This window comes from Candidatus Tenderia electrophaga (genome assembly GCA_001447805.1).
GTDB classification, from domain to species: Bacteria; Pseudomonadota; Gammaproteobacteria; order Tenderiales; family Tenderiaceae; genus Tenderia; species Tenderia electrophaga.
On sequence record CP013099.1, the window covers coordinates 229,632 to 287,302 of the forward strand.

Annotated in this window: 47 protein-coding genes and 4 pseudogenes (1 of these 51 only partly in view); 25 read left to right on the forward strand and 26 right to left on the reverse strand. The window is 61.8% G+C overall.

Annotation, left to right across the window (positions count from 1 at the left end; genetic code table 11):
* Positions 1–57 precede the first annotated feature (57 nt).
* Positions 58–933, reverse strand: a pseudogene (locus Tel_01100) (LysR family transcriptional regulator).
* Positions 934–1,130: 197 nt separating this feature from the next.
* Between Tel_01100 and rbcL the strand changes: the two are divergent.
* The 6 genes and pseudogenes from rbcL (at position 1,131) to Tel_01130 (ending at position 8,334) form a co-directional block, all read left to right on the forward strand.
* Positions 1,131–2,549 (forward strand): ribulose 1,5-bisphosphate carboxylase, encoded by a 1,419-nt coding sequence (gene rbcL / locus Tel_01105; protein ID ALP51847.1) that lies wholly within the window; start codon positions 1,131–1,133, stop codon positions 2,547–2,549.
* 151 nt (positions 2,550–2,700) lie between these two features.
* On the forward strand, positions 2,701–3,057 hold the full coding sequence (locus Tel_01110; protein ID ALP51848.1) for a ribulose 1,5-bisphosphate carboxylase small subunit: 357 nt from the start codon (positions 2,701–2,703) through the stop codon (positions 3,055–3,057).
* A 102-nt stretch (positions 3,058–3,159) separates the two neighbouring features.
* Entirely contained in the window at positions 3,160–3,990 is an 831-nt protein-coding gene (locus Tel_01115) for an AAA family ATPase (GenBank protein ALP51849.1), read from the forward strand.
* 148 nt (positions 3,991–4,138) lie between these two features.
* Positions 4,139–6,469 carry a hypothetical protein gene (locus tag Tel_01120; GenBank protein ID ALP51850.1) on the forward strand — a complete coding sequence of 777 codons (2,331 nt, stop codon included), beginning with the start codon at positions 4,139–4,141 and terminating at the stop codon, positions 6,467–6,469.
* A 271-nt stretch (positions 6,470–6,740) separates the two neighbouring features.
* Positions 6,741–7,115, forward strand: a complete 375-nt coding sequence (locus Tel_01125) for a hypothetical protein (GenBank protein ALP51851.1) — start codon at positions 6,741–6,743, stop codon at positions 7,113–7,115.
* A 49-nt stretch (positions 7,116–7,164) separates the two neighbouring features.
* Positions 7,165–8,334, forward strand: a pseudogene (locus Tel_01130) (hypothetical protein).
* Between the two features lie 59 nt (positions 8,335–8,393).
* On the opposite strand, the gene Tel_01135 reads toward Tel_01130, so the two are convergent.
* Complete coding sequence (locus tag Tel_01135) at positions 8,394–11,294, reverse strand: hypothetical protein (GenBank protein ID ALP51852.1); 2,901 nt, start codon at positions 11,292–11,294, stop codon at positions 8,394–8,396.
* Between the two features lie 157 nt (positions 11,295–11,451).
* On the opposite strand from Tel_01135, the gene Tel_01140 reads away from it, so the two are divergent.
* The gene (locus Tel_01140; GenBank protein ID ALP51853.1) at positions 11,452–12,117 is read left to right on the forward strand and encodes an SAM-dependent methyltransferase; all 666 of its coding nucleotides are present in this window, start codon (positions 11,452–11,454) and stop codon (positions 12,115–12,117) included.
* A gap of 7 nt (positions 12,118–12,124) precedes the next feature.
* Here Tel_01140 and Tel_01145 read toward each other — a convergent pair whose 3' ends face one another.
* From Tel_01145 to Tel_01155, 3 genes are all read right to left on the reverse strand, one after another.
* Positions 12,125–13,198 (reverse strand): hypothetical protein, encoded by a 1,074-nt coding sequence (locus Tel_01145; GenBank protein ALP51854.1) that lies wholly within the window; start codon positions 13,196–13,198, stop codon positions 12,125–12,127.
* 71 nt (positions 13,199–13,269) lie between these two features.
* Positions 13,270–13,491, reverse strand: a complete 222-nt coding sequence (locus Tel_01150; GenBank protein ALP51855.1) for a hypothetical protein — start codon at positions 13,489–13,491, stop codon at positions 13,270–13,272.
* Positions 13,492–13,525: 34 nt separating this feature from the next.
* Entirely contained in the window at positions 13,526–14,101 is a 576-nt protein-coding gene (locus tag Tel_01155) for a hypothetical protein (GenBank protein ALP51856.1), read from the reverse strand.
* Between the two features lie 104 nt (positions 14,102–14,205).
* Here Tel_01155 and Tel_01160 point away from each other — a divergent pair, with 104 nt between their 5' ends.
* A complete protein-coding gene (locus tag Tel_01160) occupies positions 14,206–16,020 on the forward strand; it encodes a hypothetical protein (protein ALP51857.1) in 1,815 nt (604 codons plus the stop codon).
* Between the two features lie 229 nt (positions 16,021–16,249).
* A pseudogene (locus tag Tel_01165) lies at positions 16,250–17,395 on the forward strand (hypothetical protein).
* A gap of 198 nt (positions 17,396–17,593) precedes the next feature.
* Here Tel_01165 and Tel_01170 read toward each other — a convergent pair.
* Complete coding sequence (locus tag Tel_01170; protein ALP51858.1) at positions 17,594–18,907, reverse strand: hypothetical protein; 1,314 nt, start codon at positions 18,905–18,907, stop codon at positions 17,594–17,596.
* A gap of 445 nt (positions 18,908–19,352) precedes the next feature.
* Here Tel_01170 and glyA point away from each other — a divergent pair, with 445 nt between their 5' ends.
* The 9 genes from glyA (at position 19,353) to Tel_01215 (ending at position 26,656) form a co-directional block, all read left to right on the forward strand.
* Complete coding sequence (glyA, locus tag Tel_01175) at positions 19,353–20,609, forward strand: serine hydroxymethyltransferase (GenBank protein ID ALP51859.1); 1,257 nt, start codon at positions 19,353–19,355, stop codon at positions 20,607–20,609.
* 38 nt (positions 20,610–20,647) lie between these two features.
* A complete protein-coding gene (locus Tel_01180) occupies positions 20,648–21,166 on the forward strand; it encodes an NrdR family transcriptional regulator (protein ID ALP51860.1) in 519 nt (172 codons plus the stop codon).
* A 45-nt stretch (positions 21,167–21,211) separates the two neighbouring features.
* Complete coding sequence (locus Tel_01185; protein ID ALP51861.1) at positions 21,212–22,300, forward strand: bifunctional diaminohydroxyphosphoribosylaminopyrimidine deaminase/5-amino-6-(5-phosphoribosylamino)uracil reductase; 1,089 nt, start codon at positions 21,212–21,214, stop codon at positions 22,298–22,300.
* A gap of 17 nt (positions 22,301–22,317) precedes the next feature.
* Positions 22,318–22,980, forward strand: coding sequence for a riboflavin synthase subunit alpha (locus Tel_01190; protein ALP51862.1), 663 nt, complete (start codon positions 22,318–22,320; stop codon positions 22,978–22,980).
* A 10-nt stretch (positions 22,981–22,990) separates the two neighbouring features.
* Positions 22,991–24,094 carry a 3,4-dihydroxy-2-butanone 4-phosphate synthase gene (locus Tel_01195; GenBank protein ALP51863.1) on the forward strand — a complete coding sequence of 368 codons (1,104 nt, stop codon included), beginning with the start codon at positions 22,991–22,993 and terminating at the stop codon, positions 24,092–24,094.
* A 41-nt stretch (positions 24,095–24,135) separates the two neighbouring features.
* Positions 24,136–24,615: a 6,7-dimethyl-8-ribityllumazine synthase gene (ribH, locus tag Tel_01200; protein ID ALP51864.1), complete on the forward strand. Its 480-nt coding sequence runs from the start codon at positions 24,136–24,138 to the stop codon at positions 24,613–24,615.
* A gap of 21 nt (positions 24,616–24,636) precedes the next feature.
* On the forward strand, positions 24,637–25,068 hold the full coding sequence (locus tag Tel_01205; protein ID ALP51865.1) for a N utilization substance protein B: 432 nt from the start codon (positions 24,637–24,639) through the stop codon (positions 25,066–25,068).
* 150 nt (positions 25,069–25,218) lie between these two features.
* Positions 25,219–26,184, forward strand: a complete 966-nt coding sequence (locus tag Tel_01210; GenBank protein ID ALP51866.1) for a hypothetical protein — start codon at positions 25,219–25,221, stop codon at positions 26,182–26,184.
* Positions 26,168–26,656 (forward strand): phosphatidylglycerophosphatase, encoded by a 489-nt coding sequence (locus Tel_01215; GenBank protein ID ALP54686.1) that lies wholly within the window; start codon positions 26,168–26,170, stop codon positions 26,654–26,656. Before Tel_01210 ends, Tel_01215 begins: the two co-directional genes overlap by 17 nt.
* Here Tel_01215 and Tel_01220 read toward each other — a convergent pair.
* The 6 genes from Tel_01220 to Tel_01245 form a co-directional block, all read right to left on the reverse strand.
* Positions 26,633–29,059, reverse strand: a complete 2,427-nt coding sequence (locus tag Tel_01220; protein ID ALP51867.1) for a hypothetical protein — start codon at positions 29,057–29,059, stop codon at positions 26,633–26,635. The genes Tel_01215 and Tel_01220 overlap by 24 nt on opposite strands.
* A gap of 121 nt (positions 29,060–29,180) precedes the next feature.
* Positions 29,181–29,975 (reverse strand): GTP cyclohydrolase, encoded by a 795-nt coding sequence (locus Tel_01225; protein ALP51868.1) that lies wholly within the window; start codon positions 29,973–29,975, stop codon positions 29,181–29,183.
* A 167-nt stretch (positions 29,976–30,142) separates the two neighbouring features.
* Positions 30,143–30,523 carry a 6-pyruvoyl tetrahydrobiopterin synthase gene (locus Tel_01230; protein ID ALP51869.1) on the reverse strand — a complete coding sequence of 127 codons (381 nt, stop codon included), beginning with the start codon at positions 30,521–30,523 and terminating at the stop codon, positions 30,143–30,145.
* A gap of 24 nt (positions 30,524–30,547) precedes the next feature.
* Positions 30,548–32,443, reverse strand: a complete 1,896-nt coding sequence (locus Tel_01235) for a 1-deoxy-D-xylulose-5-phosphate synthase (protein ID ALP51870.1) — start codon at positions 32,441–32,443, stop codon at positions 30,548–30,550.
* A gap of 78 nt (positions 32,444–32,521) precedes the next feature.
* Positions 32,522–33,421, reverse strand: coding sequence for a geranyl transferase (locus tag Tel_01240; protein ID ALP51871.1), 900 nt, complete (start codon positions 33,419–33,421; stop codon positions 32,522–32,524).
* Positions 33,414–33,650 carry an exodeoxyribonuclease VII small subunit gene (locus Tel_01245; protein ID ALP51872.1) on the reverse strand — a complete coding sequence of 79 codons (237 nt, stop codon included), beginning with the start codon at positions 33,648–33,650 and terminating at the stop codon, positions 33,414–33,416. Before Tel_01245 ends, Tel_01240 begins: the two co-directional genes overlap by 8 nt.
* A gap of 175 nt (positions 33,651–33,825) precedes the next feature.
* Here Tel_01245 and Tel_01250 point away from each other — a divergent pair, with 175 nt between their 5' ends.
* Complete coding sequence (locus Tel_01250; GenBank protein ID ALP51873.1) at positions 33,826–35,718, forward strand: DNA topoisomerase IV subunit B; 1,893 nt, start codon at positions 33,826–33,828, stop codon at positions 35,716–35,718.
* A 115-nt stretch (positions 35,719–35,833) separates the two neighbouring features.
* On the opposite strand, the gene Tel_01255 is transcribed toward Tel_01250, so the two are convergent.
* The 14 genes and pseudogenes from Tel_01255 to Tel_01320 form a co-directional block, all read right to left on the reverse strand.
* Positions 35,834–36,661: a hypothetical protein gene (locus Tel_01255; protein ALP51874.1), complete on the reverse strand. Its 828-nt coding sequence runs from the start codon at positions 36,659–36,661 to the stop codon at positions 35,834–35,836.
* Complete coding sequence (locus tag Tel_01260) at positions 36,661–37,071, reverse strand: hypothetical protein (protein ID ALP51875.1); 411 nt, start codon at positions 37,069–37,071, stop codon at positions 36,661–36,663. The genes Tel_01255 and Tel_01260 overlap by 1 nt, the downstream gene beginning before the upstream one ends.
* Complete coding sequence (locus Tel_01265; protein ALP51876.1) at positions 37,068–37,487, reverse strand: hypothetical protein; 420 nt, start codon at positions 37,485–37,487, stop codon at positions 37,068–37,070. The genes Tel_01260 and Tel_01265 overlap by 4 nt, the downstream gene beginning before the upstream one ends.
* Complete coding sequence (locus Tel_01270; GenBank protein ALP51877.1) at positions 37,450–38,184, reverse strand: flagellar motor protein MotA; 735 nt, start codon at positions 38,182–38,184, stop codon at positions 37,450–37,452. The genes Tel_01265 and Tel_01270 overlap by 38 nt, the downstream gene beginning before the upstream one ends.
* Before the next feature lie 14 nt (positions 38,185–38,198).
* Positions 38,199–39,308: a hypothetical protein gene (locus Tel_01275; protein ID ALP51878.1), complete on the reverse strand. Its 1,110-nt coding sequence runs from the start codon at positions 39,306–39,308 to the stop codon at positions 38,199–38,201.
* 26 nt (positions 39,309–39,334) lie between these two features.
* Positions 39,335–41,518 carry a hypothetical protein gene (locus tag Tel_01280; GenBank protein ID ALP51879.1) on the reverse strand — a complete coding sequence of 728 codons (2,184 nt, stop codon included), beginning with the start codon at positions 41,516–41,518 and terminating at the stop codon, positions 39,335–39,337.
* A gap of 321 nt (positions 41,519–41,839) precedes the next feature.
* Positions 41,840–42,505 carry a hypothetical protein gene (locus Tel_01285; protein ID ALP51880.1) on the reverse strand — a complete coding sequence of 222 codons (666 nt, stop codon included), beginning with the start codon at positions 42,503–42,505 and terminating at the stop codon, positions 41,840–41,842.
* Between the two features lie 533 nt (positions 42,506–43,038).
* Positions 43,039–43,833, reverse strand: a complete 795-nt coding sequence (locus Tel_01290) for a phosphate import ATP-binding protein PstB (protein ID ALP54687.1) — start codon at positions 43,831–43,833, stop codon at positions 43,039–43,041.
* A gap of 35 nt (positions 43,834–43,868) precedes the next feature.
* Positions 43,869–44,700, reverse strand: a pseudogene (locus Tel_01295) (phosphate ABC transporter permease).
* Positions 44,693–45,562 (reverse strand): phosphate ABC transporter permease, encoded by an 870-nt coding sequence (locus Tel_01300; GenBank protein ALP51881.1) that lies wholly within the window; start codon positions 45,560–45,562, stop codon positions 44,693–44,695. The pseudogene Tel_01295 and the gene Tel_01300 overlap by 8 nt, the downstream one beginning before the upstream one ends.
* Positions 45,519–46,328: an ABC transporter substrate-binding protein gene (locus Tel_01305; GenBank protein ID ALP51882.1), complete on the reverse strand. Its 810-nt coding sequence runs from the start codon at positions 46,326–46,328 to the stop codon at positions 45,519–45,521. The genes Tel_01300 and Tel_01305 overlap by 44 nt, the downstream gene beginning before the upstream one ends.
* Positions 46,319–46,834: a hypothetical protein gene (locus Tel_01310; protein ID ALP51883.1), complete on the reverse strand. Its 516-nt coding sequence runs from the start codon at positions 46,832–46,834 to the stop codon at positions 46,319–46,321. The genes Tel_01305 and Tel_01310 overlap by 10 nt, the downstream gene beginning before the upstream one ends.
* Entirely contained in the window at positions 46,825–47,868 is a 1,044-nt protein-coding gene (locus Tel_01315; protein ALP51884.1) for a methyltransferase type 11, read from the reverse strand. Before Tel_01315 ends, Tel_01310 begins: the two co-directional genes overlap by 10 nt.
* Before the next feature lie 76 nt (positions 47,869–47,944).
* A complete protein-coding gene (locus tag Tel_01320) occupies positions 47,945–50,107 on the reverse strand; it encodes a pyridine nucleotide-disulfide oxidoreductase (protein ID ALP51885.1) in 2,163 nt (720 codons plus the stop codon).
* 580 nt (positions 50,108–50,687) lie between these two features.
* Here Tel_01320 and Tel_01325 point away from each other — a divergent pair.
* The 6 genes from Tel_01325 to Tel_01350 all read left to right on the forward strand — a co-directional run.
* A complete protein-coding gene (locus Tel_01325) occupies positions 50,688–52,850 on the forward strand; it encodes a glycogen debranching protein (GenBank protein ID ALP54688.1) in 2,163 nt (720 codons plus the stop codon).
* Positions 52,851–53,105: 255 nt separating this feature from the next.
* Positions 53,106–54,737 (forward strand): hypothetical protein, encoded by a 1,632-nt coding sequence (locus Tel_01330; GenBank protein ID ALP51886.1) that lies wholly within the window; start codon positions 53,106–53,108, stop codon positions 54,735–54,737.
* Positions 54,738–54,789: 52 nt separating this feature from the next.
* Positions 54,790–55,842, forward strand: a complete 1,053-nt coding sequence (locus Tel_01335) for a tryptophan tryptophylquinone biosynthesis enzyme MauG (protein ID ALP51887.1) — start codon at positions 54,790–54,792, stop codon at positions 55,840–55,842.
* 34 nt (positions 55,843–55,876) lie between these two features.
* Positions 55,877–56,212 carry a methylamine utilization protein gene (locus Tel_01340; GenBank protein ID ALP51888.1) on the forward strand — a complete coding sequence of 112 codons (336 nt, stop codon included), beginning with the start codon at positions 55,877–55,879 and terminating at the stop codon, positions 56,210–56,212.
* Positions 56,213–56,238: 26 nt separating this feature from the next.
* On the forward strand, positions 56,239–56,892 hold the full coding sequence (locus Tel_01345) for a hypothetical protein (GenBank protein ID ALP51889.1): 654 nt from the start codon (positions 56,239–56,241) through the stop codon (positions 56,890–56,892).
* Between the two features lie 147 nt (positions 56,893–57,039).
* Positions 57,040–57,671: the 5' portion of a hypothetical protein gene (locus tag Tel_01350; protein ALP51890.1), read on the forward strand. Its footprint extends 586 nt past the window's final position; 632 of the gene's 1,218 nt are visible here — the first part of the coding sequence; its start codon is at positions 57,040–57,042; its stop codon lies off the right edge, out of view.

The window sequence follows — 57,671 nt, forward strand, 5'->3', positions numbered from 1 at the left end:
GGCGTTTTGTTCCGCGTCGGCGAAGCCGCCGCTTTCCTGCAATACCCGTTCGCTGTCGCTGAGAATAAAATCGAGAAAGGTGCGGCCCACCAGGGAGAGCTTTTTCCCCTTGAGGTGCACTGCGTACCAGCGGCGCTTGATGGGAAAGCCTTCGGCGTTCAGGACCACCAGCTTGCCGGCATTGCATTCCAATAACAGGCTGTGCAGCGACAACACCCCCAGTCCGAGTCCGGCCATCACCCCTTGCTTGATTGCCTCGCTGCTGCCCAGTTCCATGTAGGGCTCCAAGGCCATGCCGTATTTGTCCAGCATGCGGTCTACCACCATGCGCGTGCCGGAGTCCGCCTCGCGCACCAGGAAGCGATGCTTGACCAATTCTTCCAGGGGGATGTGTTGTCGCGGCGCCAAGGGATGGTTGGGATGGGCGGCGACGACCAGGATGTTTTCCAGAAAGGGGTAGGCCTCCAGATTTTTCGAGTCGGGGATTTGGCCCATGACCACGAAATCATCCAGATTATCGGTAAGGCGCTGGATCACCGCGCCGCGGTTGGAAAAGTTGAAACTCGGCTCCACCTCCGGATACTGCTGCAGAAAGGCGCCGAGCAGGTGGGGGATGAAATATTTCGCTGTAGTGACCACCGACACCTTGAGCGGTCCCTTGACGCAGCCCTGCAGATTATCGACGGTGTTTTTCAGCGCTTCGATGCGGTCGAGGATGTCTTTGCTGGCCAGGGCCAGCTCTTCCCCGACGGCGGTGGGGAAAATTTTCTTGCCCACTTGCTCGAACAGCGGCATGCCGACTTGTTCCTCCAAGCGTTTGATTTGAATGGAGACAGCGGGCTGGGTCAGATGCAGTTCTTCGGCGGCGCGGGTGAAACTGCTGTTGCGCGCTACGGATTCGAACAGTCTGAGTTGCTGTAGGGTTAAATGCATGGTCAGATTACCATTAACAAATGTAAATGCATTTTATAAAAACAATTAACTGTTGTTAATCCCATTTGGCGTCTATAGTTCTTCCCGCTAGCTGATATCGCTTTTTTTACCCGGAAAAGGCGCAGTTTAAAAAGGGGTTGAGGCGGGGTGGTCCCCTCCCAACCAATTCAACAAAGCAACATAGAGAGGATGCTACCATGGCAAAGACCTATAGCGCGGGCGTAAAAGAGTACCGCGAAACCTACTGGATGCCGGACTATACGCCCAAAGAGAGCGACGTTCTGGCCTGTTTCAAGGTTGTTCCCCAGGCGGGCGTGTCCCGTGAAGAGGTCGCCGCGGCAGTTGCGGCCGAGTCTTCCACCGGCACCTGGACTACTGTCTGGACCGACCTGCTCACCGACCTGGACTACTATAAGGGCCGCGCCTACGCCATTGAAGACGTGCCGGGCGACGACGCTGCCTTCTACGCCTTCATCGCTTATCCCATCGATCTGTTCGAAGAAGGCTCCGTCGTTAACGTACTGACCTCCCTGGTCGGTAACGTGTTCGGCTTCAAGGCCCTGCGCTCTCTGCGTCTGGAAGATGTGCGCTTCCCGCTGGCCTATGTCATGACTTGTGGCGGTCCGCCCAACGGTATCCAGGTCGAGCGCGACAAGATGAACAAATACGGTCGTCCGCTGCTGGGCTGCACCATCAAGCCCAAGCTGGGTCTGTCGGCCAAGAACTACGGCCGCGCCTGCTACGAAGGTCTGCGTGGCGGTCTGGATTTCACCAAGGACGACGAGAACGTCAACTCCCAGCCCTTCATGCGCTGGCGTGACCGCTTCCTGTTCGTGCAGGAAGCCACCGAGAAGGCCATCGCCGAAACCGGTGAGCGCAAGGGTCACTATTTGAATGTTACCGCGCCGACCCCGGAAGAGATGTACAAGCGTGCCGAATTCGCCAAGGAGATCGGCGCCCCCATCATCATGCATGACTACCTGACCGGTGGTTTGACCGCCAACACCGGCCTGGCCAACTGGTGTCGTGACAACGGCATGCTGCTGCACATTCACCGCGCCATGCATGCCGTGCTCGACCGCAACCCGCACCACGGTATCCACTTCCGCGTGCTGACCAAGGTGCTGCGTCTGTCCGGTGGCGACCATCTGCACTCCGGTACCGTTGTCGGTAAGCTGGAAGGCGACCGTGAAGCGACCCTGGGCTGGATCGATACCATGCGCGATTCCTACATCAAAGAAGACCGTTCACGCGGCCTGTTCTTCGACCAGGATTGGGGCGCCATGCCCGGCGTGATCCCGGTTGCCTCCGGTGGTATCCACGTCTGGCACATGCCGGCCCTGGTCAACATCTTCGGTGATGACTCCGTGCTGCAGTTCGGTGGCGGTACGCTGGGTCACCCCTGGGGTAACGCTGCGGGTGCCGCGGCCAACCGTGTTGCCGTCGAGGCCTGTGTCCAGGCACGCAACGAAGGTCGTGAGCTGGAGAAGGAAGGTAAGGAGATCCTGACCGCGGCTGCCAAGCACAGCCCCGAGCTCAAGATGGCCATGGAAACCTGGAAGGAAATCAAGTTCGAATTCGATACCGTGGACAAATTGGACGTTGCTCATAAGTAGCGCGCCGAGGCGTAAATGTAGGTTGGGGTAAGCGTCTTTCGCGCACCCCAACATGCCGAGGTGAAGTAACCCTCCGTGTTGGGTTACGGCGTCGCCTAACCCAACCTACACCCAGAATCGAGTTCCAACCTTTTAATTTGAGGAAAAGACAATGAGTGAAATGCAAGACTACAAATCAAGCCTGAGCGATGCCTCAAGCCGCAAGTTCGAGACCTTCTCCTACCTGCCGGCCATGAGTGATGAGCAGATCCGCGCCCAGGTGCAGTACATCGTCGACCGTGGCTGGAACCCGGCCATCGAACACACCGAGCCGCAGAACTCCAGCGGTTCCTACTGGTACATGTGGAAGCTGCCCATGTTCGGTGAGACCGACGTGGATCGCATCCTGCAGGAAGCGGAAGCCGCTCATAAGGCGCATCCCGACAACCATGTGCGTCTGATCGGCTATGACAACTTCGCCCAGTCGCAAGGTGCCTCCATGGTTATTTTTCGTGGAACACCTGCCTAAGCGTTGGTAATAAGGGGTGGCCCGGCTTGCCGGGCCACTTACTAAAGCATCTGAACCTCAGGTGCTTTAGTAAGTGTGAGGGTACATCGAGAGGATAAAACCATGAGCCAAGTCGCTGAATTGAAAGGTGCCGATATCGCCAAACAATATCTGGTTGCGGAAGAACCCTACTACTGCCCCGTGGCCGACGAGGTCGAGACCTACGAGGCCGCCTATGAGGCGCGCATGCCCATGATGCTGAAGGGTCCGACAGGCTGCGGTAAGTCGCGCTTCGTCGAATACATGGCCTGGAAGCTGGGCAAGCCCTTGATCACTGTGGCCTGTAACGAGGACATGACCGCCTCCGACCTGGTGGGCCGCTTCCTGCTCGACAAGGACGGCACGAAGTGGCAGGACGGCCCCTTGACCCTGGCGGCGCGCATCGGCGCCATCTGCTATCTCGATGAGGTGGTGGAGGCGCGCCAGGACACCACCGTAGTCATCCATCCGCTCACCGACCACCGCCGCGAACTACCGCTGGACAAGAAGGGCGAGTTGGTCAAGGCGCATGCGGATTTCCAATTGGTGATCTCCTACAATCCCGGTTATCAGAGCCTGATGAAGGACCTGAAGCAATCCACCAAGCAGCGTTTCGGGGCCCTGGACTTCGACTATCCCTCGACGGAGATCGAGGCCGACATCGTCGCCGCCGAGGCCGGTATCGACAAGGACGTCGCCGACAAGCTGGTGCAGATCGCCCATCGCGCCCGCAATCTCAAGGGGCACGGCCTGGATGAAGGCATTTCCACCCGCCTGCTGGTCTATGCCGGTCAGCTGATCAACAAAGGCGTCAAGCCGGACGTAGCCTGCCGCGTAGCCCTAGTACGGCCGCTGACCGATGATCCGGATATGCGTGAGACCTTGGATGCGGCGGTATCGACGTTCTTCGAATAAGATAATCCCCCTTCAACCCCTCCTGTGTTTTTCAAAGGGGAATGCGGGGGCAGAGGAGTAAACCGGGACTGCGCTCCAAGTTCCGCTTTGTAGAAGGGCACCCAACGGGCATAAGGATTTAGGGCATCTAAACACGAGGCATGTCATCATGAGCATCAACCTGGATGATTACCGCGAACAACTGGAAAAGGCCGCGCCCGAATTAAAGGACACGCTCGATTCCACCTTCCATGAGGCGGCGCGCTGCATGTCGCCGCAGGGCCTGAACGATTATATGGAAGGGGCCAAGGGCCTGGCCAGTCTGGGCCGCGGTCCGCATCTGGTCGCTTCGTATCTGGAAGAAATGCCGGCAGTGGTCAAGGAGTGCGGCGAGGACATCATCCGCGACTGCATCAGCGCCGCGATGAAGCTTTCATCCATGACCTCCGGCGGAGTCATTGCCATGATGTTCGCCACCCTGCCCACCGTGGCGCGGCGCTTGGGTGATCCGGAGCTGCTGCGCGGCTATCTGGGCCTGATCCATCAGCTCTCGGCTAAATCGCCGCGCGGCCTGCGGCCCATGTTGGATGTGTTGGATGAACTCCTCGGCAAGCTCACGCTCAGCGGTCTCAAGCGCTGGGCCCTGTGGGGGGCGCAGGCGTATGCCCGCGACCTGCAGGGGCAGGTGGCGTATTTCGGCCTCAAGACCGAGGACAGCCAGGCCATGCTGCAGAAAGAACGCCGCGGCACCCTGTTTATCGACAACCAGCGTAAGATCAATTTTTATCTACGCGCTCTGTGGGGGCGTGACTTTTTCATCCGTCCCACGGCCGCCGATCACGAAGGTTTTCGCCCCTACCTCGAGGCGCGGGTGATGCACCTGCCCGACGCCGTGGACGGCATCGGTGAGGTTTCCGGTACCGAGCTGTATCGCGCCACCGCCGTGCACATGGGGGCGCATTTGCTCTATACCCCCGCGCCTTTGTCGGCCGAACAGCTGAGTCCGGCACAAATGTTTTTCATCGGCCTGGCCGAGGACGCGCGCGTCGAGTACTGCGCCGTCCAGGATTTTCCCGGCTTGAGAAAGCTGTGGGGTTCGCTGTTGGCTATGGACTATCCGGAGCCCGCCCAGCATGCCACCATCCCTATGCTTGAACACATGGCGTTGATGTTGCTGGATGCCAAGGTCAAATCAGACGATGCCGATTTCAACGCCCTGGCGGAAAAATTTCACACCAATATCGAGGCCAATAAGGACGATCCCCAGTTTTCCTGGCATATCGGCTTGGAGCTGCACAATATCCTAACGGCACGCAAGCAACTGCCCAGCCTGCGCATCCTGGAATCGATGCGCATCCCCTACCGCGATGACAACCGCCTGATCTGGGACTTCGACGAGTTCGCCTGGCAGGACAGCGAAGAATATGTCGCCGCCAGCCAGCGCCAGGTGCGCAAGTATGTCAATGTCATGGAGATGGTCAACGAGGTGGATACCGAACTGGCCGGCGACGACGCCCAGGAGGTGTGGGTGCTGGACAGCGAGCTGTTTCCCTACGAAGACGAGGGTGTCAGCTATAACCAGATGGAAGGCAAGGAGCCGGTCAGCGATCCGTTTCACTATCACGAATGGGATTACCAGGTGCAACTGCATCGGCCCGATTGGGCGGCGGTCTACGAGCGGCGTCAGCCCAAGGGCGATCCGGAGGTGATCGAGGATATCCTGGTGGAATACAAGCCGGTTGCCTATCGCATCAAGCAGATCATCGACATGCTGCAGCCGGAAGGCGTGCAGCGAGTGCGTAATATGGAGGACGGCGACGAGATCGACATCAATGCCGCCATCGACGCCATGATCGCCATCCGCATGGGGGACCAGCCCAATCCGCGCATCACCATGCGCAATGTGATCCAGAACCGCGACCTGGCGGTGGTGATTCTGCTCGACCTGTCCGAGTCCACCAATGAAAAGGTGGAGGGCAGCGACAAGACCATCCTGGAACTGACGCGCGAGGCCTGTGCCCTGGTGGCGACCGCCATCAACGGTATCGGTGACCCCTTCGCCATTCACGGCTTCGCCTCCGACGGCCGCCACGATGTGCAGTACTATCGCTTCAAGGATTTCAACCAAAAATTGGACGATAATGTGAAGTCGCGTCTGGCGGGCATGCAAGGCGGCCTGTCCACCCGCATGGGCGCGGCCATGCGCCATGCCGGGCAGTATTTGCTCAAGCAGCCGGAGCGCAAAAAACTACTATTGGTGGTGAGTGACGGCGAGCCCGCCGATGTGGACGAGCGCGATCCGCAGCATCTGCGTATGGACACCAAGAAGGCGGTGGACGAGCTTTACAGCAAGGGCGTTATGAGCTATTGCCTGACACTCGATCCCAACGCCGACAGCTACGTGAAGCGTATCTTCGGCGCCAACAACTACACCGTTATCGATCACGTACAGCGACTGCCGGAGAAATTACCGACCTTGTTTGCCAGTCTCACCAGTTAGGGCCTGTTCACACTATTTGAGCCGCGGCGTTGCCGCCCCAAAAGGCGCCAGGCAAGGCGCGAGGAGAGAAGTTTGGTGATTCCAAATGAACGACGAGTAACGCCGCATGGCGCCTTTTGGGGCGGCAACCCGGAGGGACGGGGCCCATTTACCGCAATACGGCGTTGCACCTCGCTTATGTACAATAAGTACACTGCGCTCGGTGCGCCTTGTCTCGCGGTAAATGGGCCTCCGGCGCCGTGGTTCAAATAGTGTGAACAGGCCCTAGGACATGCCGGTGAGCAGGGTCGATGATGTCCCGGTCTATGAACAACGTGGCGATGTCATCGAGGCGAACCTGTATAATCTGTGGCGGCGGGCAAAATTGCGTTTTGCCACGCCCCTGCGCTTGGAGTTCGATGAACTCCCGGGTATAGCGATGATTTTGGAGCGCAGCGAGTGGGCCTGCGTCAACGGACAGCAGAACGACCTGCCGCTATTGGCATGGGTGGAATTCGAAGATCAAGGGCGTGACAGTTTGCATACGCCGGTGCCGTGCAAGCTGAATTATTATCACTACGCCGCTTCAAAATATCGCGGCCGCGTCTTGCAGTTAATGGCGATGGCGCTGGAACGGCAGCTGCACGAGGACGACAAGGACGCGTAGGGGCGTTACTCAAAACGCACAGATATGTTCGTGAAGTAGGAGGACGGCAATGCCAATCGTCAACATGCGCGACATGCTCCACCATGCCTACGACAACAGTTATGCGGTGGGCGCCTTCGATTTGGTCAGTCTCGATTTTCTCGAAGCGGTCATCGGCGCCGCCGAACGTTGCCGCGCACCGGTGATTCTGAGTATCGCCGAACCCCACTTTGCCCATTATGATTTCGAACTCATGCTGCCCGCGGTGGAGGCCGCCGCGCGGCGCGCCTCGGTACCGGTGGCGATCCAGCTCGACCACGGCGCCAGTCGCGAAGCGGCGATGCGCGCCATCAATCTCGGCTGCAACGGTGTCATGCTCGACGCCTCCAATCAATCCCTGCCGGACAATATCCACGCCACCGCCGAGGTGGTGGAAATGGCCCACAGTTGCGGCGTGCCGGTGGTGGGTGAGCTGGGTTATGTGGCCGGCGTGGAAGGCGAAGGCGCCGAGCAACACCCGGGTGAGGCCGCTTATACCGTGCCGGCCGAGGCCAAGGCCTATGTGGAGCGTACCGGCGTCGATTTTCTCGCCGTTTCCATCGGTACCGTGCAGGGTCGGTTCAAAGGGCGCGCCAAGCTCGATTTTCAGCGCCTCAAACAGATCCACCAGGCGGTCAACCTGCCGCTGGTGATTCACGGCGGCAGCGGTCTGAGCGAGGATCAGTTCCGGCGCCTCAGCGCCTACGGCGTAGCCAAGATTAACTATTACACCGCCCTGTCCGATCTGGCCGCCCAATCCATGCGCGAACAGATGAAGCGACAGCGCAACGCCAGCTTCACCGCCCTCAAGCAGGGCGTCAAAGAGGCGGTGGGCAGCGAGGTGGAGCGCTGTCTGCGCGCCTGGGGCAGCGCCGGACGTGCCGCCGAGGTGCTGGCACAATGCCGGCCCTGGCTGCCGGTGGAGCACTTGATCATCTACAACATCGAGGGCATGACGCCGGAGGACGCCGAGGCCATGATGGCCGAGGGCCGGCGCGTGCTGAGCCGTATCCCCGGCGTGCGCGAGGTGATGACCGGTGAGGCCGTGAAGGAGGGCGCCGACTACCGCTATTGCTTTCTGGTGCGCTTCGTCAGCCAGGCGGTGATCGACAAGTACCGCCATCATCCCGATCACGTCGCTTTCGCCGATAATCTGTTCCGCCCCTTCGCCGCCGATCGTATCAGCATTGATTACCAGGTCCTTGAACCCGGTGCCGACACCGGTTTTAAGAGTCGCTACGCCAGTCGTTATCACCGTGCCTATCTGGACGCGGTGGAATCGGCCTGAGCGCGCTGTGCCGCCCATTTGAGGAAGGAGGCGGCCGGCTGCGGCCGGCAGTGCAGGAAGCCCTGGATCTCGTCGCAGTCCATGGCGTGCAACATGGACTGTTGGGCCTCGTTGTCCACTCCTTCGGCGATCACCTTCAGTCCCAGCTTGTGACTCATGTCCACTATCGCCGTCACCAGCGCGTGCATGTCGGGGCGCTGTTCCATCTCGACGATGAAGGAACGGTCGATCTTGACCGCATCCACCGGCAGTGAGGCGAGATAGCGCAGCGAGGAATAGCCGGTGCCGAAATCGTCGATGAAGATGCGCAGCCCCAGGGCACGCATCTCGCCCAATACCCGCTGCGCCACGTGCACGTCCTCCATCAGTACGCTTTCGGTGATTTCGATCTGCAGCAGTCGCGGCGGTACCTGCCAGTGCTCCAGCAGGCGGCGCAACCAGTCCAGCAGGTCGGGATCGCGGAAATTGCGCGCCGACAGGTTGACTGCCACCGGTACCGCGACGCCGTGAGGCTGCCAGTCGTCCAATTTCCGCACCACCGTCTCCAGCATCCAGTAGGTCAGCGGCTTTATCAGGCCGGTCTGCTCGGCATCCGGGATGAATATCCCGGGCGGGGTGTCGCCCCTGAGCGGATGATGCCAGCGTACCAGGGCCTCGGCGCCGGTGATCACGCCGTCACGCACGCCGACCTTGCCCTGGTAGTGCACCGTCAGTTCGCCGGCGTCGATGGCGCGGCGCAGATCGACCATCAGCTGCAGCCGTTCCGGGCTCTCCTGCTCGATCCCCTGGTGGTAGAGCTGAATGCCCAGGCCGCTGGTGCGCGCGTGCATGCTGGCGATGTCGGCGCGGCGGATCAGCAGGCCGGGGTCGTCGCCATGCTCGGGATAGAGGGCGATGCCCAGGTTGGCGTTGAGGTCGACGGCAATCCCGGCCACCGCGAACGGGGCGTCGAACTCGGCGGCGAGCCGGCGCGCCGCGGCGATGGCCGCCACCGGGTCGGCGTCCGGCACCAGCACCGCGAAGCGGTCGCTGACCAGGCGCGCCACGCACCAGGCCGGGTCGACTGCCTGGCGCAGACGGTTTGTCACTGCCACGAGCAGTGCGTCACCCTCGTTGAAGCCGATGGCCAGCTGGACGCGGGTGAAGCGCTCCAGACTGATGACGATCAGGGCCAGCGCCGCGCCGCGTTGTCGCGCTGCCGCCAGCGCCGTGTGGTACGTTTCCTCCAGCCGGGTGCGGTTGGGCAGGCCGGTGAGGCTGTCGACGTAGGCCATGCGGCGGATCTTTTCCTCGGCCCGGGCGTGTTCCAGACGGTCGCGCAGGGTCTGGATGCCGAAGGCCAGGTCGGCGGCCATCTCCTCCAGCAGTTCGAGTTCGGCGGCGTCGAAGGCGGCGCGGTCCTCGGCGTAGAGTTTCAGCGCCCCCATCACCTCGCCGTGAACTGTGAGCGGCAGGGCGCAGACCGCCAGCGGTGTCGCCACCGCCGGCGCCGCCTGCTGCATGACCTGGGGCCGGCCGCTGCGCATGGCCAGGGCCGCCGGACCCTCGGCGTCGCGGCCGGCATGGGTCTCGATCCAGCGGTTGAGTTCGGCGCTGGGGCCGGCCACGGCCATGGTGGTGACGCTGCGGTCCGCCGGGTCGAGATAGCCCACCCAGGCCACCCGATACCCACCTTCCTGGACCGCGACGCGGCAGGTCTCCCGCAGCAGGGCGTTTTCTTCCTGGGCATGCAGCAGGCCGCGGTTGCTGGCGCTGAGGGTGCGCAGCGCCCGGGTCAGCCGCTGCAGCCGGGCCGCCATGCTGTCGAAATGCAGGGCCAGCCGGCCGAGTTCGTCGCCGCCGTGTTTCAGTTCGCTGCGCGCTGCCATGTCGCCGCTGCCCAGCGCCTCGGCGGCGGCGATCAGGCGCCGGGTGGGTCGCACCACCAGCAGGTCGGCGAACCACCAGGCGGCGGCGAAGGCGAGCATTGCCGCGCCTCCCAGAGTGAGCAGGTTGCGGCGCAATGCCTCATCGGCCTCGGCGATGATGCCGGCGGTGGGGATGCCGGCACGGGCGAAGGCGCTGCCCGGCGGAGCGCGCGGCAGGGTGCGGCTGACGTAGACCCGGCTGACCTCGTCGACGCCGACCATGCGCACCGGCGGTACCCGGCCGCTGTCACGGTGGGCGAGGAAGGTCTCCAGTTCCGGGATTTTGTTGCCGACGCGCTCGGGCTCGGACGGGTCGATGGCCATGAGGGTGCCGCTGCCATCGAGCAGGGCGATGTTGCTGTCCGGCGGCAGCACCATCTTTTCCATCTGATGCCCGATCCAGTCCATGTCCAGGGACATGAAAATGACGGCGCTGGCGCTACCATCCGCCTCCAGCACCGGCTCGGCCAGCACCATGATGTTCATGCCCGTGGTGCGGCCGACCAGGAAACCGCTGGTGACGAAGCGGCGCCCCTCCATGGCCTCACGAAAATAGCCGCGGTCACTGAGATCGACGCCGACGGCGCGCGGCTCGGCGGCGCAGACCGTGTGGCCGTCGCGATTGATCACGCCGATCAGGCCGAAGGCGGGGTTGAGCGCGCGCACGTCGGCCAGGCGCCGGCCGCAGGCCTGCGGATCGCTGAGCGGGTGGATGATGGGCTCCCTGGTCAGGCGCAGCAGGGTCTCGTGAGTGAAATCGACGATCTGGCCGTACTCGGCCGCCACCCGTTCGGCGACGCGTGCGCCTTGGCGTTCGGCCTCCAGCATGTGGTCCTCACGCTCCTCATAGACGGTCCAGACGATCAGGCCGACGGCGGGCAGAATGGCGAAAAACACCAGCAACAGCAGACGCAGCCGCAGACTGGTGCCGCGACGGGCAACTGCGGTTTGGTTGTCGGAATTCATTTATTTTTTTCGGCTGTTCGCATCCGAGGTGGCGTGGGCATTTGGAAAGTATAGCCGCTCGGAGAGTTCACAAAAGGGCTGCGGTCTTTGAGACGCCGGCGGTTCCCGGCTAAGGTTGAGGGTATCATTGGCACGACAATCACAAGGAGCAAACGGTATGGGCAAACGCACCCTGGAATTGAACGAACGGCTTTACGATTACCTGCTCGCCGTCTCGTTGCGCGACACGCCGGTGCAGGCCGCGCTGCGGGCGGAGACCGATCAACTGGAAATGGCCAGGATGCAGGTCTCGGCCGATCAGGCCCAGTTCATGGCCCTGCTGGTGAAACTGATCGGTGCCCGGCGCGTTATCGAAGTCGGCACCTTTACCGGCTACAGCGCATTGACCTTGGCTCAGGCATTGCCGGACGACGGCCGCCTGATCGCCTGTGACGTCAGTAAAGAATGGACCGACATTGCCAAACGCTATTGGCAGCAGGCCGGCGTGGCCGACAAGATCGAGTTACGTCTGGCGCCCGCGCTGGAAACCCTGGATACGCTGATCGCAGACCGACAGGGTGCACATTTCGACTTCGCCTTCATCGATGCAGATAAACAGAATCAGCGCAATTACTACGAGCGGTGCCTCGAATTGATGCGCCCCGGCGGCTTGATCGCCGTGGACAATGTGCTGTGGGGCGGCAGCGTCGCAGATCCCGAAAACAATCAAGATGACACCCGTGCCATCCGCGACTTCAATGAGTTTGTTTACCAAGACACACGCGTCGATATCAGCCTGGTGCCGATCGGCGATGGAGTGACGCTGGCGCGCAAGCGGGCCTGAAGCGGGCCTACTCGGCACAGGCGTGCCGCTGTGCCTGGCTGAGTTCAAGGGTGGCGGTGCCGGGTTCAGCTTGGAGCGTCTGCAAAGGCGTAAGCAAACCCTTTTCGGGCTCGACGCTGTAGACGTTGATGCTGCTGCTGCGTACGTTGGCGACATAGGCATGGCGGCCGCTGCCATCCAGTGTGATGGAAAAGGGGCCGATGCCGGCGGCGACGCTGCCGATTTTGAGCGGTATTCCATCGGCTTGCAGGGCGTAGGTGGTGACATCGTTGGAGCCGAAATTGGCGGTGTAGAGATAGCGGCCTTCCCAGTCGATCATGAGGGCATAGGGATAGGTGGGGGCCGCGATGCGACGCCGGAATTTGAGTGTGCCGCGTTGGCCGTCTATGCGGTAGATGGACAGAGTGCTGCCGAGGCCGTCGGCCACGTAGAGAAAATCGCCCGAGGGTGCTACCACCGCCGCGGCCGGGCTGTTGCCGGCGGCCACCTGGCCCTGTACCTGCAACCTGCCGCTGTGTGGATCAATGGCATAGCTGCCGACGCTGTGGTCGGCGTAGTGGGTGACATAGAGCCAGCGTCCGCAGGGATCAATGGCGATGTCGGTGGGGTAAGCGCCGCTGGCGAAATGCCCGATGGGGGACAGTTCACCCTGTGGGTTCTCGATACGAAACACTTGAATGCTGTCGCTGTTGCCGTTGCCGACAAAGACAAAGCGACCCAGGGGGTCGATGGCGACGGTTTCCGGACTTTTGCCGGTGGCCAGCGGCGCGCCGAGCTGGTGCAGGCGTGCGGCACCGCTGTTGAGCGTAAACGCGGTCAGCGTGTCGGCCCAGATATCAACCACGTACAGCGTTTGGCCGGCGGCGGCCGCGTCGCGCGGTGCGCTGCCGCTGGCCAGGATGTTGAGCGCCTCAAGCTTGCCGCCGGCGTCGATTTTAAACAGGGAGATGGAGCCGTCCTGAATATTGGGGGCGTAGGCGTAGCCGGAAGGGGGGGTGCCGCTGGCCGCGTGGACGGCAGCGCACACCAGCAACAGGGGTGTGATGAACAGGCGCAGAAATTGAGTCCGCTGAATCGTCACGTCGCCTCGCGTTGGTTATGTTCCCCTCTTTTTCAAGTGTAGACCACGACCGCGCATCGATTAAGCCGGGCTTAGTGACGCTGTTGCAGCGCTTGGCGCAGCCTTTGTTTTTGCTCCGCCGTCAGGCTGACGTCGTCGCGGCTTTCGATATAGGCCTGCAGTTGAGGCGAGGCACGATGCAAAAAGGCCAATTGGCCGGCGTAGTTGCGGCAATATTTGCACATCAGAAGATGCATCTTCAGACTCAGGCGTTGGTGCAGAGCCAGCGCCCGGTCCAGTCGTTGTGACGCCATATCAGACGCCTGTTGGCAGCTCATCATCATGTGTTCACCCGTCTTGTGTGTCGCCGAACCAGGTCAGGCTCAGGCATTGCCGGAGGCGCATACGCATCCTGGAAAGCAGCGTCCATAGATTGTTAGTCGAGGAAAGCGCCAGTTCCTTGCAAATGCTGTCGCTATCCAGACCGTCGATCTCGCGCAGTATGAACAAGCTCGCCATGCGCCCCGGCAGACGCGCGACGCAGGCCTCCAGGGCGCGCCAGAAGCGCTCTTGTTCCAGTGCCGCGTCGGGGTCGCTCCAGCGCTTGACATCGAACTTCCAGTGTCCTTTACCGTCAAATGATTCAAGTTGTATGTCGTCCAATTGCCGGGCGACCTCGTTTTGTGGCTGTTCGCGCATGGCCTTGCGCAGGTGGTCGATAATCTTGTGTTTCAGGATGCCGATCAGCCAGGTCTTCTCCGATGAATTACCGGCGAAGCGTTGCCGCGCTTTGAGCGCGGCGAGAAAGGTTTCTTGGACCAGTTCTTCGGCCAACATTTCATCGCGCAGGCGGAAATAGGCATGGCGATAAAGTGCGTCGCCATAGAGGTCGGGCCAGCGGCCGGGATCGGAAAGTGGCGTCATAGGATTCATTTTCTAACACAAAAGCGCCGCCTCCGGGAATTGCACGGGGCTGTGATAAGATTCCGAGGCATAGGCCGATACAGATCGGTAATGAGGATGTATGTGTGATTGGTGGCGCTAAAATCGGTCGCTTCGGCGGTATCGTACTGGCCGTGTCGGCAGTGATGCTGACAGGCTGCGAGGACGATTCCAACAGTTTCCGCGCCCTGCCCTTCGGGGCTACCGCTATCGGTCCCGATGACACTGCGCCGCTGCCCGATCCGGTCAAGGTGATGGTGGTGGGGGATGGCGCCTCGCCCGAACTGGCGAATGTGCTCGGCGGCCGCAATTTCGACGTCACCAATGTTCCGTTCGACAACAGCTTGGCCGCCGCCGACATCGACATGGCGGGGGACTACATCGTCTGGACCGACAACCGCAACGGCAACCCGGACATCTATGGCTATCAGATTTCCACTGGCGCCGAGTTTGCCGTCAGCACCGCGGCGGGAGCGCAGCGTTCCCCCAAGATCGCGGGCGATTACGTGGTGTGGGAGGACAGCCGCAACGGCAACGTCGATATCTATGGTTACCGGCTGTTGACGGGCACCGGCTTCGCCATCACCACGGCGCTGCAAAACCAACGCTTTCCCCAAATCGACGGTGACTACGTGGTATGGCAGGACAGCCGTAACGGTGAGGCCGACATCTATGCCTACCGCATTTCCACCGGTGAAGAGCTGGCCATCTCAACCGCTGCCGACAAGCAGTGGAATCCGCACATCGATGGCGACTACATCGTTTGGCAGTCCTACCAGGGCGGGCTCAGTGATATCCATTACTACCGCATTTCCAGCGCCCAGACGACCATGCTCAGCGCCGCCGGCAGTCAATACAATCCCCAGGTGTCCGGCCACTACCTGGTTTGGGTGGACAATCGCAATGGCAGCGATGATATCTATGCCTATGATCTGAGCAGTGCTCAGGAGATCGTTGTGAGCAGTGCCGCCAACCAGCAACTGCGGCCGCAGGTTGCCGGCGACTATGTGGTGTGGCAGGACTACCGCAACGGCAGCGACTATGACATCTATGCCTATCACCTCCCCAGCGCCAGCGAGATCGCGGTCGCCGTGGCGGCTGGTGACCAGACCAGCGCGCGAATTCACGGCGATCTGATCGTCTGGCAGGATGGCCGTATGGGCGACAACGACGTGCGTGCCTACCGTCTGTCAACGGCCCAGCAGATTCAGATGACCGATCACGCCACCGCGCAGACCCAGCCGGCCCTGAGCGCCGACCACATCGCCTGGCTCGACGCGCGCCGCGGTGTGGTGGACGTGATGTTCCGTGAGGGCACGGCGGGTGATAACCAGATCGCTACTTCGGCTTGGCTCACCCCGGCCGGCGTCACTGATTTCGGCGCCAACAAGGCTGTGCTGCTGGGCAGCGATATCTTCTCCGCAGAGATCATGCTGCAGCTGTTCGATGCCGCCGTGGCCGCCAATGTCGGCGTGCTGGGGCTGGGCGGCACAGGCAACGCCCTGGCCACCGCGCTGGCCAATGCGGGACGCTACGGCCTGGGCGTCACGCCTGACAGCGGTTGTTTCCCAACCCAGATTATCGCCCTGGACCCCGATCATGCCGTGTTCACCGACTTGAACACGGCCGCCGTGATCGACCTGGAAACCAGCAATGCGGTCACCATGGACGAGTTGGCCATCAGTTTCGATGTTAACGATCCCACCAATCCGCGCCAGTTGGCCAGCTTCAGCGGCAACATGTGCAATGCCTCCCAGCCCGCCCTGGTGGAATTCAACGCCGCCAACGGCACGCCGGTATTACTGGACGGCAGCGCCAGTGTGGCGGATAACTACGAATACTGGAGCGATGCGCGCCGTACCCTGCTGGTCAACGCCATGAATTATCTGGCCGGCGACTAAGCACTCTCCGCGCGCCGTCGCTGGGCCGTCGGCGCCGCTGTGAAATTTGTCTAAGTGTCTGATCGGGGTGGCAAGTTTGTCATTATTGGTCGGCATGGCGGTGCCCACCGCACATCAATTCGCTGTTTGTCTGATCAGTTTGGCTATAATCAGCTAATATTTTCCGGGTCTACTGCCGATTTCGTACTTACCCGGTTCAGCGAATCACGATAAGCCTCCGAAGAGGGAAATGGTGCCGATTAAACAAAAACAAGCCCAGGAATTCGCCGATATCGACGTGTTGCTGAGAGCCATGGCGGAACAGGAGGCATCGGATCTATTTATCACCGCCGGCCTGCCCCCCAGTCTCAAGATCAATGGTTCGGTGGTACCGCTGGCCGACCGCCCGTTGAATATCGATCAGGCCAAGGCGCTGGTCTACGCTGTGATGACGCCGGAGCAGGCGCACAGCTTCGAAGAGCATCTCGAGGCCAACTTCGCCCTGCACAAGCCCGCCCTGGGGCGGTTCCGCGTCAATATCTTCCGCCAGCAGAACGAGGTCGGCATGGTCATTCGACGCATCAAGATGCAGATCCCGACCTTTGAGGAGTTGCAGTTACCGATGCAATTGAAAGACCTGGCCATGGGCAGGCGCGGCCTGGTGCTGCTGGTGGGCGCCACCGGCTCGGGTAAGTCATCCACTCTGGCCGCCATGATCGGCCACCGCAACCAATACAGCCACGGCCATATCGTCAGCGTTGAGGACCCGGTGGAATACGTCCACATCCATCGCGGCTGCATCGTCACCCAGCGCGAGGTGGGCATCGATACCCATTCTTACGAGGCGGCGCTGAAGAACACCCTGCGCCAGGCCCCGGACGTGATCATGATCGGCGAGATTCGTTCGCGCGAGACCATGGAACACGCCATCGCCTTCGCCGAGACCGGCCACTTGGTGCTGTCCACCCTGCATGCCACCAATGCCTATCAGGCCCTGGACCGGATTATCAATTTCTTTCCCGACGAGCGCCGTTCACAGCTGCTGATGGATCTGTCCATGCACTTGAGCGCCGTGGTGGCCCAGCGTTTGATCCCGTGCTCGCGCGGTCAGCGCCGCCGCGTTGCCGTCGAAGTGATGCTCAACACTCCGCTGGTCTCCGATCTGATCCTGCGCGGCGAGACCCATTTGCTGCGCGATGTAATGAAGAAATCCAGTCAGCAGGGCATGAAGACCTTCGACCAGGCCTTGTTCGAACTGTGCAAAGAGGGGGTGATCACCCACGACGACGCCATCATGTATGCCGATTCGCCCAACGAGGTGCGGCTGATGATCAAACTGGACGGTCGGCACGACCCCGGTGAGCTGGCCTCCGCCATGCAAGGGGTCACCTTCGACGGCGCCGACGGGCCGGCCAACGGCGACAAGGTGGTGTTGCACCACGCGCGGCCACACAAGAAGCGCTGAGTAATAGCTGTCGGGTGATGAAAGGCCGCCAGACTCAGCGGCCTTTTTTGTGTGCGCCCGGCATGTCCTTCACCTCAATCACTGGCGTCTTGGAGCCAGCCAGGAGAGGGATCGGCGGCGTCGGTGTGTTTAAGCCGATGCGTCGGCGTGTTCAGCGCCGCTGTCACTGTTGTTGTCGCGGCTCGACGATTCCGGGGCGATACCCAGCGGGTCGACCTTGAGCAGATCGCGTCCCGAACTCTTGGCTTTATACATGGCTACGTCGGCGCGTTTGATCAATTCGTCGGCGTCCTCGCCCGGATTGTAGAGGGCGACGCCCGCCGAGAAGGTGGGCACCGGGATCTCGTCGTTCTTGTACAGGATGTAGGGGTCGGCCTTGAGTTTGTATTGCAGTTTGCTCAAAGCGCTCATGGCACCGTGGGTATCGGTGTTGGGAAACAACACGGCGAATTCTTCGCCGCCGTAGCGCGAGGCCATGTCGTGATAGCGGAACACCACGTTCATGTTCTGGGCGAAGTGGCGCAGAATGACATCGCCGGCGGCATGACCGAAGGTGTCGTTGATGGGCTTGAAATTGTCGATATCCACAAGCGCCATGGTCAAGGGGTAATCGAACCTCAAGGCGCGGGAGACTTCATCGTCCAGACGCATCAAAAAGGCGCGCCGGTTCGGCAGCTGGGTCAAATCGTCGGTCAAGCTGAGGCGGTGCACCCGGGACAATTCTTCATCCAGGTTTTGGCTGCTGGATTCGATGTCGTTGAGGCCCTCGTCGATGGTCTCGAACTTGGTCGCCAGATCCTGTTGCATCTTGATCAGCCGGGCATAACGTTTGAGAAAGTTGTTTTTGATCAGGCCGAGATCGGCGGACTGGTCGAGATTGCGAATCGCCGCAAACGAACTGTGCAACAGCTTGGCCAGGGCGGAGTTGAATTCTTTAGCATTGTTGATCTGGTGCGACAGACTCGCTTGAATGTGATGAATGTTGTGACGCGTCTTGTCCAGGTTGCAGTACGGCGCATCGGGTGATATGGCGCTACCGCTCTGATGGGCTGCCGGCTGCTCGAGGTCGAATTGATCCGTGTGCGGTGTGGCCGCGGCTTCGTTTTGCAATTGCGCCGTGTCGGCTTCGCGCGGGGTGCCGTGGAGATCATTGAGCAGCGCGTCGATGGTTTCCTGCATGCTTTTTTGTCCCAGCGAACCGTCTTTGCGGGCCTGGCTGATGAGTTGTTGGATATCAAGCTGCAGCTTGTGCAGCTCGGACGAGGTCATGGAGTCCTGCAGGGTCTTCTGCATGATGCGGATCTGCATCCATTGTTCCGTACCGGCGGGAAAATGAACGGCCAGGTTTTCCAGCAGACTCTCGAGCAGATTGAGATATAGCTTTTCGGATTGTTGCTGTGAGGCTTCCAGCTCAACAAAGGAATTTTCGATGTGCCGATACAACGCCGAACCGGCGGATGTGGATTTGAGGTTCTCCAGCAGTGCCAGAATGCGTCCGTATGTTCTCGTTTGTGGATGAGTTGTGGAAACAGCCAACTTCTTATGCCCCATGATCTAGATCTGCAACCGACTTCTCTACCCGTAGCGCGGTCACTTGATCCGAATTGTACGGTTGGCTTCCTGCCTTGTTTAGTGTTGGAGTTGTGCAGATCTTTTGCAATACCCAAATTGCCTACGCTCAGGAGTATATCACGATTTGCTTGTGGATTAAGAATCAATCACGTGGGACAGGGGTTTTATCGGTACGGTTTGAATGGTCTTTTGCCGGGCTGCGCACCGCTCCCTTGGCGCCGCCGGAATGGCAGGGCAATGCAGAAAGGTGCGGAATCAGGTATCCTTAGGCCCCTTCCAGATTTGAATTTTCAGCAAGCCGGAGAAATCTAACGTTATGTTTAACAAGGATATGACCATCAAGGGGTACGACGAGGAACTGTGGTCGGCGATGGAGCACGAGCGCCAGCGCCAAGAGGCACACATCGAGCTCATCGCTTCCGAGAATTACACCAGTCCGCGCGTGATGGAGGCTCAGGGTTCGGTGCTGACCAACAAATACGCCGAGGGTTATCCGGCCAAGCGCTATTACGGCGGCTGTGAATATGTGGACATCGCCGAGCAGTTGGCCATCGACCGGGTCAAGGAGCTGTTTGGCGCCGATTACGCCAATGTTCAGCCCCATTCCGGTTCCCAGGCCAATGCCGCGGTGTTCATGGCCCTGCTCCAGCCGGGCGACACGGTGCTGGGCATGAGCCTGGCCCATGGCGGTCATCTCACCCACGGTTCCAAGGTCAACTTTTCCGGCAAGATCTACCACGCCGTGCAATACGGCCTTAACGAAGAGACCGGCGAAATCGACTACGATGAGGTGGAGCGTCTGGCCCAGGAGCACAAGCCCAAGATGGTCATCGCCGGTTTCAGCGCCTATTCGCGCGTGGTGGACTGGCAGCGTTTCCGCGATATCGCCGACAGCATCGGCGCCTATCTGATGGTGGACATGGCGCACGTCGCCGGTCTGATCGCCGCCGGGGTCTATCCCAGCCCGGTGAACATCGCCGATGTCACCACCTCCACCACTCACAAGACCCTGCGCGGTCCGCGCGGCGGCATCATCCTGGCCAAGTCCAATCCCGAGATCGAGAAGAAGCTGAATTCCGTCGTCTTCCCCGGCATCCAGGGCGGGCCGCTGATGCACGTCATCGCCGCCAAGGCGGTGGCCTTCAAGGAGGCGCTTGCCCCCGAGTTCAAGGCCTATCAGCAGCAGGTGGTGAAGAACGCCCAGGTCATGGCCGAGGTGTTCATCGAGCGCGGTTTCGACGTGGTTTCGGGCGGCACCGACGATCACCTGTTTCTGGTCAGTTTCATCAAGCAGGAACTGACCGGCAAGGACGTGGACGCCTGGCTCGGCGCCGCCCACATCACCGTCAACAAAAACGCCGTGCCCAACGATCCCCAGTCACCTTTCGTGACCTCGGGTATCCGCATCGGCACCCCGGCGGTCACCAGTCGCGATTTCGGCGCAACCGAATGTCGCGAACTGGCCGGTTGGATCTGCGACATTATCGATGCACGCGGCGACCAGGCCACCATCGACGGCATCAAAGAGAAGGTCAGCAAGCTGTGCAAGCGCTTGCCTGTGTATGGCGACTGACATAAGCTGAGCACAGTCAAACCAGCGAGATAGACCTAATGCGTTGCCCATTCTGCGGCGCCGACGAGACCAAGGTGATCGACTCACGTCTCGCCAATGACGGTGACAGCGTGCGCCGCCGGCGCGAGTGCCTGAGCTGCGCCGAGCGCTTTACCACCTTCGAGATCGCCGAACTGGCCTTGCCGCGCATCGTCAAACAGGACGGGGTACGCGAGGCCTTCGATGAAGACAAGCTGCGCCGCGGCATGCAACGGGCACTGGAAAAACGGCCGGTGGACACGGAAAAGGTCGAGGCCGCCGTCAGCCGTATCAAACACCAGCTGCGCGCCAGCGGCGATCGCGAACTGCCCTCGCGCCAACTGGGCGAATGGGTGATGGAGGCCTTGCGCGAGCTGGACGGCGTGGCCTATGTGCGTTTCGCCTCGGTATACCGCAGTTTCGAGGACGTCAGCGCCTTTCGTGAAGTGATCGAACGCTATGAAAACGAACCGCCCGCCGAGGTCAAGGCGCAGCAAATCTCTCTGTTGCCCGGTAACGACAAGAAAAAGGGCAACTGAGGCTGCTGCGCAAGTCAGCCCATCTTGGCCTCTATAATCTCTGTGATGTTTTCCGTCGACGACCATCGCTACATGGCCCTGGCGCTGCGTTTGGCAGAGCGCGGCCTGTATACCACCGACCCGAATCCGCGCGTCGGCTGCGTGGTGGTGCGTGACGGGCGCATTGTCGGCCAAGGCTGGCATCGGCGCGCCGGTGAACCCCACGCCGAAATCCACGCCCTGCGCGAGGCGGGTGAGCAGGCTCAGGGCGCCACCGTCTATGTAACCTTAGAGCCCTGCAATCATCACGGCCGCACCCCGCCCTGCGCCGATGCCTTGATCGAGGCCGGCGTGGCACGCGTGGTGGCGGCCATGGAGGACCCGCATGCCCGGGTCGCGGGGCAGGGCATGGCACGCCTGCAGGCGGCCGGGATCGACGCAGCCACGGGCCTGATGCAGCCCCAGGCCGAGGCGCTCAATCCCGGCTTTGTCGCGCGGCATCGCCGCGCGCGTCCCTATGTGCGCTGCAAACTCGCCATGAGCCTGGATGGGCGCACCGCCATGGCCAGTGGCGAGAGCAAGTGGATCACCTCGGCAGCGGCGCGTGCCGATGTGCAAACACTGCGGGCGCGCAGCTCAGTGATCGTCACCGGCATCGAGACCGTGCTGGCCGACGATCCGCGCATGAACGCACGGGTCGATTTTGAGGCGCGCGGGCCGGATCGGGTTGTGCTGGACAGCACCCTGCGCATGCCGCCCAGCGCGGCCATGTCGGCATCGCCCGGCAGTACCTGGGTGGCGACGCTGAGTCGGGACGAACGCAAACGCGATGCGCTGCAACAGGCGGGACTGCGCGTGCTGGACGTGGCAGGCGGTGACGGCCGGATAGACCTGCACGCCCTGCTGAACGCCCTGGCCGATCTTGAGTACAATGAGGTGCTGGTCGAAGCCGGGCCCACCCTCAGCGGCGCCTTTGTCCTGGCGGGTTTGATCGACGAGCTGATCGTCTATCTGGCGCCCCACTTGATGGGCCATGCCGGTCGCGCCCTGCTGCATCTGCCCGGCATCGACACCATGCAGCAGCGCATCGGCTTGCGCATGACCGAATTAAAACAGGTGGGCGAGGATCTGCGCCTGACCTACCGGCCGGCCTGACAGCAAACGGGAGTTCGATGTTTACAGGAATTATAGAAGCCTCGGGCGACATTGCCGTGCTGGAAAAGCGCGCCGACGACAGCCGTCTACGCATCAATGCCGGCGGCCTCGACATGGCGGATGTGAAACTGGGCGACAGCATCGCCATCGACGGCGTGTGCCTGACCGTGGTCGATTTTGATCGCCACGGCTTCAGCGTGGACGTCTCGGCCGAGACCTTGGACAAGACCACCCTGGGCGAATATATGCCCGGCCGCAAGGTCAACCTGGAAAAGGCTCTGCAGGTCTCGGCCCGGCTCGGCGGCCATCTGGTCAGCGGTCACGTGGATGGCGTCGGCGTGATCGAATCGCGCCAACCGCTGGGCGAGTCGCTGTGTTTTCAAGTGCGGGTGCCGGACGTGCTGGCCAAGTACATTGCGGTCAAGGGCTCGGTCTGTATTGACGGCGTGAGCCTGACCGTCAACCGCGTTGAGGGCGCCGTGTTCGAGATCAACATTATCCCCCACACCGCGGCGGTGACCACCATTGGCCGCTATCAGGCCGGCCGCCGGGTCAATATCGAAGTGGACATCATCGCGCGCTATCTGGAACGTTTGTTATTGGGCGAACAGGCCGCTGCCCGTGGCGCCGCCGGTCTGACATTGGAGACCCTGATGCAGCATGGTTTTATCAAGTCGTGAGCATGCAGCCATGGCCTTAAATAGCGCTGAAGAAGTCATTGCGGCTATCCGCCAGGGCGAGATGGTGGTGTTGATGGATGATGAAGATCGCGAGAACGAAGGCGATCTGATCATGGCGGCCCAGTGCGTGCGTGCCGAGGATATCAACTTCATGGCCCGCTACGCCCGCGGCCTGATCTGCCTGACCCTGACGCGCGAACGTTGCCAACAGCTGCGCCTGCCGCTCATGGTGGCTGACACCAATGCCAAGCATGCCACCAATTTCACCGTTTCCATCGAGGCGGCGGAAGGGGTGACCACCGGCATCTCGGCGGCCGACCGCGCCCGCACCGTGCAGGCGGCGGTGGCCGAGGGGGCCGGCGCCGCGGACATCGTCCAGCCCGGTCATATCTTTCCGCTCATGGCCCAGCCGGGCGGGGTGTTGTCGCGCGCCGGCCATACCGAGGCGGGCTGCGATCTGGCGCGGCTGGCGGACTTCGAACCGGCCAGCGTCATTGTCGAGATCCTCAACGAGGACGGCAGCATGGCGCGCCGGCCGCAACTGGAGGTTTTCGCCCAACAACACGGCCTGAAGATCGGCACCGTGGCCGACCTGATCAGCTATCGCCTGCAGCACGAAACGACTGTGGAGCGGGTGGCCGAGTGCCGCCTGCCCACCGAATACGGCGAGTTCCGCCTAATGGCCTACCAGGATTACCTCGGTCAAGGGTTGCACTTGGTGCTGCAAAAGGGTGAGATCGATCCTGAACAGGCGCTCTTGGTGCGCGTCCACCTGGCCGATACCTTGACCGATCTGCTGGCGCTGCAGCGCGGCGACACCGGCCTGCCCCTGCGGGTGGCTATGCAGCGCATGCAGGCCGAGGCGGCCGGTGTGGTGGTGTTGCTGCAGCACAAGGACGAGCCGGAGGCGCTGGTCAAGCGCATCCGCGATTATCAGTTGCAGGACCGTGGTGTGAATCTGCCCCGGCCGCCGGATGCCACCGACCTGCGCGACTACGGCCTCGGCGCCCAGATCCTGTCCGACCTGGGGGTGCGCAAAATGCGCGTCATGGGGGCGCCGCGTAAATTGCACGGCCTGTCCGGTTTCGGCCTGCAAGTAGTGGAATACGTCTAGGAAGGCTACAATGCCGGATTAGTAAGAACTAAGGATTCAAAATGAAAGATGTGAATAGAATCGAGGGTGATTTCAATGCGGCCGGCGCCCGCGTGGCCATCGTCGCCGGGCGCTTCAACAGCTTCGTGGTGGATCAACTGGTCAACGGCGCGTTGGATTGTCTGCTGCGCCACGGCGCCAAGGCCAAGGATATCGATATCATTCAGGTCCCCGGTGCCTACGAGTTGCCCTTGGTGGTGCAGCGCGTGGCGGCCAAGAAAAAACACGATGCCATCATCGCGGTCGGCGCCGTAATCCGCGGCGGCACGCCCCATTTCGAATACGTCGCCGGCGAATGCTCCAAAGGCTTGGCGACGGTATCCCTGCAACACGATGTGCCCGTGGCCTTCGGTGTGCTGACCGTGGACACCATTGAACAGGCGGTCGAGCGCTCAGGCACCAAGGCCGGCAACAAGGGTGTGGAAGCGGCCATGTCGGCCATCGAAATGATCAATGTGCTCAAGGGCGTTGATCAGCTCTAGGCTTTTTTAAGGAGAATATTTTTGAGTCACGCGCGTACCATGGCACGTCGCTGTGCCGTCCAGGCACTGTATCAGTGGCAGATCACCGCCCATGACGTGGAAGACATCTATCAGCAGTTCATGCTCGAACGCAACATGACCAAGGTCGATGTGGCGATGTTCAAGGAGCTGCTGTCCGGCGTGACCCGCGAGCTGGAAAAACTGGATGCAAGCATCCAGCCCTATCTCGATCGCGATATCTCCGAGGTGGACCCGGTGGAGCGCGCCGTGCTGCGCCTGGGTACCTATGAGCTGATGTACAAGCCCGATGTGCCCTATCGCGTTGTCATCAATGAGGCCCTGGAAGCGGTGAAGACCTTCGGCGCCGAGCAGGGCCATCGCTATGTCAACGGTGTGCTCGACAAGGTCGCCCAGCAGCTGCGCCAGCCGGAAGTCCAGCGTCGCCGCAGCTAGAAGCAAATGTCGCGCAGCGACAGCTTGTCCCTCTCCCCTTTATGCCCCGTGCGTGCTCCGGGAGCACCCACGGGGCGTTTGTTCTGGAAGGGTATAAAAGGGTGGGGGACATATCCGGTCACCTAATAGGACTCCACTTGGGACTCCACTATGGCACTCTCTGAATTCGAACTCATCGCGCGCTATTTTTATCGCGCCCCGGCTCACGACGATGTGGAGCTGGGCATCGGTGACGATGCCGCCGTGGTGAGTGTGGCGCCGGATCACTCCCTGGTGATGGCCTTGGATACCCTGGTGGCCGGGGTCCATTTCCCGGCAGACAGTCGCGCGGATGATATCGCCTACAAGGCCCTGGCCGTGAATCTGAGCGATATGGCGGCCATGGGCGCGCATGCCAACTGGATGTTGTTGGGACTCACCTTGCCGCAGCTGGACGAGGCATGGCTGGATGCATTCAGTCGCGGCCTGAAATCATTGGCCGATGAGTACGGCGTGGTCTTGATCGGCGGTGATACCACCCGCGGTCCGCTGACGGTGACGGTCCAGATCAACGGGCTGGTGCCGCAGGGCCAGGCCTTGAAACGCAGCGGTGCTCAAGCGGGTGATCTGATCTATGTCAGCGGCCAGCTGGGCGATGCCGGCCTGGGCTTGCAACTGGCGTTGCGACAGATTCAACTGGATTTGCCGCCGGCGCGACGCGACTATTTCCTCCAACGCCTGCAGCGTCCCAGCCCGCGACTGGCGCTGGGCCGAGCCTTGGGCGGGGTGGCCAGCGCCGCCATCGATATCTCCGACGGCCTGCTGGCCGATCTGGGCCATATCCTCGACGCCAGTGGCGTCGGCGCCGAGATTCATCTGGAGCAATTGCCCGTGGCGCCGGAAATTATCGGGCTCGGGCAGCAGGGCTGGTCCCTGCCGTTGTGCGCCGGTGACGATTACGAGTTGTGTTTCACCGTCCCGCCCGAACGCGGCGCCTTGCTCGAGGCGCGGCTGCGCTCGGTTGATTGTCCCTGTCGCTGCATCGGCCGCATCGAAACGCACAGCGGCCTTCGGGTGTTGTACAACGGTGAGAAGGTCGAGACTGACAGTTTTAAGGGATATCGGCATTTTGACTAAGCGTATTCCGGGTCTGAATCTGGCCAACCCCGTTCATCTGTTGGCCTTCGGGTTCGGCAGCGGGGTGATCCCCAAGGCGCCGGGAACCTGGGGGACCTTGGTGGCCGTGCCGCTGTATGTGTTGCTGCAGGGCGTGTCGATGGCGGTCTATCTGAGCCTGGTGTTGGCGTTACTGCTGCTGGGTATTTGGCTGTGCGACGTGGCGGCGCGGGACCTCGGCGTCCATGACCATCCCGGTATTGTCTGGGACGAAATCGTGGGCTATCTGATCACCATGATCGCGGCGCCGGCCGGCTGGCCGTGGTGGCTGGCGGGCTTCGTCCTGTTTCGCCTGTTCGACATTCTCAAACCCTGGCCCATCAGCGCCATTGACAAGGGCGTGGCTGGCGGCTTGGGTATTATGCTTGATGACATCCTGGCCGGCCTGATGGCCTTGGCCTGTCTACAGCTATGCGCCTGGCTGCTGCTCTGAGCTGAGGCCGGCCTCGTTGCGCCAACCGGTGTGCAGCAGCCATTGGCGTAAGTCCGTCGCGCGCGCCGGGGGATGGATGTGAAAGCCCTGCGCCAGGTCGCAGCCCATTTCCCTGAGCAGCTCCAGGGTCGCTTCATTGTCCACCCCTTCGGCGATGACCTGATGGCCCATATTGTGGGCCAGGTCGATGGTGGAGCGCACAATCACCTTGTCCTCGTTGTGTTCCAGCATGGCCTGGACGAAGGACTGATCGACCTTGATCTCGTTTACCGGCAGCTGTTTCAGATACGCCATGGAGGAATAGCCGGTGCCGAAATCGTCGATGGAGAGTTTCACGCCCATGTCATGCAGTTGTGACAGGGTCTGCATGGCCTGCATGGGATCGTACATCAAGGCGCGTTCGGTGATTTCCAGCTGCAGTTGTTCGGCCTCAAGCTGCCAGTGCTGCAGCAGTTCGCCGATATGTTGGCAGAGCTCGGTGTCGTGCAGACTGCGGGCCGACAGGTTGACGGAAATGCGCAATCTGAGGCCGGCGCTGTTCCATAGCTGCGCTTGCCGCAGCGCCTCGCGCAGCACATAGGCAGTCAATTCACGGATGTGCCCGGTCTGTTCCGCCAGCAGGATGAAGTCGTCCGGCTGGATCAGGCCTTTGTCCGGGTGCTGCCAGCGTGCCAGGGCCTCGACGCCGATGACCTGGTCGCTGCGCAGATCGATGGTGGGTTGGTAGTGCAGCACAAACTCCTCTTGCTGCAGGCCGCGGCGCAACTCGCCCGCCATGGAGAGACGGCTCAGGCTGTGCTCATCCAGATCCGGTCGGTAAAGGGCGAAATCGATATTGGAGCGCTTGGCCACGTACATGGCCACGTCGGCCTGGCGCATCAGGGTGCTGGCGTCTTCGCTGTTCTGCGGGAACAGGGAGATGCCCATGCTGATGCCGATATGTATGTTCTGGTCTTCAAAGATGAAGGGCAGATCGATGGCGGCGGCGATCTTGCTGGCGGCCTGGGTGACCTGCTCCGGGGCTTCGATATCGGGCAGTAGGATGGCGAATTCGTCGCCGCCCAGGCGCGCCACGGTGTCCGAGTCACGCAATACGCCGCGCAGGCGCACGGCCACTTGTTGCAGCAACAGATCGCCGAAGTGGTGGCCCAGGGTGTCGTTGATTTCCTTAAACCGGTCCAGGTCGCTGATCATCAGGGCGATGGAGCGGCCCTCGCGTTTGGCGCCGCGAATGGCCTGGTGCAAGCGGTCATGCAGCAACAGGCGATTGGGTAGGCTGGTAAGGGAATCGTGCAGGGCCTGGTGGCGCAACTCCTTGTTGGCCTCGGCCAGCTCGCGGGTACGCTTGATGACGCGCCGCTCCAGATCCTCCTGCAGGGACTTGATCTCGGCCTCGGCCTGTTTGCGTTCACTGATGTCGCGGCAAACGATGATAAAGATCGAGCTGTCCAGCTGGCAGATTTCATTGATCGAGGCCTCGACATAAAAGCGTTCCCCGGTCTTGCGTTTGCCCAGGGTTTCGTAGGGGGCGGCTTGCTCGATATCGAGCGGCGTATCGTTGTCGCCGCCGGCGAAGATGTCGGTAAATGAATTGCTGAACAACAGGTGGATATCTTGGCCCACCACCTCGCTGGCGTTGTAAGCGAAGCTGCGCTCGGCGGCCAGATTGAATGACAGAACGTTGCCGTTCTTGTCCACCGTGATCAAGGCGTCGGCGACATTGGCCATGATGGTGCTCAGGCGTGCCTCGCGGGTGGCCAAGGCCTCGCTTTGATTCACCAGTTCGGCACGCATGGATTCCAGATCATGGGCCAGTTGACGGAGCTCGCGAATGCCGCTATGCAGTTCCAGGCGACGTGAATGTTTACCGGCGGCGATATCGCGCGCCGCCTCACGCAGGCGGATCAAGGGACGGGTCAATTGCGGCCCCATGATGGCGGCCATCAACACCGCCAAACAGATATAGCCCAGGACGATGTAGAGACCGTAGCGTTGCGCCTGGCCGATGAGGCCCAGGGTGTCGCGTTCGTCATAGCCAAGCTGAAGGATGTAGTTTTGGCCGCTGATCTTGAGCGGCACGGCGATATGATAGGTGTGATCGTCCTGGTCGCCGAAGGCAGCATCGGTCTCGATGGCGGTGATGGAACCGTCCTGAATATTCAGATGAATCAGATTGAGCTTGCCCGCGCGGATGTCGGCGAGATCTTGCGGCGGTCGTGGGTAATGTTCCAAGGTGGCGGCCAGCTGCAGCGCGCTGGTCATGCTGCGATCCAGGAATTGTTGTTGGAAGTGCTGCGCCAGGGCCGGCAGGATAAGGACGAAGACCACGGACCCCAACAGGCCGTGTATGAGCAATTCACCCAATACCATCCGGCTGGTGAATCTGTTCAGCAAACCGCCCATGGTGGGTTTCGCCGCTTCGCCTCCGCTGTCTTCGAGATGGTGGCGGGGGCATACTGACCGTTAGTGTTCGATTACCCCCGGGCTGACAACTCTACCGGTAAGCCGAGGGCACCACAAGTGTTTAGAGCAGCGTCGCAGTCTTGTCCTGTTCGATCAGGGCATAGGCCGAGTGATTGTGGATGGATTCGAAGTTTTCCGATTCCACGGTGTAGGCGACGATGCGGTCGTCGGCATTGAGGCTGGCGGCCACGTCGCGCACCATGTCCTCGACGAACTTGGGATTATCATAGGCGCGCTCGGTGACGTATTTCTCGTCGGGGCGCTTGAGCAGGCCGTAGAGTTCACAGGAGGCCTGGCCCTCGACCAGGTCGATGATGTCCTCGATCCAGACGAAATCGCGGGTGCGCACCGAGACCGTCACATGGGAGCGCTGGTTATGGGCGCCGCGTTCCGAGATCTGCTTGGAGCAGGGGCACAGGCTGGTCACCGGTACCACCACCTTGATGTCGACGCGCGGGGTCGCGTCGCGGATCTCGCCGATCAGGGTGACGTCGTAATCCATCAGGCTCTTCACGCCGGAAACGGGCGCCGGCTTGTCGACGAAATAGGAAAACGACATTTCTATATGGCCGGCCTCGGCGTCCAGGCGTGTCACCATTTCCTGCAGCATGTGCTCGAAGGATTCCACCGATAGTTCGCGTTCGTAGTTGTTGAGGATCTCCACGAAGCGCGACATGTGGGTGCCCTTGAAGTTGTGGGGCAGGTTCACATACATGTTGAAATTGGCGATGGTGTGCTGCTCGCCTTCGCTGCGGTCCTTGACCCGCACCGGGTGGCGGATGTCCTTGATGCCCACCTTGTTGATGGGAATGCGGCGGGTGTCGGCGCTGCTTTGTACGTCGTCGATAGCGGCCATAGGTTTATCCTAGAAATAGCGGTTGAATGGGGTGGAGTGTGCGTTTTTCGCGGTGCAATGCGCTCCATAGCGGCGTCAGTAGTAGGGCGATCTCAAATTTCATCAATAAGTAAAATAAATTCATAAGGTTCAATTTCCAGCGAAGCGGTCAACGGCTATTTTTAGGATCACTCCTCGGTATAACGGACACAGGCCCGTTCGGTTTCCCAGATGGTGATGGCGCTGACGCGCGCGGAGTCGCCGTTGAGGCGCTCGGCCAGCTGGTGATAGATATAGGCGGCGATGTTTTCCGCCGTCGGGTTGATCTCGTCGAAGGGGCTGAGTTCATTGAGATAGGTATGATCCAGCCGCTCGCAGATCGCCTTGGTGGCCTGGCGGATCTGTTTGAAATCCATGCCCATGCCCACCTCGTTAAGCGCCGTGGCCGTGACCTCCGCCTCCACCTGCCAATTGTGGCCATGCAGATTGGCGCAGTCGCCGGGATATTGGCGCAGGGAATGGGCCGCGGCAAAATCAGTCACAATCTTGAGGGTATAGCGTGCGGACATAATGCTGGGTACACCAAAAAAATACTAAAAGGAATTCGCTTGGACCACCGTGGGCGGGGATTGGTTGCCCGCCAGATAGCGATTGACCCGGTCTATTATACCCTGAATCGTCAATCCTGACTCGTTTAGTAAGGATTGGCGGTCGCCGTGCTGGACGAAATAGTCGGGCAGTCCCATGCGGATCAGCGCCGGGCGTTGCGCCTGGCCGTCGAGCAACCGGGCCACCAGGCCGCCGGCGCCGCCGATGACGGCGTTTTCCTCGATGGTCAACAGCAGTTCGTGGCTGGCAGCGAGCTTCAGTACCAAGGGCTCGTCCAGCGGTTTGACGAAGCGCATATTGACCACGGTGGCGTCCAGTTGCTCGCCCGCGGTTGCGGCAATCTCGACCATGCTGCCGAAGGCCAGCAGGGCCACCCGTTTACCCTGGCGGCGCAGCTCGGCGCGGCCCAGAGGCAGGGCGGTCATCTCTTTTTCCACTGTCACGCCGGGGCCGCTGCCGCGCGGATAGCGCACCGCCGCCGGACCGTCCAGGTGGAAGCCGGTATAGAGCATCTGGCGACACTCATTTTCGTCCGCCGGCGCCATGATGGTCAGGTTGGGGATGCAGCTGAGATAACTCAGATCGAAGCTGCCGGCATGGGTGGGGCCGTCGGGGCCCACCAGGCCGGCACGGTCGATGGCGAACAGCACCGGCAGATTTTGCAGCGCCACATCGTGGATCAGCTGGTCATAGGCGCGTTGCAGAAAGGTGGAATAGATGGCCACCACCGGCTTCATGCCCTCGCAGGCTAGGCCCGCCGCCAAGGTGACGGCGTGCTGTTCGGCGATGCCCACATCGATGTAGCGCTTGGGAAATTGTTGCGAAAACTCCACCAGGCCGGAGCCTTCGCGCATGGCCGGGGTGATGCCGATGAGGCGCTCATCGGCCTGTGCCATGTCGCACAGCCACTGACCGAACACCTGGGTGTAGGTGACGGCCGAACCCTTGGCCAGCGGTTCGCCGTTGTCCGGATCGAACTTGCCCACCCCGTGATAGCTGCAGGGATTCTGCTCCGCCGGTTTGAAGCCCTTGCCCTTCTTGGTGACGATGTGGAGAAATTGCGGCCCCTCGATCTTGCGCATGTTCTTTAGGGTGCCGATGAGGGTGGGCAGGTCGTGGCCGTCGATGGGGCCGATGTAGTTAAAGCCCAGTTCTTCGAACAGGGTGCCGGGCACCACCATGCCCTTCATGTGTTCCTCGGCACGTTTGGCCAGCTCCCACACCGAGGGCATCTTGCCCAGTACCTTCTTACTGTTTTCGCGCACGGACGAATAAAACTTGCCCGACAGCACCCGCGCCAGGTAGTTGGACATGCCGCCGACGTTGGGCGAGATGGACATCTCGTTGTCGTTGAGGATGACCAGCAGATTGGCGTCCACGTCGCCGGCGTGATTGAGGGCCTCGAAGGCCATGCCGGCGGTCAGGGCGCCATCGCCGATGACGGCCACCACCTTGCGCGCGCTGTGTTGTTCCTGGGCCGCCAGCGCCATGCCCAGGGCGGCGCTGACGGAGGTGCTGGAGTGGCCTACACCGAAGGTGTCGTAGGGGCTTTCCTCGCGCTTAGGAAACCCCGCCAGGCCGCCCTTCTGGCGCAGCGTCGGCATGCGCTCGCGGCGGCCGGTGAGGATCTTGTGCGGATAGCTCTGGTGGCCCACGTCCCACACCAGCCGGTCCTCGGGCGTATTGAAGACATAGTGCAGAGCGATGGTCAGCTCGATGGTGCCCAGCCCGGCCGACAGGTGACCGCCAGTGTGGCTGACCGACTGGATCAGGAAGCGGCGCAGCTCGTCCGCCAGCGTCGCCAGCTCGTCCTGCGGCAGGCGGCGCAGGTCGTCCGGGGCGGCGATACTTTCCAGCAGGGTATAGCTTGGGGTGGTCATGTTCTATATAGGTGCGCGCGGGAAAACGGTGAATTATGAGCCCCGGGCGGGCTGGGCGCAAGCCCAACACCATCCGGGTTAACTGCTGCGCGAGATGATGTAGCGCGCCATCCAGCGCAGCGGCTCGGCCGCCGGGCCGAATTCCGCCAGACTGGTCAGGGCCTCGTGATACAACTCCGCGGCGCGCTGCTTGGCGCCGTCCAGGCCCAGCAGGGCGGGATAGGTGGGTTTGTCCAGGGCCAGATCGGCGCCCCGGGTCTTGCCCAAGGTGGTGGTATCGCCCTCCACGTCAAGGATGTCGTCCTGGATCTGGAAGGCCAGACCGATGCACTTGGCGTAGTGGTCCAGCTGTTTCAGCTGCGCCTCGCTGACCGCGGCGCTGCTCAGGGCGCCGAGCATGACGCTGGCGCGGATTAGGGCGCCGGTCTTGTGGATGTGCATCAGCTCCAGCGCCGGCAGGTCGAGGTGTTTGCCTACCGCTTCCAGGTCGATGGCCTGGCCGCCGGCCATGCCGCGCGAACCCGAGGCCAGGGCCAGTCGGTCGATCATTTGCAGGCGCCGTTGCGCGTCCACGTGAAGTGCCTCGTCATGAGCCAGCACGTGAAACGCCAGGGCCTGGATGGCATCGCCGGCGAGGATGGCGGTGGCCTCGTCGAAGGCGCGGTGACAGGTGGGCTTGCCGCGCCGCAGCGCGTCGTCGTCCATGGCCGGCAGGTCGTCGTGGATCAGAGAATAGGCGTGGATCAGTTCCACCGCGCAGGCGGGGGCGTCCAGTTGCGCCGCGGGCACGTCCAGGGCCTGGCCGGCGCTGTAGACCAGAAACGGCCGCACCCGCTTGCCGCCGTCAAGCACGGCATAGCGCATGGCCTGGTGCAGCCGCTGCGGCGCGATATCCGCCTGTGGCAGCCAGCGCTCGAGGGCCTGTTCGGTGCGCGCCTGGTGGGCGGCGAGCAATTCCCCTAGCGTATGCTCATTCATCGCTGTCGAAGGCCTCGGGCACGCCGTCTTTGTCCATCAGGATTTGTACCTTCTGTTCGGCCTGCTGCAGGGCCTGCTGGCAGCTGCGCGTCAGGGTGACGCCGCGCTCGAACAGTTTGAGCGATTCCTCCAGGCTGATGTCGCCCTGTTCCAGGGTCTCGACCAGGCCTTCCAGTTCGGCCAGGGCGGTTTCAAAGTCGGGTTGTTTTTTTGTCGTCTTTCTAGGCATAGGGGTTTAATCGGCGTAGGGTGCGCAACGCGCAACAATACTATTCGGGTTCATATCGAAGGGCGCGCGCTGCGCCCCCGCCATTGACACTATTATCATCTGGGCATGGTGCGTTTCCAGGGTCCACATGATACAGTTTCCGCGCATTGAATTAACAGGGAATTTAAGATTTTGTATGAGTAATCAGTACGATGCCTCCGCCATAGAAGTCCTCAGCGGTCTCGAGCCGGTGCGCAAACGCCCGGGGATGTATACCGACACCACCCGTCCCAACCACTTGGCCCAGGAAGTGATCGACAACTCGGTGGACGAGGCGGTCGCCGGCCATGCCAAATACGTCTCCATCACCTTGTATAAAGACGGTTCTCTCGAAGTGGAGGACGACGGCCGCGGTATGCCGGTGGATATCCACCCCAAAGAGGGCGTGCCCGGCATCGAGGTGATCCTCACCAAGCTGCACGCCGGCGGCAAGTTTTCCAACAAGAGTTATCGTTTTTCCGGCGGTCTGCACGGGGTCGGGGTGTCGGTGGTCAACGCCCTGTCCAAACATCTGGAGGTCTGGGTCAAACGCGGCGGCCAGGAGCACAATATCGCCTTCGCCAACGGCCAGAAGGTCTCGGATCTGGAGGCGGTGGCTAAGGTGGGCAAGCAAAACACCGGCACCCGGCTGCGCTTTTGGCCCGATCCCCAGTTTTTCGATTCGGCCAAGTTTTCGGTCGCCAAGCTCAAACACGTGCTGCGCGCCAAGGCGGTGCTGTGCCCCGGCCTGCAGGTCAGCTTTTTCGACGAGCAGGCGGATGAACATGAGGAATGGCATTACGAGGACGGCCTGAGTGATTACCTGAGCGGCGCCCTGGAGGGGGTCCCCTTACTGCCGGAGGAATTGTTTACCGGCAGCATGGCCGGCGCTCACGAGGCGGCCGACTGGGCCGTGGTGTGGCTGCCCGAGGGCGGCGAGCTGATCACCGAGAGCTATGTCAATCTCATCCCCACCGCCCAGGGCGGCACCCATGTCAACGGCTTGCGCACCGGCCTTACCGACGCCATCCGCGAGTTCTGCGAATTCCGTAATCTGTTGCCGCGCGGCGTCAAGCTCACCCCGGACGATGTCTGGGACAAATGCGCCTACGTGCTGTCGGTGAAGCTGGAGGACCCCCAGTTCAGCGGCCAGACCAAGGAGCGCCTGTCCTCGCGCGAATGCGCCCCGTTCGTCTCCGGCGTGGTCAAGGACGCCTTCAGTCTGTGGCTCAACCAGCACACCGATGCCGGCGAGCAGATCGCCGTGCTGGCCATCAGCAGCGCCCAATCGCGCCTGCGCGCCGGCAAGAAGGTGGTGCGCAAGAAGGTCACCTCAGGTCCGGCCCTGCCGGGTAAGCTGGCGGATTGTTCCTCCCAGGATCCCGGCCGCGCCGAATTGTTTCTGGTGGAAGGGGACTCGGCCGGGGGGTCGGCCAAGCAGGCGCGCGATCGCGAATTCCAGGCCATCATGCCGCTGCGCGGCAAGATCCTGAACACCTGGGAGGTGGACCCGGCCGAGGTGCTGGGCTCGCAGGAGGTGCACGATATCTCAGTGGCCATCGGTGTCGAGCCCGGCTCCGACGAGCTCAAGGGCTTGCGCTATGGCAAGGTCTGTATCCTGGCCGATGCCGACTCCGACGGCGCCCACATCGCCACCCTGTTGTGCGCCCTGTTCCTGCGCCACTTCCGCCCGCTGGTGGAGGCCGGTCATGTTCACGTGGCCATGCCGCCCCTGTTTCGCATCGACGTGGGCAAACAGGTCTTCTATGCCCTGGACGAGGCCGAGCGTGAGGGCGTGCTGGACCGCATCGCCGCCGAGAAGCTCAAGGGCAAGGTCAATGTGCAGCGCTTCAAGGGCCTGGGCGAGATGAACCCCCTGCAGCTGCGCGAGACCACCATCGATCCCGACACCCGCCGGCTGGTGCAGCTCACCCTCGACAGCGGCGACGACACCTACCAGATCATGGACATGCTACTGGCCAAGAAGCGTGCCGCCGACCGCCGCGCCTGGTTGGAGCGCAAGGGCAACCTGGCGGACGTGGCGCTATAAAGCCGTGGCGTTCGCCGGTGATTGCGTGCCGACGGCATCGCGCTGCATCACCGAATAGGCGAACTTGGCCGCGGCACCGGCCGGGTATCCCGGTTCCAGGCGGTTGGTTCGCCGCTCAGCGCAGCGCGAAGCGCACCGGCACCACCACCTCCAGCTGCGCCTGCGCCAGCTCTGCCGGCAGCGGTGGTAAAGGCCGGGCGCGTTCCAGCATCTCCCTGACCTCGCGGTCCAGCAGGCGGTGGCCGCTGCTGCGCTGGATGCGCGCATCGATCACCGTGCCGTCGCGCTCGATGACGAAATACAGCAGCGCCGTGCCTTCCTGACGGCGCAGCTGCGCCCGGCGCGGATACTGGCGATGCCGTTCCAGCCAGGCCTGCAGGCGCGCGAAGTAGTCCGCCTCCAGGCCGACGGCGCCGCCGCCCTGTTGTTGCGGCGCCGCGGCCTGCGCCGTTTTCGAGGGTTCTGTCGCCGGCGCCGGCTGGGGATCGCGCGCTGCCGCTGGGGTCTTGGACGGTGCCGGCGCGGATGTGACCTCGGCGGCGGGGGTGGCCGGCTCGGCTGCGGGCCGCGGCTCGGGTTCGACCAGGGGCTCGACCAGCGGCTCTGGCTCGGCCAGCGGCTCGGGCACGTTCTGTGGTTCCGGTTCGATCTGCGGTTCAGTCTCGGCGACAGGGGCTTCGGTCGGTTCGGGCTGCGCCGGGGGTTTACGGTCGGCCTGCGCTTCGGGCGCCGCTTGAGCGTCGGGTTCGGCTTGGGACTCGGCCTGCACGTCGGTCTCGGGCGCTGCCTCGGCCGCCACCGGCGCCAAGGCGATCTCGAGCCCGCCGGCACCGGCGGCGCGGCTGCCGCGCTCGGGCGGCGCCTGGAGCAGCAGCGTCAGCCCCGCATGGGCCGTGAGGGCCAGGCCCAGCGCGGCGAGCCAGTGGCGTCGCCCCGGTTCCATCAGTCGCGCTCCAGGGTGAGCAGCTGGATCGTCTCCACCCCTACCCGGCGCAGCGCTTCCATTACCGCCACCAGCCGGGTGGCCTCGGCGCGACTGTCGGCCTTGATGCGCAAGCTGGCCGGCGCCGCGCCGTCGGCGCTGAGCCGCGCGCCCAAGCCCGCCAGGGAGACCGTCTCCTGCCCCAGTGCCAACTGGCCGTCAGCGCCGATGTGCAGCAGCGGCGCCTCCTCGTCGGCCGGGCCGCCGGCGCTGGCGGCGGGCGGCTCGACCTCGAAGGGGGTCACCTCGGTGAAACTGCCGACGATCATGAAGAAGATCAACAGCAGGAACACCACGTTGATCAGCGGCAGGATGCGCTCGTCGTCATCCTGTCCGGCGCGGGCCGGCGGGGTGAACATGGGATGTTTCACGGCGCCTCCGGGATCAGGGCGACGCGGCGGGCGCCCGCCGCCTGTAATTGCTCCAGCGCATCGACGGCGGCCTGCAGCGGCACGCCGGCGCCGGGCTGCACCAGGACGGCCGATTCGGGCCGCTGCGCCAGGTGTTCGGCCACGCGGCGCTGCATGTCCGCGCGGCTGACAGCGGCGCCGTCCAGATACCAGCCGTCAGGGCGCAGCGCCAGCCGCAGCGGACGCTCGGCATCAGCTACGGCGGCGCCGGGCGCCGGGACATTCACCTCCAGCATGCGCCAGTCGAGAAAGCTCGAGGCCAGCATGAAGAACACCAGCAGGATGAACACCACGTCGATCAGCGGCGTCAGGCTGACCAGCGGCCGGCGCCGGGCCGGTCTAGTGAGAAACGGCGACGGCGCGGTCATGGCCGGCATCGGCGGACGCCTGGATAGCGGCGATTGCAGCATCCCGACCCAGATCAACGGTGAACATCTGGGTCACGGCGTCGTTCATGTCATGGGCCAGGCGCTCCACCCGGCGCTCGAAGAAACTGGCCAGCGCCACCACCGGGATGGCCACTCCCAGGCCCACGGCGGTGGTGAGCAGGGCCTCCCAGATGCCGCCCGACAGCATGGCCGGATCGATGCGCGCACCGGCGTTCTGCAACTGCTGGAAGGCCTTGATCATGCCCATCACCGTGCCCAGCAGGCCGAGCAGCGGTGCCAGGCTGGCGATCACCTCCAGCGGGCGCTGGTAGGCGCGCAGCCGTTCCAGACAAGCGGCGCCGACGCGGTAGACCTCCTCGCGCACACGCGCCTCGTCCAGCTCGCGCTGCCGGCCGCGCAGGGTCAGGGCCAGCAGTTGCGCCACCGGGTTGGGCGAATTATCGGCCAGGCGCAGGGCCTCCTGCGCGCGGCCGCCGCGGTACAGCGCCAACACCTGGCGCGGCAGGCGGCGCTCGCCGATGCGCACGGCGTGGAACTGATACAGCTTCAGCAGCACGATGGCCAGGGCCAGCACCGACATGGCCAGCAGGATCGCCACCACCGGTCCCCCCACCTCCAGCCATTGCGCCAGCTGCGCCAGGCGACCGTCGAGCGTACCCGGCGCGGCCGGGAGTGTGTTTTCCATGGTCGATCCTCTATTTACGATTGCGATTGATATTGCGCTTGAAAGCGCGCCGCCGGGGCGCGCCGCCGGCGCCACCAGACATAGCCGCCGGTGCCCAGCAGCAGCGCCGGCAGCAGGCCGATGGCCAGCACCAGCAGGCGTCCCGGCAGGCCGAAGGCGGTGCCGATGTGCAGCGGATATTTGTAATCCGAGGCGCGCACGCCCAGCCCCGCCGTGCGCCAGTCGTGCACCTTAAGCACGGCGCCGCTGCGGGGATGGATGGCGACGAAGCTGCGCCCGTTGGGGTGGCTGTTGGCGGCGAAGCGTTGGCGCACCACCGCCGGTTCATCGGCACGTTGCGGAAACTTCACCGAGACCAGGTGCGCCCCGGGCAGGGCCGCGTCGGCCCGCGCCAGCAGCTGCGACAGCGGCGCCCGGGACGTCGCGGTCACCGTCTCCGCGCCGGGCAGCATCTTGGGCAGATCGGCTCGCGGCCCGCCCAGAGTGGCGAGCAGGGCGGCGGTGATGGGACCGTGAAACACCAGCATGATGCCGGTCACCACCGGCACCAGCAGCAGCGGCCAGGTCAGCGCCCCCGCCACCCGGTGCAGGTTATACAGGCGCGGCAGCAGCGGCGCACTCCAGCGCAGCTTGAAACCGCTGGCCATGCGCCCCCGCCCCGGCCACCACAGCACCACGCCGCTGATCACCATGCCGAGCAGAAACAGGGCCAGCACGCCGGCCACGGTCTCGCCGAGCTCGCCGGCCAGCAGGTGCACATGCAGGTCCCACAGCAGCCCCATGGCGCCGCCGTACTGGTCGCGCGTGCCGAGGACCTCGGCCGTGTAGGGATCGACGAAGACATTGAACACGGCGTCATCCTCGCCGACGCGAAACACCAGCGCTGCATCGGCAGCGTCCGGCAGGCGCAGGGCCTGCAGCGGCGTGTCGGGAAAACGCGCCTGCACCGCGGCCACGGCAGCGTCCACGTCCGGCGGCAGGGCTTGCGGCGCCACCCGTAGCAGCTGTGGATTGAGCCCGCGGTCGATGGCGTCGCTGAACACCAGCACGCTGCCGCTGAGCCCCGCCAGGGCCGCCCACAGGCCGACACTCAGCCCCAGCACCTGATGCAAATTGCGCAGCATCCGTTTCATCCCGTCCCGTCCCGGTCTCAGAAGCGGTTCTCGTAGCTCAGGGTGAGGGTGCGGCCGCGCCCGGCGAAATAACGCGCATCCAGGTTGGTGGCGGTCTGCGAGTAATAGGTGATGTACTGCTTGTCGAACAGGTTCTCCACCCCGAGCTGGAAGTTGCCGACGCCGGTCTGCTTGGCCAGGGCCAGGTCCACCAGACTGTAGCCGTCGAAGTTCTGATCTGCCGGCGTCGCCTCACCCTCGAAGTCGCGGTCGAAGAAATGGGACAGCTGCAGACGGCCGCTGACCGGCAGGGCGGCCTGCTCGTCCCACTCGACGTAGAGATTGAGGCGATCCGGGTTGATGTTGTTGCCGCCCAGGTCGGTATCCACGTCGCCGTCGCCGTCGGAGTCGTATTCACCGCGGATGTGGGAATACAGCGCGCCGATGCGGCTGCTGTGCGTCAGCGTGCGGCTGGCGGCCAGTTCGAAGCCCTGGATCTCGGTGCGTTCGCGGCGCACCTCGAAGATGCCGCCCACGTTCTGCAGCCGCGACCCCAGATCCGAGTCGGACCAGAAATAGGCCATGTGTAGGTTCAGCGCGCCGTCGTCATAGTCGGCGCCCAGCTCGCGGTTGTCGGAAATCACCGGCTCCAGGGTCAGCAGGTCATCGACGTTCTGACCGGCGCCGCTGACGCCGCGCAACACCCGGCCCACGTCGGGCATGGTGAAGCCTTCGGAATAGGAGCCGTAGAGCGACCAGTCGGCGCCCACGTCGACCACCAGACCGATGTTGGGCAGCACCTCGTCGAACTCGGGCGAACCGCCCTGCACCGCGACGCCGCCGGCGCCGGCGATGGTGGTGAAATCGTCCACCTCCAACTGCGCCTGTTCGTAGCGCAGCCCGCCGCTCAGGGTCGCCCGGCCGTCGGCCAGCTGCTGGTTGAGTTGCACGAAGGGGGCCCAGTTCTTGAAGGTGGTCTCGGGCACCCATTCGCGGCCGGTCTGGGCCAGCACCTGTTTGGTCTCGTCCTGCAGATAGTCCATGCCGCCGCTGACGTTCAGGCCCTCGAGGCCGACGTCGTCGTGGCTGTAGCTGAGCTTGACACCGTGCTTGCGCGACTCGTTCTGGGACTGGTCGAACAGGGTGCCGTCGGGGGCGATGGAGGTGTCCTGGAAGGTGGCGAAGGTGCCGCCGCCGAACAGGGCGGCGAAGTCCTGATAGAACAGCTGGGCACGCAGCTGGCCGCCGCCCAGTGCATCATGGCGGTAGTCCAGGGTGGCGGTGGTGACATCGTTCTCGGCCGGATCGCCCGCGGGGCTGCCGGACTCCACGGTGGCCGGCCGGCCGCTGGCGCGGTCGCCGTCCACGGAGGCGTAATCGCCGTTGCCGCGCAGGCGGAAGTCATTGAGCATGAACTGCAGGCGTTGCTGCGGCGCCAGGGCATAGCCCAGCTTGAAGAACAGGTCGCGGCTGACGGAATCGGCCAGGTCGCCCTGGGTGGTGTCGATGCCGATCGGGCGGCCTTCGCCGTCGAAATAGAGCCCGCGGCTGTGATAGGTGCCGCCCACGGTCAGGTCGGTGTCGCCGAAGGTGCGCCCGCCCAGGTAGACGGCCTTGTAGCCCAGCCCGTCGCTGTCGAAATCATCCGGCGCGGTCATGCGCAGCTTGATGCGGTGGCTCCAGGTGTCGGACTGGGCCATGTCGCGGGTCTGGAGATTGATGATGCCGCCGGCCGCGCCCATGCCCTGGATGGCGTTGGAGCCATTGACCACCTCGATGCGCTGCAGCAGATCGGGGTCGATGGTGTGGCCGTCACGGGCGCTGTCGCGCAGCGGGTTGCTCTGCGGCACACCGTCGACCATGTAGAGCGGACTGCGGCCGCGCAGGGATTCGCCCGCGCTGGTGAGCTTCTGGCGGCTGGGCGAGAAGTTGGGCACCAGATTCCCCAGCACGCCGGACAGGTCATCGCTTACCACGGTCTGATTCTCCAGCGCCTGCTGGTCGATGATGGTCACCGTATTGGGCACCGCCGAGGTGGACGGCGGCAGGCGCAGCGCCTCCACCTGCAGGGTATCGAGGCGCATCAATTCGCCGGACGCGCCTGCAGCGGCGGCGGAATCGGTCGCGTCCTGACCCTGGGCCGGTCCGGCCAGGGCGGCGGCGACGGCGGCCAATACGGTAAGGCGGGGGATGGAAACGGGCTTGGCAATACGATGTGACATCAGACGACTCCTGCTATTGTTATGAATCGCGACGCTGTCAGGAGTGGCCGGGCGCGCAAACGGACCGCGCTCGGCATGGAGAAACCTCCTGCACAGGATAAGCGATGTTTTCAGACGACGGAGCTGGCTACTTGGCCGCGGCGGGCTTAGATGGCTGGCGAACAAATCATTACCCGGAAACGTATCCGGTTTATCGTAATGATAACGATTCGTATTCTAGTTTCGAGGGGGGATGGTGTCAAGCCGTCCCCGGCCGCCGCGACGGCGACGGCCGGGGACGGGTCGGTCTTTGCGGTCGACTTCGGCGCCGACACGATCTGTTTAAATGGAAGCCAACCCGCAGCGATCAAGAATACACAGCCGGGTGCGGTCGAAATCCACCAGGCGCAGGCGGCGGAAATCTCCCAGCGTGGCAGTAACGGTCTCGCGCGTCGAGGCGATCAGCGTGGCAAGGTCGTGGTGGGTCAAGCGCACGGGAATGGGGGCCGGCTCCGGCGTGTCCCCGGCGAGCGACAAGAGCACATGGGCCAGCCGAGCCGCGACACTGTGACTGGCGATGCGCTGCATTTGCGCCTCGGTCCAGCGCATGCGCAGCGTCAGCCGATGGAGCAGCTGTTCCAGCATCGCTGGATCATCCTTGAGCGCACGCTTAAACCGGTCTGCGCCGATGCATTGCACCTCGCAGGGGGTGAGCGCGACCAGGGTGTGTTGCCGCCGCATGTCGTAAAGCACCTCCGTCTCGCCGAACATCTGGCCGGGGCCCAAAATCGCCAGTGTGAGTGCCCGCCCGCTACTGGCATCGAATGATAGACGCGCCCAGCCGCGGTGAATCAGATAGACATGGCTTGCGGGCGTGCCCGGCGCGCTGATCAGGTCGTGCCTGAAGTAACGCCGTGGACGGGTGGCATCCATATGCCCGCCCATGTCGTACCGAATGGGCGGTGGGGGTGCCGGGATATCGCTACGATATTCGAAAAAGGCCGCCATGTCGCTTCATCCCTGAAGGATCGTGCATTAATTGGGGCGTGTTGTTACCCCCTCCTTGTTCAGCATCACATCAGCATTTCACCCCCGCCGAGTCGTCGCGCGAAAAGTGGGGTGACGCTTCATGATGGCATTCAGTCTCGATGATTGGTCGTTAACCGGTATGTTTTCTTACAGCGGGGGTATATCTTGTTGTCGCTAGCGCCGGAAAGGTAAGTGGTATGGCCGTGATAGGCCGTTCGCTAAATGTACCGCCGTAGCCGCCTACGACTGGAAGCGCCCAGTGTCCTTGTTGAGGTGATGTTTTGCGAAGTCGCCGCTGTCCGAATCGGCGTCGATTCTGATGTTGCTGAATTCGAGCGCTGTCTCTAAACCGCATTTCTCACCGGGACCGTGGCCGAAGGCTTGGGCTTCCCTCAACGTGCAACTACCGCTACGTTTTACCCTAAAGGGCACAAGCGCCCCCAGCGCGGCGCCTACGAATCCTTGCGCCTGCTGCCGCGGTCCCGGTGGGAAATGCGGGCTGCATAAGGTTCCTATCCCTGTAGCCCGGACACATAAGCCGCCGTCAGCGGATGCGCCGGGGTTTCAAACAGTGGGCGGCACTGGCCGAATTCGATCAATTTGCCGACTTGCTCCTTCATCCAGAAAAAGGCGGCGTAGTTGGCGATGCGCCGCGCCTGGGCGAGGTTATGAGTGACGATAACCACGGTGTAATGCCCGCGCAGCCGTTGAATGAGTTCTTCCACCACGCCCGAAGAAATGGGGTCGAGGGCACTGCAAGGCTCGTCCATCAGCAGTACCGCGGGTTGCAGCACTAGGGCGCGGGCGATGCAGAGGCGCTGTTGCTGGCCGCCGGAGAGCGCCAGCGCCGGTCTGTCGAGACGGTCGTTCACCTCTTCCCACAGACCGACATCGCGCAGTGCGGTTTCGATTTTATGCTCTATCACATCGCGACGGCGGATACCGTGTTCGCGTAGCGGCAGCTCCAGGTTGCGGCGGATGGAGAGGGGGAACGGGTTGGGTTTCTGGAAGATCATGCCGATGCGCCGCCGCAGTGTCAGCACGTCCAGGTCTGGATGAAACAGATCGTCGTCCTCAAATTGTACTTCACCTGTGACCGTCGCCGCCGGTATTAGATCGGTGAGGCGATTAAGCGCACAAAGAAAGCTGGTCTTGCCGCAGCCCGAAGGGCCGATGAGGGCGGTGATGCAGCCCCGGTAGATGTCGAGTGAGACCTCATCCACAACAGTCGTATTGCCGTAGGCGATAGAAAGATTGAGAATGCGGAGATGGGGTATCGGTTCGCAGCAAGGTGGCCCCGACTCCATATTGCCAAGGGTATAAATAGTTTTATTTTCGTCGTTCATGTTGTGATCCTTTTCTTTACCCACCGTTCGGAGAGAGCGAGCGCGCCGGCATTGATGACGACGATCAACGCGATCAATACCAGGGCCGACGCATACGCCGCTTGGTCGCCGCCGGTGACGTTCATGGATAAATCGTAGATGTGGACAGCCAAGGCGCGGCCCGAGTCGGAGAGCGATTCGGGCATCCTGTCCACGTAACCGCTGGTGAAGATCAACGCCGCCGTCTCCGCCGTGGCGCGGCCGATGCCAAGCAGCAGTCCGGCGGTAATGGCCGGGGCAGCGGCGGGGAGCAGGATGTGCCAGAGGGCGGCGGCGCGGGTCATGCCCAGGGCGTGGGCACCGCGGCGCCAGTCGTCGCTGACGGCGGTGAGGCCCGCCTCGCTAGTACGGATCAGGATCGGCAGGATCATGCAGGCCAGTGTCAGTCCGCCGGACAGGATGGAGAAGCCGAGTTTGAGATAGACGCAAAAGAAGGTGTAACCAAACAGGCCGAAGACGATAGAGGGGACGCCCGCCAGCACATCGAGACTCAAGCGGACGCCGTGAGCGAACCTGCCGCCCTGGCGGGTGTATTCGGCGAGCCAGATGGCCGCACCCAAACCGAGTGGAATGGCGGCTGCCAATGCCACGGCAAGGATTAACAACGTGGAGACGAGGATCGGCGCAATGCCGCCGGAACGCCCCCGCATTCTCCGGTTCCGAGATCAGAAACGACCATGAGAGGTGCCCCGCGCCCTGCCAAATCAAATCGCCCAACAGCCACATGAATATCGCGGCCAACAACAGTGCCGCGCTCCAGACGGCGAGCGTAAACATGCGGTCAGCCACGGCGCTCGCTCCTGGCTGCCAAGCCGGCCAACACCAATACCATCAACGTCAACAATAACCCCGAGGCGAACAGCCCGGCGCGGTGGTCGCCGGTGGCGTAGGCCATTTCCAGCGCGATGTTGGCCGTCAGCACGCGCACCGGCTCAAACAGCCCGGTGGGGTTTTGCACCACATTGCCCGCCACCATCAACACCGCCATGGTTTCGCCCAGTGCTCGCGCGGTGGCCAGCAACACACCGCCGAGGATGCCGCTGTGCGCCGCCGGAATCGCCACACCTGTAACGATGCCCTTACGCGTCATGCCCAGTGCGGCCGCACCGTGAAGCAATGCGTCGGGCACGCTGCGCAATGCGGCGCTGCTGGTCAGTGCAACAGTCGGCAGGATCATCAGCGCCAGAATGACGATGGCGGTGAAGAGGCTCGCGCCCGGCGGTTGCCAGCGGGCGATCAGCGGCACCAGTACGGTCAGGCCCCAGAGTCCGAAAACTACCGATGGAATGCCGGCGAGCAGCACTACCATCATTCGGTAAACCCTGGCTAACATCGGCGCCGCATAGAAGTATTCGAATAGCGCACCGGCCAAGCCGAATGGTGCGGCGATAATAATCGCGCCACAGGCGACGGCGAGTGTTGCCCACACCATGGGCATCAGACCGAAGCTGCCTTCGAGCGGATGCCAGCTCTGGTCCGATACAAAACGCAGCCAGCCGCCGTTACTTAATACCGGCCACGATTCGCGCAGCAAAAAGATCAGCACCAGCAACAGAAGCAGCGCTGCGCCCGACGCTGTCAGCGCCAGTAACGGCGTCAGTTTGCGATCAGCGTTGCGGTGCGACAAAGTACTGGGACTCGATAAGATCATCGACGGCACCCGATTGGGCGAAATCGATAAAGCGTTGCGCCAAGGCTGAGGGTTTGCCTTTGGTTGCCAGATTGAGCGGACGCGAAAGTGGAAATCTGTGATTGCGTACGTTCTCCACGCTGGCAGCAATTCCCGCCATGGGCAGCAGTTTGATGGGTGTGCCGCGCGCCGCCTCGAACTCGGCGGTACCGACGGAGACATAACCGATGGCATTGGGATTGCCGGCCACGGTCTTGATCCCCTGCTGGTTGTCACCGATGATGACATGCGGTTTGATGGCGCTATTCTTCAAACGAAAGTGCTGTAGAAACAGCTCCAGCGTCGAGCGTCCCTCCGCCTTATTCACCACGGTGATGCGAGCATCCTCGCCGCCGGCCTCCTGCCAATTGGTGATGCGGCCGGTGTAGATGGCGATCACCTGATCGTCGCTCAACGCGGCAACGGGATTATCTCGATGCAGGATGATGCCGATGCCATCGAGGGCGATGATGTGCGCATCGAGATCCGCTTCCGTAGGTTTTAGTCCGCGCGATGCCATGCCGATGTCGGCCAGCCCCGAACGGGCGTCGATCACGCCGCGTGTCGAGCCGCCGGTCTGCACGTCCACGCGTACGCCGGAATTTTGTTTCTCGAAACGCTTGCCGATCTCCAGCGCCAGGGGCGCAACGGTGCTGGAACCTGTTAGGGTCAGGCGGCTGTCTGCGGCCAGCGTCCAACCGTTCTGAATTAAACTGATAGCAAAAATGCAGGTGGCGATCAGGCGCATAACTCCTCCTGGTTGTTAACGTTCGCCAGGGATCTCATGAATTCAGCCAGCTGTTCGCGGTCCTGCGCATTATAGTTGGCCACCGCTTCAATGCGCGCTTTTAAGGTCTCAAACGTTGCCGCGAAAGCAGCGCGTGTTGCGTCTTCTGAATCGGTAACCGCCGCGGGATCAGGCAGTCCCCAATGGATATGATGGGGCGCGCCGGGAAAACGGGGGCAGGTTTCGTTGGCTGCATTGCCGCATACGGTGATGACAAAGTCCAACTCAGGGGCTTGTTGCCCCTCAAATTCATCCCAGCTTTTGCTGCGAAACCGGCTTGTGTCTGTATCAAGCCGGGCAATCTGTTCCAAAGCAAACGGATTGACCTTGCCCACGGGATGACTGCCTGCACTGTAAGCGCGGAAGCGCCCGTTGCCTGCATGATTAAACAAGGCCTCGCCGAGAATGCTGCGGGCCGAATTGCCGGTGCATAAGATCAAGACGGAGCAGGGTCTGTTTAGCAGCATGATGAACCCTCGCTGTTGTGATCGCCATCGCGGTCAAACGGTATGTTGTCGCCACAGCCTTCAAAAAGTCCGTAGTGACGGCTGAAGTCGCCGATGAAATCGAAATGGTCGGCGAAGCGGGTATCGTGCAACATGCGCCAGGTGTTGCCGCAGACGGGAAAGACCCGATCGGTTTCGATGGTGTGGTGTTTGTCTAGCACAAAGCGGTGCGGATGGTGGGGCACCGTGCCCCGGTAGATCACAGCCTGACCGTAGTCTTCGCAGGCGCTCTCAAGGCCATCGAGTTTGAATAGCCGATAAGTGGCCGAGTAAAAACGGAGGTTGCCCGTGTGCGCCGCCAGTTGCACATCGGTGACGGCCAGCGGCCGATCCTCCACCAGGCGCGAATCGATGAAACCGTGGCGCTGCGCCAGGCGCAGGAAATCATTCCAGTAGAGCGCGCCACCCAGGCATTCGCCATAAAGCACCGGATCATTGCGCACCGCCTCCGGCACGCGGCGGTCGGCGTAGACATCGGAAAAGTAAAACTCGCCGCCGGGCGCAAGCAATCGCTGGATACCCTGCAACACTGCATCCTTGTCCGGCGACAGGTTAATCACGCAGTTGGAGACGATAACATCGAAGCTTTCCGGTTCAAGATCAAGTTCATGCAAGCGTTCAATATAGCCATGTAGAAAACGCACGTTGTCATAGCCGAATGTTTCGACATGATAAGGGCGATGCGCCTCGGCCACGGCCAGTTGTTCCGGCGTCATATCCACGCCGACCACTTCGCCGCCGCTGCCGACAAGCTGCGCCAGCGCATAGACATCGCGCCCCGAGCCGCAACCGAGATCGAGCACCCGGCACCCTTCCAGCAGCGGCGGGCAGACCAGACCGCAACCGTAGTAACGCGACAGCACCTCGGGGTGGATGCGGGCGAGCAGCGGCTTGAGCCAATCGGGCATTTGGGAGGCGTCGCAACAGGCGCTGGTTTTCAGGTCGCCCGAATGCTGTAGTTGCTTGCCGTAATAGTCTTGTACGAGATCATGCATGGTGGTGACTCCTTGATGCACTTCGCGGTAGCGGGCTAAGGGGGTGGATGCGTGATAATAAATAACGTTTCATAGCTTATCCCCGCTTCCAGGTGTGATAACGCTCCAGCCACGCCAGCAGCCGTTGCGGCGCATGGGCGCGCTTCCACTCACCGGCGGCATATTTATTCGCCTCCGCCAGCGTGGGATAGATATGAATAGTACCGAGGATCTTGTTGAGGCCCAGGCCGTGTTTCATCGCCAGCACGAACTCCGCCAGCAGGTCGCCGGCATGTTCCCCGACGATGGTCACGCCGAGGATTCTGTCTTTACCGGGAACGGTGAGCACCTTGACGAAGCCGTAGGCCGCGCCGTCGGCGATGGCACGGTCAAGCTCGTCGATGCCGTACTTTGTGACCTCATAGGCGATACCTTTGCGCTGTGCATCCTGTTCGTTGAAACCGACGCGTGCCACCTCCGGGTCGATGAAAGTGGACCAGGGGATGACGGAATAGTCGGCCTTGAATCGTTTCAAGTCGCCGAACAGTCCATTGACCGCGGCGAACCACGCCTGATGGGAGGCGGTGTGGGTGAACTGGTACGGCCCGGCGACATCGCCTGCGGCGAGGATGTTGGGATAGAGCGTCTCCAGATAGTCATTGGTGACCACGGTACGCTGCGTTTCGATGCCCAACTCCTCCAGGCCGTAGCCTTGCAGGCGCGCAACGCGGCCGACGGCACAGAGCAGGGCATCGAACTCGATGCGCTGTTCAACCTCGTTGTGCTGGACAACGATGAATTTGCGCGCGTCCCCGTTCGCGGTCGAGCGTTCACAGCGCACCGCCTCATGGTGGGTGAGTACGTTGACACCACTCTCTTCCAGGGCAGCCTTGGCAAGCCTGGACACCTCTTCGTCCTCATTGGGCATGATGCGCGGGCCGCGCTGGATTTGCGTCACCTGGGATCCGAGGCGGGCGAAGCTCTGCGCCAGCTCACAGCCGATGGGGCCGCCGCCCAGCACCACCAGTCGGGCAGGGGCGTGATCCAGCTTGGCAAACGCCTCCCATACGGTATCGCTGGTGAGGTAGCCGACCTCTTCGATCCCTGGCAGCGGCGGTACGAAGGGACGCGCGCCGGTGGCGATGACGATGCTGCGGGTGGTGAGCCGCTGCGTGCCGCCGTCCTTGAGTTTGATCTCGACCGTCCAGGGGTCGAGCAGGCGGGCATAACCCTGCAACACCTCGACGCCGAGTTTGGTGTAGCGCTCCACGCTGTCGTGGGGTTCCACCGCGTGAATCACTTTTTGCACACGGGCCATCACCTGGCGGAAGCTGAATCGCGCTTCGCCGCGCTCCAAACCGTAGTGATCGGCGCTGCGGATCTGCTGCGCCAATTTGGCGCTTTTGATAAGGGCCTTGCTTGGGACGCAACCATAGTTCAAGCAGTCGCCGCCCATCTTGTGTGCTTCGATCAAGGTGACTTTCGCCTTCACCGCGGCGGCGATGTAGGCACTGACCAGCCCCGCCGCACCGGCACCGATGACGATCAAGTTGCGATCATAGCGTTTCGGGCGCTGCCACTTGGCGTAAACCCGGCGGCGCCGAATACGGCGTACCACGCTGCGGGCGATCAGCGGGAAGAGCCCGAGCAGGGCGAAGGAGAGTACCAGCTCGGGCGAGAGAATGCCGGAGGGGCTTTCCAGCTGACCCAGCTGGGTGCCGGCATTGACGTAGACCAGGGTGCCCGGCAGCATGCCGATCTGGCTGACCCAATAAAACGTTACGGTGCGCAACGGCGTCAGCCCCATCACCAGGTTGATCAGAAAGAAGGGGAACACGGGTACCAGCCGCAGGGTGAAGAGATAAAATGCGCCGTCCCTGGCGATACCGTCGTTGATCGTCTTGAGCTTGTCGCCGAAGCGTTGTTGCACCGTGTCACGCAATAGATAACGTGATACCAGAAAGGCGAAGGTGGCGCCGATGCTGGACGCGAACGACACCAGCACGGTACCGAAAGTCAGGCCGAACAGGGCGCCCGCGGCCAGCGTCATCACCGCCGCCCCGGGCAGCGACAGTGCCGTGACGACGATATACAGGGCGAAAAAGCTGCCCGCCACCAGCCAGGGTGACGCCGTGAACAAGGCGTCGAAACGCGCCTGGCTCTGCTTCAGCGTCTCGAAGCTCAGCCACTGGTGGAGATCGAAGGCGAAGAAGGCGATGATGAGTGTTGCCAGAAGGAATAGCAGTCCGATTCTTTTCATTGTTTTACCCGGTTCGTGATGGCGTCGTTCTGTTGTTCAATGCGCCGCCGCAAGGCCGGGAGCTCGGTCTGTTGAAGCAGGGGTCGGGTTGCATGCATGGTGATTCTGATTCCTCAAACATCGCAATTGTAATAGCCAGTAGTCGCGCGCACGACTCTTACCTTACAACAATTGTTTTTAATCGGCGCTAAACACTTGCGCATCCGGATGGAAAGCCATCCAGGCGAACCAGAAGCCGGCGCTGTTGGCCAAGATCCTGATGAATGGTGTCTTCGGCTTGCGCGTCAGTGGAAGGACCTATAGGGGAAATCGGGAGGCGCGCAGGGTGGTCGACGGTTTGTTATCGCTGCTGCGGGGATAAGCTGTTTGTGCTCATGCGCGGCAATGTTCCCGGCCGGTGTCGAGTTGAAAGCTAATGCGGCAGTGTCGGGCCTTGCCGCTACACTGTGAGCGCGGCGCCGGGAAGCCGCGTGGATTGATTACAGTATGGCGCGGCTGTAGTACAGTAGTGGGGTGACGCCGCGCCCCGTTTGGGCTGCGGCGGCGAGTGCCTGGATGAGCAAAGGACCGTGCCATGCCGCTGAGCAAAAACCCCTTGGCCGTCTGGCCGGGCCATCCCTATCCCCTGGGGGCCACCTGGGACGGGGAGGGTGTCAATTTCGCCCTCTTCTCCGAGCACGCAGAGAAGGTGGAGCTGTGTCTGTTCGATCCCAACGGGCGGCGCAACACGCACAGCGTCGATATGCGCTGGCAGACCGACCAGGTGTGGCACTGCTATCTGCCCGAGGCGCGTCCCGGCACGCTCTACGGCTATCGTGTCTACGGTCCTTATGACCCCGCCAGCGGTCATCGTTTCAATCCCAAGAAGTTATTGCTCGACCCCTACGCCAAGGATTTGTCCGGCCAGCTGCGTTGGAGCGATGCCTTGTTCGGCTACCGCGTCGGTCATACCGACCAGGATCTGTCCATCGACCGGCGCGACAGCGCCGCCGGCATGTTCAAGTCGTGCGTCATCGATCCCGCCTTCACCTGGGGCGATGACAAACCCTTGCGCACGCCCTGGCACGACACGGTGATCTACGAGATGCACGTCAAGGGTTTTACCGCGCGCCATCCCGATATCCCGCCGCAGCTGCGCGGCACCTATGCCGCCCTGGCCACGGCCCCGGCTATCGAATACCTGAAGCGCCTGGGGGTGACGGCGGTGGAATTGATGCCCACCCATGCCTTCATCGACGACCGCCACTTGCTGCAAAAGGGGTTGAGCAATTACTGGGGCTACAACTCGATCGGCTTCTTCGCGCCGGAGCCGCGCTACAACGCCAGCGGCAACATCAAGGAATTCAAGACCATGGTCAAGCGCCTCCATTCCGAGGGTATCGAGGTGATCCTGGACGTGGTCTATAACCATACCGCCGAGGGCAACCACATGGGCCCGACGCTATGTTTTCGCGGTATTGATAACTGTGCCTACTATCGCTTGAATCACGACGATCGGCGCTACTACATGGACTATACCGGCTGCGGTAATACCCTCAACATGCGCCATCCGCGTGTGCTGCAGTTGATCATGGACAGCCTGCGTTATTGGGTGCAGGAGATGCACATCGACGGCTTTCGTTTCGATCTGGCCTCGGCCCTGGCACGTGAACTGCACGCCGTGGACCGGCTCGGTGCCTTCTTCGACATCATTCACCAGGACCCGGTGCTGTCCCAGGTCAAGCTCATCGCCGAACCCTGGGATCTGGGCGAGGGTGGTTACCAGGTGGGTAATTTCCCCGTGGGTTGGACCGAGTGGAACGGCAAGTACCGCGACACCATGCGCGCCTATTGGAAAGGCGACGGCGGTTTGATCGGCGATCTGGCCTATCGGCTGACCGGTTCCAGCGATCTCTATGAGCGAGGCGGCCGGCGTCCCTATGCCAGTATCAACTTCGTTACCTGTCATGACGGCTTCACCCTGCGCGACCTGGTGAGCTATAACGATAAGCACAATCAAGCCAACGGCGAGGACAACCGCGACGGCGAAAGCCATAATCTGAGTTGGAACTGCGGCGAGGAGGGGGCCACCAACAATCAACACATCAACACGCTGCGGGCGCGCCAGCAGCGCAATTTTCTCGCCACCCTGTTGTTGTCTCAGGGAGTGCCCATGATCACCGCCGGTGATGAGCTGGGCCGCAGCCAACAGGGCAATAACAACGCCTATTGCCAAGACAATGAGTTGGCCTGGATCGACTGGTCACTGAACAAAGAGCAGCGGCAGCTGTTCAAGTTCGTGCAAAGGCTCATCCGGCTGCGCAAAAAGCATCCGGCCTTTCGTCGCCGTTATTTTTTCCAGGGCCGCGACATCTTCGGCGTTGGCGTCAAGGACATCACCTGGCTCAGCCCCAGCGGGGGCGAGATGACCGACAAGGAATGGCACCAGGCCTTTGGCCGCTGTCTGGGCTTATTCCTGGCCGGCGATGCCATCGGTGAGCATGACGAGCGCGGCCGCAAGATCTCGGATGCCAACTTTATCCTGCTGTTCAATTCTCACCACGAGGACCTCCCCTTCCTGCTGCCCGTCGATCCGGCCCTGGCGCGCTGGGAGGTGCTTATCGATACCGGCAGCCTGAATAACGAATCCGTCTCCAGACGGCTTTATCACGCCAAGGAAAAATTTCCCCTGCAGCGCCGTTCCTTCGTGCTGATGAAACAGCTGATCAGTGCGCCCTTGCGGTCCGGCTCCCCGCGCGACTGAATCCCGTCCGACAGTCTGCCGCTTCAGGTTATGAAGCGCTGCGGCGCTTGGCGCCCTGATTCTTCTCGCCTCATAACGGCACGCGCCAATCCCAATTTTTTATCTGGTTGTTTTGTAAGGCGGTGCCTCTAAAGCATTCGCTCCATGTGACGTTATTTCAATGCGAGCGGTAGGGGATCAGGGGGTCGTCAAGTTTTTGAATCCAGTTGCCGTAATCGCAATGTGGAATCGGTGGATTAACCAAGGTCGGTAACAATGATCAATAAATTTGAAAAGCTCCTGGGGAGATTCAGTTGGCGCACCAAGATATTGGCGCTTACGGGCATTCTGGCGATCGGAACCATCGCGGTCGGCGCCATGGGGGCCTACTCGATCCAGAAACTCAGCAAGGAAGTCAATGAGGCCAATGCGCGTTCTGCGGTGCGCATCAATACGGTGGAAGACGCCCAGTTTGCCCTGTTGCGCATGGGCGTCGCCCAGGCCGAGGTCATCGCCCGCGTCGACACCGGTGAGATCCGCGCGGCGTCCATCGCGGCCATCAAGGCCGCCAGCCACCTCGACGAGCAGATCGCCAAACTGCGCGAGGTCTTGCCCGAGAGCAAGGAGGTGGTGGAGCTTCAGGAACTGGTTAAGGAGATCAACCCCAAGCGCATGGAGGTGATCAAGCTGGCACGCAAGGACCGAGACCTGGAGGCGCTGCGCGCGCTGGAGGTGATGCGGCCCCTGTTTAACCGTGTCGACGAGCTGTCGGAAGCGATTATCAACGGTCAGCGCGAATCTATGAAGCAACAGCTGGTGGAAATCCAGAACACCGGCAAACGGACCATCTATATCCTGATGATGTTCGTCGCCGTGGGTTTGATCATAAGCGTGGCCCTGAGCCTGATACTGGCCCGCTTCGCCGTCAAGCCCATGTTCGCCCTGGAGCAGGCCATGGTGGCCCTGTCGCAGGGTGATCTGCGCGTCAAGCTGGATCAGCCCGGCAAGGACGAGGTCGGCACCATCATCAAGGCCATGAACAGCACGGTCTCGGACCTGCATTCCATCATTACCAAGGTACACGGCGGCACCGCCACCTTGAGCAGCCAGGCCGAAAGCGTGGCCCAAAGCGCCGATGATATCCACGGTGTTTCCACCCGCCTGCACGGCAGTGTCAAGGGCATCAAGGAAGATGCCGAGATCGTCATGTCCACCACCAACGGCGCGGTGAGCGAACTCGAGGGTGCGGCGGTCAAGGCGCAGCAATCGGCCGACACCTCCGCGAACATGGCGCACAAGATCAATGATACCGCCGTCAGTTTCGAACGCTTCCAGGAGCACATGGAACACACCGCCCAGGTGACACGCGAACTGTCCCGCACCGCCGAGACCATCACCGCCATTACCAAGACCATTCGCGACATCTCATCCCAGACCAATCTGTTGGCCCTCAACGCCGCCATCGAGGCGGCCCGTGCCGGGGAGCAGGGCCGCGGCTTCGCCGTCGTCGCCGACGAAGTGCGTCAGCTGGCGTCGCGGACCGAAGACGCGACCTCGGAAATCTCCGGTCTGGTGGAGACCATTTCCACCAGCGTCGGCAACGCGGTGCAGCTGCTCGAGAGCTCGGTCAGCGAATCGCGCGAAAACATCGGCCGGCTGAAAGAGGTGTCGGAAGAGACATCAATGAGCCGCGACCAGGCGGTGCATCTGCGCGATGTGATGCATGAAGTGGTGCAGATGATCGGCGAGCAGGAGCGCGCCGTACAGGGTATCAACGAGGCCGTCAACTCACTGCTGGAATTGAGCGGTGAGACTAACAGCCAGACCGAGCTGCTGCACGGCCTGTCGGGCGATCTGAACGCCGCCGCTGCAGATTTAGGGCATGTTGTCGATAAGTTTAAGTTGTAATCAATGCATTAAATTCCGGTTTATCCGGCCATAACATTATGAGGAGGAACTCATGAAAACAGGTGCCTTGCGTCAGAAAAGTCTGACAGGGAAAATTGCCGCCGCGCTGTTCGGGATGTCGGTGGTTCTGGGTGTAACCGCCGCCAATGCGGCACCCATGGAACCCAGCGCCGAGGATATCAAGAAATATTTGCGTCCCATGGAAGTGCCGCAACCGAAAAAGAACCTCAGCACACCCGAACGCGTCGAGCTGGGCAAGTTTTTGTTTTTCGATCCGCGCCTGTCCGGTTCCAATTTCATCAGCTGCGCCACCTGCCATAACCCCGCCATGGGTTGGTCGGATGCCCAGCCCACCGCGGTGGGTCACGGTATGGACACCCTCGATCGGTCAACACCGACCATTCTGAATACCGCTTATCAGCGCTTCCAGTTCTGGGACGGTCGGGCGCGCACACTTGAACAACAGGCCCTGGGGCCGATCGTCGCCGGCGGTGAAATGGCTCAGGAAATGGGTTCGCTGCTTGAAGAGCTGAAGGGGATTCCGGGCTATATCGAGATGTTCGAGGCCGCCTATCCGGGTGAGGGCATCAAGGAAGATACCATCGGCAAGGCCATCGCCGCCTACGAACGCACCATCGTGTCAACCGATGCCCCCTTCGATCGCTGGCTGAAAGGGGTGGATGGCGCCATGAGCAAATCCGCTATCCGCGGCTTCGAAGTCTTCAAGGGTAAGGCCAATTGCACCGCCTGCCATGACGGTTTCAATTTCACCGATAACGGCTTTCACAATATCGGCCTGCCCGACAACGCCGACGAAGGCCGTTTTGGCATCGTGCCGGTGAAAGTATTGAAAGGCGCATTCAAGACGCCGACGCTGCGCGATGTAGCGCTGACCGCGCCTTATATGCATAACGGCCAATACGCCACGCTCGAAGAAGTGGTGGAGCACTACAACAGTGGTGGTAAGCCGACCTTCGATAACCTTGATCCGAATATGAAACCGCTTAATCTTACCAAGCAGGAAAAGCAGGATCTGGTGAACTTTTTGAAAGCGTTGACCGGCGATCCGATGCAGGTCACTGTGCCCCAGTTGCCGGTCAAATAATGCCAGTTATTCAAGGATAGAAAGGAGAAATTTTATGTTAAGCAAGAAAACGGTTGCTGTAGGTCTGGTCACCATGTTGTTGTCGGCTACAGCAAGTGCGGCGGATTACACCGTCGCGCAGAACAACAAGACCTTCAAGAAAGGCGGTGAGAAGGTTGAGAATATGACGATTCAGGCGGGGGATACGGTTCATTTCAAGAATGAAGACCCCTTCTTTCACAACATCTTTTCATTGTCTGACCTCAAGACGTTCGACCTGGGCTCCTATCCGGCTGGCGAGTCAAAGGCGGTGACCTTTGACGAGCCCGGCGAAGCCGAGATCGAATGCGCCATTCATCCGGAAATGTATATGGTGATCGAGGTCCAATAATGAAGTCATCATGGATGATCGTAGGGATGGCGGTACTGGCTATGTTGGTCGGTACCGCCGGTCCGGCGCAGGCAGACGGGCGGGATTCGCGTAAGGATATTCGGGCCGCCAAATCCAATCCGCAGATCAGGGGCGCGATTGTCTATAAGAGCTACTGCGTGCTTTGTCACGGCCATCGTGGCGACGGCATGGCCCGGGCGACCAAGCTCTATGGTCAGGGCAACCTGATGATTGCGATGCGTGATCATGACCTCGCGTTTTACGAAAAAATGGTGCGCCAGGGCGGTCCTGCCGTAGGACGATCCGAGTTTATGCCCGCCTGGGAGGATGAACTGTCGGAAGAACAGATCACCGACGTGATGGCGTATTTGCAGGTGTTGACCGATCCGGTGGTGCGCGGTAGGGCGGTGTTTATGACCAATTGCATCCTGTGTCACGGGGTCAAGGGCAATGGTAAGGGACGCGCTTCCGTGCTCTATGATCCGCCGCCCGCGGATCTGACCCGCAGCGACAAGAATGATATGTATAAAAAAATGATTATCACCATGGGCGGGGCGGCCATGGGGCGCTCGGAAGTGATGCCCCAGTGGGGCTTGCAGCTCAAGGAAGAAGAGATTGACGATGTAATCCTGTATCTGAGAACCATTCTGGTTGACCCGAAAAACAGTAATGCCAACTAGGACTCACGCATGATAACAGCGGGCTTAAGGGCAAGTATCGTCGCTAAAGTAATTGTGGTTTTTTCCACGGCCTTATTGCTGGGTGGTCAGAGTATTGCCGCTGACAATGCTGGCGGTCGGGAAAGTCGGAAGGACGTGCGCAGTGTTATGCAGGCTGCCAAGGATAAGGCAAAGCAGGCCGCGCGCGGTGCGGTGGTGTACAAGGCCTATTGCGTGTTGTGCCACGGTGCGCGAGGCAATGGCAGTTCACGTATGACCAAGTTGCGTAGCGATATCAGCCTCAAGATCGGCAATAAAGCTCTGGATTATTATGACCAGATTGTACGTAAGGGCGGTCCGGCTGTGGGGCGCTCCGAGTTTATGCCGGCATGGGACAGTGAACTTACCCACGAACAGATCGACGATGTGGTCGCCTATTTGGCTTTGGTGAACGATCCGGTGCGTCGCGGTGAGGTGGTTTTCAAGACCAACTGTATCCTATGTCACGGTGTAAATGGTGACGGTAAAGGACGTGCCTCGGAGCTATATGACCCACCGCCGGCCGATCTCACCCGCAGCGAAAAGAACAATGACTATAAACGTATGATCATCACGAGGGGAGGCGCCGCGATGGGGCGCTCGGCGGTAATGCCCGAGTGGGGCTTGCAGTTGAAAGACCAAGAGATTAACGATGTAGTCGCCTATCTTGAAACCATTCTGGTTTCGTCCGCGCCGTCGAGGCTGGCACAGGATATCGTCGTGCCGCAACCGAAATCGAACAGGAAAACCAGGGGGTCCAA

Excerpts from the sequence above, each read along its gene's own strand:
- rbcL (ALP51847.1), top strand. The coding sequence starts at position 1,131 with ATGGCAAAGACCTATAGCGCGGGCGTAAAAGAGTACCGCGAAACCTAC.
- Tel_01110 (ALP51848.1), top strand. The coding sequence starts at position 2,701 with ATGAGTGAAATGCAAGACTACAAATCAAGCCTGAGCGATGCCTCAAGC.
- Tel_01115 (ALP51849.1), top strand. The coding sequence starts at position 3,160 with ATGAGCCAAGTCGCTGAATTGAAAGGTGCCGATATCGCCAAACAATAT.
- Tel_01120 (ALP51850.1), top strand. The coding sequence starts at position 4,139 with ATGAGCATCAACCTGGATGATTACCGCGAACAACTGGAAAAGGCCGCG.
- Tel_01125 (ALP51851.1), top strand. The coding sequence starts at position 6,741 with ATGCCGGTGAGCAGGGTCGATGATGTCCCGGTCTATGAACAACGTGGC.
- Tel_01135 (ALP51852.1), bottom strand. The coding sequence starts at position 11,294 with ATGAATTCCGACAACCAAACCGCAGTTGCCCGTCGCGGCACCAGTCTG.
- Tel_01140 (ALP51853.1), top strand. The coding sequence starts at position 11,452 with ATGGGCAAACGCACCCTGGAATTGAACGAACGGCTTTACGATTACCTG.
- Tel_01150 (ALP51855.1), bottom strand. The coding sequence starts at position 13,491 with ATGGCGTCACAACGACTGGACCGGGCGCTGGCTCTGCACCAACGCCTG.
- Tel_01155 (ALP51856.1), bottom strand. The coding sequence starts at position 14,101 with ATGACGCCACTTTCCGATCCCGGCCGCTGGCCCGACCTCTATGGCGAC.
- glyA (ALP51859.1), top strand. The coding sequence starts at position 19,353 with ATGTTTAACAAGGATATGACCATCAAGGGGTACGACGAGGAACTGTGG.
- Tel_01180 (ALP51860.1), top strand. The coding sequence starts at position 20,648 with ATGCGTTGCCCATTCTGCGGCGCCGACGAGACCAAGGTGATCGACTCA.
- Tel_01185 (ALP51861.1), top strand. The coding sequence starts at position 21,212 with ATGTTTTCCGTCGACGACCATCGCTACATGGCCCTGGCGCTGCGTTTG.
- Tel_01190 (ALP51862.1), top strand. The coding sequence starts at position 22,318 with ATGTTTACAGGAATTATAGAAGCCTCGGGCGACATTGCCGTGCTGGAA.
- Tel_01195 (ALP51863.1), top strand. The coding sequence starts at position 22,991 with ATGGCCTTAAATAGCGCTGAAGAAGTCATTGCGGCTATCCGCCAGGGC.
- ribH (ALP51864.1), top strand. The coding sequence starts at position 24,136 with ATGAAAGATGTGAATAGAATCGAGGGTGATTTCAATGCGGCCGGCGCC.
- Tel_01210 (ALP51866.1), top strand. The coding sequence starts at position 25,219 with ATGGCACTCTCTGAATTCGAACTCATCGCGCGCTATTTTTATCGCGCC.
- Tel_01220 (ALP51867.1), bottom strand. The coding sequence starts at position 29,059 with ATGGGCGGTTTGCTGAACAGATTCACCAGCCGGATGGTATTGGGTGAA.
- Tel_01225 (ALP51868.1), bottom strand. The coding sequence starts at position 29,975 with ATGGCCGCTATCGACGACGTACAAAGCAGCGCCGACACCCGCCGCATT.
- Tel_01230 (ALP51869.1), bottom strand. The coding sequence starts at position 30,523 with ATGTCCGCACGCTATACCCTCAAGATTGTGACTGATTTTGCCGCGGCC.
- Tel_01235 (ALP51870.1), bottom strand. The coding sequence starts at position 32,443 with ATGACCACCCCAAGCTATACCCTGCTGGAAAGTATCGCCGCCCCGGAC.
- Tel_01240 (ALP51871.1), bottom strand. The coding sequence starts at position 33,421 with ATGAATGAGCATACGCTAGGGGAATTGCTCGCCGCCCACCAGGCGCGC.
- Tel_01245 (ALP51872.1), bottom strand. The coding sequence starts at position 33,650 with ATGCCTAGAAAGACGACAAAAAAACAACCCGACTTTGAAACCGCCCTG.
- Tel_01250 (ALP51873.1), top strand. The coding sequence starts at position 33,826 with ATGAGTAATCAGTACGATGCCTCCGCCATAGAAGTCCTCAGCGGTCTC.
- Tel_01255 (ALP51874.1), bottom strand. The coding sequence starts at position 36,661 with ATGGAACCGGGGCGACGCCACTGGCTCGCCGCGCTGGGCCTGGCCCTC.
- Tel_01265 (ALP51876.1), bottom strand. The coding sequence starts at position 37,487 with ATGCCGGCCATGACCGCGCCGTCGCCGTTTCTCACTAGACCGGCCCGG.
- Tel_01270 (ALP51877.1), bottom strand. The coding sequence starts at position 38,184 with ATGGAAAACACACTCCCGGCCGCGCCGGGTACGCTCGACGGTCGCCTG.
- Tel_01275 (ALP51878.1), bottom strand. The coding sequence starts at position 39,308 with ATGCTGCGCAATTTGCATCAGGTGCTGGGGCTGAGTGTCGGCCTGTGG.
- Tel_01280 (ALP51879.1), bottom strand. The coding sequence starts at position 41,518 with ATGTCACATCGTATTGCCAAGCCCGTTTCCATCCCCCGCCTTACCGTA.
- Tel_01285 (ALP51880.1), bottom strand. The coding sequence starts at position 42,505 with ATGGCGGCCTTTTTCGAATATCGTAGCGATATCCCGGCACCCCCACCG.
- Tel_01290 (ALP54687.1), bottom strand. The coding sequence starts at position 43,833 with ATGGAGTCGGGGCCACCTTGCTGCGAACCGATACCCCATCTCCGCATT.
- Tel_01300 (ALP51881.1), bottom strand. The coding sequence starts at position 45,562 with ATGATCTTATCGAGTCCCAGTACTTTGTCGCACCGCAACGCTGATCGC.
- Tel_01305 (ALP51882.1), bottom strand. The coding sequence starts at position 46,328 with ATGCGCCTGATCGCCACCTGCATTTTTGCTATCAGTTTAATTCAGAAC.
- Tel_01310 (ALP51883.1), bottom strand. The coding sequence starts at position 46,834 with ATGCTGCTAAACAGACCCTGCTCCGTCTTGATCTTATGCACCGGCAAT.
- Tel_01315 (ALP51884.1), bottom strand. The coding sequence starts at position 47,868 with ATGCATGATCTCGTACAAGACTATTACGGCAAGCAACTACAGCATTCG.
- Tel_01320 (ALP51885.1), bottom strand. The coding sequence starts at position 50,107 with ATGAAAAGAATCGGACTGCTATTCCTTCTGGCAACACTCATCATCGCC.
- Tel_01330 (ALP51886.1), top strand. The coding sequence starts at position 53,106 with ATGATCAATAAATTTGAAAAGCTCCTGGGGAGATTCAGTTGGCGCACC.
- Tel_01335 (ALP51887.1), top strand. The coding sequence starts at position 54,790 with ATGAAAACAGGTGCCTTGCGTCAGAAAAGTCTGACAGGGAAAATTGCC.
- Tel_01340 (ALP51888.1), top strand. The coding sequence starts at position 55,877 with ATGTTAAGCAAGAAAACGGTTGCTGTAGGTCTGGTCACCATGTTGTTG.
- Tel_01345 (ALP51889.1), top strand. The coding sequence starts at position 56,239 with ATGGCGGTACTGGCTATGTTGGTCGGTACCGCCGGTCCGGCGCAGGCA.